At 62.8% G+C, this 57,671-nt stretch carries 50 protein-coding genes (2 of these 50 cut by a window edge); 26 read left to right on the forward strand and 24 right to left on the reverse strand.

The window, feature by feature from the left end:
* From LB568_RS22300 to LB568_RS22310, 3 genes are all read left to right on the forward strand, one after another.
* Positions 1-53: the final stretch of a MarR family winged helix-turn-helix transcriptional regulator gene (locus LB568_RS22300; RefSeq protein ID WP_224731226.1), read on the forward strand. The gene continues 346 nt to the left of window position 1, outside the view; the window shows 53 of its 399 coding nt (coding positions 347-399); the start codon falls outside the window, past its left edge; it ends in the stop codon at positions 51-53.
* 70 nt (positions 54-123) lie between these two features.
* Positions 124-366 (forward strand): type II toxin-antitoxin system Phd/YefM family antitoxin, encoded by a 243-nt coding sequence (locus LB568_RS22305; RefSeq protein WP_140571549.1) that lies wholly within the window; start codon positions 124-126, stop codon positions 364-366.
* A gap of 8 nt (positions 367-374) precedes the next feature.
* A complete protein-coding gene (locus LB568_RS22310; RefSeq protein WP_140571547.1) occupies positions 375-824 on the forward strand; it encodes a type II toxin-antitoxin system VapC family toxin in 450 nt (149 codons plus the stop codon).
* Here the strand turns inward: LB568_RS22310 and LB568_RS22315 are convergent.
* Positions 812-1,516 carry a polysaccharide deacetylase family protein gene (locus LB568_RS22315; RefSeq protein ID WP_224731227.1) on the reverse strand — a complete coding sequence of 235 codons (705 nt, stop codon included), beginning with the start codon at positions 1,514-1,516 and terminating at the stop codon, positions 812-814. The genes LB568_RS22310 and LB568_RS22315 overlap by 13 nt on opposite strands.
* Positions 1,517-1,626: 110 nt before the next feature.
* Entirely contained in the window at positions 1,627-3,699 is a 2,073-nt protein-coding gene (locus tag LB568_RS22320) for a putative bifunctional diguanylate cyclase/phosphodiesterase (RefSeq protein ID WP_224731228.1), read from the reverse strand.
* A 330-nt stretch (positions 3,700-4,029) separates the two neighbouring features.
* Between LB568_RS22320 and LB568_RS22325 the strand changes: the two genes are divergently transcribed.
* Positions 4,030-5,217 (forward strand): glycine C-acetyltransferase, encoded by a 1,188-nt coding sequence (locus LB568_RS22325; protein ID WP_224731229.1) that lies wholly within the window; start codon positions 4,030-4,032, stop codon positions 5,215-5,217.
* A gap of 52 nt (positions 5,218-5,269) precedes the next feature.
* Positions 5,270-6,304, forward strand: a complete 1,035-nt coding sequence (gene tdh, locus LB568_RS22330) for an L-threonine 3-dehydrogenase (protein ID WP_224731230.1) — start codon at positions 5,270-5,272, stop codon at positions 6,302-6,304.
* A 233-nt stretch (positions 6,305-6,537) separates the two neighbouring features.
* Here tdh and LB568_RS22335 read toward each other — a convergent pair whose 3' ends face one another.
* Positions 6,538-6,975: a MarR family winged helix-turn-helix transcriptional regulator gene (locus LB568_RS22335; RefSeq protein WP_224731231.1), complete on the reverse strand. Its 438-nt coding sequence runs from the start codon at positions 6,973-6,975 to the stop codon at positions 6,538-6,540.
* Positions 6,976-7,071: 96 nt separating this feature from the next.
* On the opposite strand from LB568_RS22335, the gene hmgA reads away from it, so the two are divergent.
* The 4 genes from hmgA (at position 7,072) to LB568_RS22355 (ending at position 10,960) form a co-directional block, all read left to right on the forward strand.
* Positions 7,072-8,385: a homogentisate 1,2-dioxygenase gene (gene hmgA, locus LB568_RS22340; protein WP_224731232.1), complete on the forward strand. Its 1,314-nt coding sequence runs from the start codon at positions 7,072-7,074 to the stop codon at positions 8,383-8,385.
* Positions 8,386-8,396: 11 nt separating this feature from the next.
* On the forward strand, positions 8,397-9,251 hold the full coding sequence (locus tag LB568_RS22345) for an MBL fold metallo-hydrolase (RefSeq protein ID WP_224731263.1): 855 nt from the start codon (positions 8,397-8,399) through the stop codon (positions 9,249-9,251).
* A gap of 112 nt (positions 9,252-9,363) precedes the next feature.
* Positions 9,364-10,377 carry a fumarylacetoacetate hydrolase family protein gene (locus tag LB568_RS22350; RefSeq protein ID WP_013896081.1) on the forward strand — a complete coding sequence of 338 codons (1,014 nt, stop codon included), beginning with the start codon at positions 9,364-9,366 and terminating at the stop codon, positions 10,375-10,377.
* Between the two features lie 22 nt (positions 10,378-10,399).
* A complete protein-coding gene (locus tag LB568_RS22355) occupies positions 10,400-10,960 on the forward strand; it encodes a DinB family protein (protein WP_013896080.1) in 561 nt (186 codons plus the stop codon).
* Here the strand turns inward: LB568_RS22355 and LB568_RS22360 are convergent.
* The 3 genes from LB568_RS22360 to hppD form a co-directional block, all read right to left on the reverse strand.
* Positions 10,939-11,313, reverse strand: a complete 375-nt coding sequence (locus tag LB568_RS22360) for a type II toxin-antitoxin system VapC family toxin (RefSeq protein ID WP_013896079.1) — start codon at positions 11,311-11,313, stop codon at positions 10,939-10,941. The genes LB568_RS22355 and LB568_RS22360 overlap by 22 nt on opposite strands.
* Positions 11,310-11,537, reverse strand: coding sequence for a type II toxin-antitoxin system Phd/YefM family antitoxin (locus LB568_RS22365; RefSeq protein WP_013896078.1), 228 nt, complete (start codon positions 11,535-11,537; stop codon positions 11,310-11,312). Before LB568_RS22365 ends, LB568_RS22360 begins: the two co-directional genes overlap by 4 nt.
* A 70-nt stretch (positions 11,538-11,607) precedes the next feature.
* The gene (gene hppD, locus LB568_RS22370) at positions 11,608-12,720 is read right to left on the reverse strand and encodes a 4-hydroxyphenylpyruvate dioxygenase (protein ID WP_013896077.1); all 1,113 of its coding nucleotides are present in this window, start codon (positions 12,718-12,720) and stop codon (positions 11,608-11,610) included.
* Between the two features lie 138 nt (positions 12,721-12,858).
* Here hppD and LB568_RS22375 point away from each other — a divergent pair, with 138 nt between their 5' ends.
* The gene (locus tag LB568_RS22375; RefSeq protein WP_013896076.1) at positions 12,859-13,326 is read left to right on the forward strand and encodes an Lrp/AsnC family transcriptional regulator; all 468 of its coding nucleotides are present in this window, start codon (positions 12,859-12,861) and stop codon (positions 13,324-13,326) included.
* 249 nt (positions 13,327-13,575) lie between these two features.
* On the opposite strand, the gene LB568_RS22380 is transcribed toward LB568_RS22375, so the two are convergent.
* From LB568_RS22380 to aztA, 4 genes are all read right to left on the reverse strand, one after another.
* Positions 13,576-13,914, reverse strand: coding sequence for a TIGR01244 family sulfur transferase (locus LB568_RS22380; protein WP_013896075.1), 339 nt, complete (start codon positions 13,912-13,914; stop codon positions 13,576-13,578).
* A gap of 152 nt (positions 13,915-14,066) precedes the next feature.
* The gene (gene aztC / locus LB568_RS22385; RefSeq protein ID WP_013896074.1) at positions 14,067-15,008 is read right to left on the reverse strand and encodes a zinc ABC transporter substrate-binding protein AztC; all 942 of its coding nucleotides are present in this window, start codon (positions 15,006-15,008) and stop codon (positions 14,067-14,069) included.
* Between the two features lie 27 nt (positions 15,009-15,035).
* Positions 15,036-15,911 carry a zinc ABC transporter permease AztB gene (gene aztB / locus LB568_RS22390; RefSeq protein WP_013896073.1) on the reverse strand — a complete coding sequence of 292 codons (876 nt, stop codon included), beginning with the start codon at positions 15,909-15,911 and terminating at the stop codon, positions 15,036-15,038.
* Positions 15,911-16,729 (reverse strand): zinc ABC transporter ATP-binding protein AztA, encoded by an 819-nt coding sequence (gene aztA / locus LB568_RS22395; RefSeq protein WP_013896072.1) that lies wholly within the window; start codon positions 16,727-16,729, stop codon positions 15,911-15,913. Before aztA ends, aztB begins: the two co-directional genes overlap by 1 nt.
* A 224-nt stretch (positions 16,730-16,953) precedes the next feature.
* Between aztA and LB568_RS22400 the strand changes: the two genes are divergently transcribed.
* Positions 16,954-17,298 carry a RidA family protein gene (locus LB568_RS22400; protein WP_013896071.1) on the forward strand — a complete coding sequence of 115 codons (345 nt, stop codon included), beginning with the start codon at positions 16,954-16,956 and terminating at the stop codon, positions 17,296-17,298.
* A 179-nt stretch (positions 17,299-17,477) separates the two neighbouring features.
* On the opposite strand, the gene hutC is transcribed toward LB568_RS22400, so the two are convergent.
* Both hutC and LB568_RS22410 read right to left on the reverse strand, forming a co-directional pair.
* The gene (hutC, locus tag LB568_RS22405) at positions 17,478-18,218 is read right to left on the reverse strand and encodes a histidine utilization repressor (RefSeq protein WP_013896070.1); all 741 of its coding nucleotides are present in this window, start codon (positions 18,216-18,218) and stop codon (positions 17,478-17,480) included.
* Positions 18,215-19,567 (reverse strand): formimidoylglutamate deiminase, encoded by a 1,353-nt coding sequence (locus LB568_RS22410; protein WP_224731233.1) that lies wholly within the window; start codon positions 19,565-19,567, stop codon positions 18,215-18,217. The genes hutC and LB568_RS22410 overlap by 4 nt, the downstream gene beginning before the upstream one ends.
* A 100-nt stretch (positions 19,568-19,667) precedes the next feature.
* Between LB568_RS22410 and hutI the strand changes: the two genes are divergently transcribed.
* The 9 genes from hutI to LB568_RS22455 all read left to right on the forward strand — a co-directional run bounded on the left by hutI (position 19,668) and on the right by LB568_RS22455 (position 38,967).
* Complete coding sequence (gene hutI, locus LB568_RS22415) at positions 19,668-20,903, forward strand: imidazolonepropionase (protein WP_224731234.1); 1,236 nt, start codon at positions 19,668-19,670, stop codon at positions 20,901-20,903.
* Positions 20,900-22,435, forward strand: a complete 1,536-nt coding sequence (gene hutH, locus LB568_RS22420; protein WP_224731235.1) for a histidine ammonia-lyase — start codon at positions 20,900-20,902, stop codon at positions 22,433-22,435. The genes hutI and hutH overlap by 4 nt, the downstream gene beginning before the upstream one ends.
* A gap of 262 nt (positions 22,436-22,697) precedes the next feature.
* On the forward strand, positions 22,698-23,513 hold the full coding sequence (gene hutG, locus LB568_RS22425; RefSeq protein ID WP_224731236.1) for an N-formylglutamate deformylase: 816 nt from the start codon (positions 22,698-22,700) through the stop codon (positions 23,511-23,513).
* A gap of 26 nt (positions 23,514-23,539) precedes the next feature.
* Positions 23,540-25,210 (forward strand): urocanate hydratase, encoded by a 1,671-nt coding sequence (hutU, locus tag LB568_RS22430; RefSeq protein ID WP_224731237.1) that lies wholly within the window; start codon positions 23,540-23,542, stop codon positions 25,208-25,210.
* A gap of 12 nt (positions 25,211-25,222) precedes the next feature.
* Complete coding sequence (locus tag LB568_RS22435; RefSeq protein ID WP_224731238.1) at positions 25,223-25,819, forward strand: HutD family protein; 597 nt, start codon at positions 25,223-25,225, stop codon at positions 25,817-25,819.
* Between the two features lie 266 nt (positions 25,820-26,085).
* Positions 26,086-34,698, forward strand: coding sequence for a GH36-type glycosyl hydrolase domain-containing protein (locus LB568_RS22440; RefSeq protein WP_224731239.1), 8,613 nt, complete (start codon positions 26,086-26,088; stop codon positions 34,696-34,698).
* A gap of 373 nt (positions 34,699-35,071) precedes the next feature.
* Positions 35,072-36,844: a glucan ABC transporter ATP-binding protein/ permease gene (locus LB568_RS22445; RefSeq protein ID WP_224731240.1), complete on the forward strand. Its 1,773-nt coding sequence runs from the start codon at positions 35,072-35,074 to the stop codon at positions 36,842-36,844.
* A 120-nt stretch (positions 36,845-36,964) separates the two neighbouring features.
* A complete protein-coding gene (locus LB568_RS22450; protein WP_224731241.1) occupies positions 36,965-38,002 on the forward strand; it encodes a DUF2806 domain-containing protein in 1,038 nt (345 codons plus the stop codon).
* 200 nt (positions 38,003-38,202) lie between these two features.
* The gene (locus LB568_RS22455; protein ID WP_224731242.1) at positions 38,203-38,967 is read left to right on the forward strand and encodes a heme ABC transporter permease; all 765 of its coding nucleotides are present in this window, start codon (positions 38,203-38,205) and stop codon (positions 38,965-38,967) included.
* A 1-nt stretch (position 38,968) separates the two neighbouring features.
* On the opposite strand, the gene LB568_RS22460 is transcribed toward LB568_RS22455, so the two are convergent.
* Positions 38,969-40,027, reverse strand: a complete 1,059-nt coding sequence (locus LB568_RS22460) for a D-TA family PLP-dependent enzyme (protein ID WP_224731243.1) — start codon at positions 40,025-40,027, stop codon at positions 38,969-38,971.
* Between the two features lie 248 nt (positions 40,028-40,275).
* On the opposite strand from LB568_RS22460, the gene LB568_RS22465 reads away from it, so the two are divergent.
* Positions 40,276-40,962 (forward strand): D-lyxose/D-mannose family sugar isomerase, encoded by a 687-nt coding sequence (locus LB568_RS22465; protein ID WP_013896059.1) that lies wholly within the window; start codon positions 40,276-40,278, stop codon positions 40,960-40,962.
* Between the two features lie 27 nt (positions 40,963-40,989).
* On the opposite strand, the gene LB568_RS22470 is transcribed toward LB568_RS22465, so the two are convergent.
* The 6 genes from LB568_RS22470 to LB568_RS22495 are packed head-to-tail and all read right to left on the reverse strand — an operon-like array spanning position 40,990 to position 46,940.
* Positions 40,990-41,853 (reverse strand): RDD family protein, encoded by an 864-nt coding sequence (locus LB568_RS22470; RefSeq protein WP_224731244.1) that lies wholly within the window; start codon positions 41,851-41,853, stop codon positions 40,990-40,992.
* On the reverse strand, positions 41,840-42,859 hold the full coding sequence (locus tag LB568_RS22475) for a stage II sporulation protein M (RefSeq protein ID WP_224731245.1): 1,020 nt from the start codon (positions 42,857-42,859) through the stop codon (positions 41,840-41,842). The genes LB568_RS22470 and LB568_RS22475 overlap by 14 nt, the downstream gene beginning before the upstream one ends.
* Positions 42,856-44,160, reverse strand: a complete 1,305-nt coding sequence (locus LB568_RS22480; protein WP_224731246.1) for a DUF58 domain-containing protein — start codon at positions 44,158-44,160, stop codon at positions 42,856-42,858. The genes LB568_RS22475 and LB568_RS22480 overlap by 4 nt, the downstream gene beginning before the upstream one ends.
* Entirely contained in the window at positions 44,157-45,113 is a 957-nt protein-coding gene (locus LB568_RS22485) for an AAA family ATPase (RefSeq protein ID WP_023780536.1), read from the reverse strand. Before LB568_RS22485 ends, LB568_RS22480 begins: the two co-directional genes overlap by 4 nt.
* Positions 45,100-46,311: a DUF4350 domain-containing protein gene (locus LB568_RS22490; protein ID WP_224731247.1), complete on the reverse strand. Its 1,212-nt coding sequence runs from the start codon at positions 46,309-46,311 to the stop codon at positions 45,100-45,102. Before LB568_RS22490 ends, LB568_RS22485 begins: the two co-directional genes overlap by 14 nt.
* The gene (locus tag LB568_RS22495) at positions 46,308-46,940 is read right to left on the reverse strand and encodes a DUF4129 domain-containing protein (RefSeq protein ID WP_224731248.1); all 633 of its coding nucleotides are present in this window, start codon (positions 46,938-46,940) and stop codon (positions 46,308-46,310) included. The genes LB568_RS22490 and LB568_RS22495 overlap by 4 nt, the downstream gene beginning before the upstream one ends.
* 148 nt (positions 46,941-47,088) lie before the next feature.
* On the opposite strand from LB568_RS22495, the gene LB568_RS22500 reads away from it, so the two are divergent.
* Positions 47,089-47,868 (forward strand): hypothetical protein, encoded by a 780-nt coding sequence (locus LB568_RS22500; protein WP_224731249.1) that lies wholly within the window; start codon positions 47,089-47,091, stop codon positions 47,866-47,868.
* A 48-nt stretch (positions 47,869-47,916) separates the two neighbouring features.
* On the opposite strand, the gene LB568_RS22505 is transcribed toward LB568_RS22500, so the two are convergent.
* Both LB568_RS22505 and LB568_RS22510 read right to left on the reverse strand, forming a co-directional pair.
* Positions 47,917-49,602, reverse strand: a complete 1,686-nt coding sequence (locus LB568_RS22505; protein WP_224731250.1) for a hypothetical protein — start codon at positions 49,600-49,602, stop codon at positions 47,917-47,919.
* 47 nt (positions 49,603-49,649) lie between these two features.
* A complete protein-coding gene (locus LB568_RS22510) occupies positions 49,650-50,282 on the reverse strand; it encodes a hypothetical protein (RefSeq protein ID WP_224731251.1) in 633 nt (210 codons plus the stop codon).
* Between the two features lie 183 nt (positions 50,283-50,465).
* On the opposite strand from LB568_RS22510, the gene LB568_RS22515 reads away from it, so the two are divergent.
* Positions 50,466-50,708, forward strand: coding sequence for a hypothetical protein (locus tag LB568_RS22515; protein ID WP_224731252.1), 243 nt, complete (start codon positions 50,466-50,468; stop codon positions 50,706-50,708).
* Between the two features lie 765 nt (positions 50,709-51,473).
* Here the strand turns inward: LB568_RS22515 and LB568_RS22520 are convergent.
* The 3 genes from LB568_RS22520 to LB568_RS22530 all read right to left on the reverse strand — a co-directional run bounded on the left by LB568_RS22520 (position 51,474) and on the right by LB568_RS22530 (position 52,689).
* Entirely contained in the window at positions 51,474-51,644 is a 171-nt protein-coding gene (locus LB568_RS22520) for a hypothetical protein (protein WP_224731253.1), read from the reverse strand.
* Between the two features lie 14 nt (positions 51,645-51,658).
* Positions 51,659-52,096 (reverse strand): hypothetical protein, encoded by a 438-nt coding sequence (locus LB568_RS22525; protein WP_224731254.1) that lies wholly within the window; start codon positions 52,094-52,096, stop codon positions 51,659-51,661.
* A gap of 194 nt (positions 52,097-52,290) precedes the next feature.
* Positions 52,291-52,689: a hypothetical protein gene (locus LB568_RS22530; protein ID WP_224731255.1), complete on the reverse strand. Its 399-nt coding sequence runs from the start codon at positions 52,687-52,689 to the stop codon at positions 52,291-52,293.
* 1,199 nt (positions 52,690-53,888) lie between these two features.
* Between LB568_RS22530 and LB568_RS22535 the strand changes: the two genes are divergently transcribed.
* The 3 genes in view from LB568_RS22535 to LB568_RS22545 are tightly spaced (at most 3 nt apart) and all read left to right on the forward strand, a layout consistent with a single transcriptional unit that may run on beyond the window.
* Positions 53,889-56,054 carry a type I secretion system permease/ATPase gene (locus tag LB568_RS22535; RefSeq protein WP_224731256.1) on the forward strand — a complete coding sequence of 722 codons (2,166 nt, stop codon included), beginning with the start codon at positions 53,889-53,891 and terminating at the stop codon, positions 56,052-56,054.
* Between the two features lie 3 nt (positions 56,055-56,057).
* Positions 56,058-57,503 (forward strand): HlyD family type I secretion periplasmic adaptor subunit, encoded by a 1,446-nt coding sequence (locus tag LB568_RS22540; protein WP_224731257.1) that lies wholly within the window; start codon positions 56,058-56,060, stop codon positions 57,501-57,503.
* A protein-coding gene (locus tag LB568_RS22545) for a GNAT family N-acetyltransferase (protein ID WP_224731258.1) crosses the window boundary here: on the forward strand, positions 57,493-57,671 show its 5' end (the start). The gene runs 358 nt beyond the window's last position; the window shows 179 of its 537 coding nt (coding positions 1-179); its start codon is at positions 57,493-57,495; its stop codon lies beyond the right edge, outside the window. The genes LB568_RS22540 and LB568_RS22545 overlap by 11 nt, the downstream gene beginning before the upstream one ends.

The following is a 57,671-nucleotide window of genomic DNA, read 5'->3' on the forward strand; positions in this document are numbered from 1 at the left end:
TGGCGGAGTTCGCGCAGGTGCTGGCGGTGTTGCGAGACAATGTGGAGGGCTAGGTCGGTCGACAGCCTTGTTTTATCCGAGTCGCCTTGCTATATGACTACTCTAGTCACTTTGGGGTAAGCCATGCGCGAGATTCAGTTGAAGGATGCCAAGGCAACACTTTCCGCGGTGGTCGATCAAGCCATCGCCGGAACACCCGCCGTCATCACCCGTCACGGACGCAAGCAGGCTGTCATTCTGTCTTTTGAAGACTACGAAAGGCTCTCGCGCGTGCCAAGTTTTGGACAATTGTTGGCGGCCTTTCCCGGTGACCTTGACGATATTGCGCCTCGGCCCCGCAAACGGGCTCGCAAGGTCGAGTTGTAACGCAGTCGATGTTTCTGCTGGACACCAATATCATCTCGGCAATGGCTCCCTCGAAGAGAGCCGCTCGGCAAGCCTTGGCTACATGGCTTGATCAGGCGAGTGACCATCTGTTCCTGTCCGTTGTCACCGCATCCGAGGTTGCTGCCGGAATAGCCAAGGCCGAACGTGAGGGTGCGACAACAAAGGCAAAATCATTGCGTGGTTGGTGGCAAGCGGTCCAGCACCTTTATGGAGAAAGAGTGCTCCCCTTCGATTTGCGTGCCGCACATGCCGCAGGACTGATCCTGGATCGCGCGAGGGCACACCGGCCCGGATTTGAAGACATAGCGATTGCTGCCACTGCCGAGGTCCATGGTTTGACGATCTTGACTGACAACGAGCGTCATTTCGCGCCACTTGGGGTGCCGATGCTCAATCCGCTGAAGAATTTGCCTATCTTATCCACTCAGTCGTCATAGGTCGGGATCGTTCCAAAGGCATAGTGGCGCAGCTTCAGCGCGGCGATCAGGTTGGTCAGCTTCGTCTTGCCATCGAAGCGGTCTTGGAACATCTCGTCATGCATCAACAGGATCAGCTTGCCGGGTCTGGCGAAATGACCATAGCCGAACAGATGATCGATCTCGCTGACCAGATGGTCGACGCTCTGTACCGGCTCACCGCTGTCCTTGTGCACCCATTCGTGGTCCCAGCCATAGAGATAGAAGCCGGAAGCCGCGACGAACTCGTAGTCGGGATCCTCGCGGCCGGCTTGTGCGGGCCCGAGCGAGTTGTCGTCCTTTGACATCGAGGGCAGCCGGAACACATCGCGCCCCGGCAGGCGCGCATGCACCGCGGGCTTCAGGCCGAGCACGGCGTTCGCCTTGAGCATGTCGGCGACGACGCCTTCCGTATCGCCATAGAAGTGCCGGTAGTGATTGTAGGCGTGGCTGTAGCTGTGGTTGCCGATCGTCACCAGTGGCATCGTCTTGGCGCGCCGCACCAGCATCTTGTTGGACGCACTGGCCTCGGCGTGCATGCCGACCATGAACAACGTTGCCGGAACCTGGCTCGCCTGCAACACGTCGAGGATGTTGCCGGTGCCGCTGAGCGGACCGTCGTCGAAGGTGAGATAGATGGTGCGATCCGCCCCATGAGCCGGCAACGTGGACATCAACACGGCCGCGAGGACAAACCGGAAAAGTGTCATAAGTCGCGGCATCCGTTTGGGTTGCGACAGGCCGCCATGTCCATGGCCGGTGTCAAGGCGGACCGCGCGGGTGCCTACGCTAGGCTGCCTTGCAGCACCGTCAGCTTTGCCTTCTTCGGCATGCGGGCGGTCAGCCACTCGAGCGCCTTGTCCTGCGGCATCGGGAAGGCGATGGAATAGCCTTGCACCTGGTCGCAACCGATCGCCATCAGCGAGTCGAGTTCGGCTTCGGTTTCGGCGCCTTCGGCGACGATCGAGATGCCGAGGCCGCGGGCAAGCTCGGTGATGGCGCGCACGATCTTGGAGTTGTCGCCGTTCTCGTGGATGTTCTGGACGAAGCGGCGATCGATCTTGAGCCGGTCGATCTCGTTCGGATTGACGTGGCTCAGCGAAGCATAGCCGGTGCCGAAATCATCGAGTTCCAGATGGATGCCGGCCGCCCTGATGTGACGCAGCTTTGCCGCGATACCTGTCTTCTCATCGTCCAGAATGACGGATTCGACGATTTCCAGCGACAGTTTCTGCGGCGGCAGTCCGGCCTTTTCCAGCGTCCCGAACAGGAACGCGTCGAAATCATGCTCGCGCAACTCGGTGCCCGAAACGTTGACGGCAAGGCGCCCGAAGGCGATCCCGGCGCGGTTCCATTCGGCGGCTTCGTTGATCGCCTTGCTGATCACGATGCGGCCGATCTCCGGCATGAAGCCGCATTTCTCCGCAACCGGAATGAATTCGCCGGGCGAGATCATGCCGCGTTCGGCATGGTTCCAGCGCACCAGGGCTTCGATGCCGCTGATCGTGCCGGTGGTCAGCGAAACCTGCGGCTGGAAATAGACCTGGAACGCCTTTTCGGAGATGGCGACCTTGATGTCGTGTTCGAGTTGCTTGCGATAGTCGAGTTCGCGGCGCAGCTCCTCCGAGAAGAACGAGAAGTTGCCGCCTCCCATCTTTTTGGCCGAATAGAGCGCCAGATCGGCGTGAACCAAAAGATCCTGCGCGTTGTCGGCGTCTATCGGATAGACGGCAATGCCAGCGCTGGCGCCGGGAAGAATGGTCGTGCCCTGGAAAATGATCGGCTCGTTGATGTGCGCCAGGATGCGCCGTGCCAGCATGTTGATGTCTTCGGTGCTGCCGGCGCCGTTGAGGATCATCACGAATTCGTCGCCACCGAGCCGCGCGCACAGATCCGACGCCCGGCAGGAATCACGCATGCGCTGTGCCGTGATGACCAGGACATAGTCGCCGGCGGCATGGCCAAGCGTATCGTTGATCTGCTTGAAACGGTCGAGATCGAGCTGGACCACGGCAAGGCGCTCGCGCCGCCGATGCGCGCCCTTGATCAGCGTCTCGAAATGGTCGGTCAGGAAGGTTCGGTTGTGCAGACCGGTCAGGCCGTCATGAACCGCGATGAAGGCCATCGAATTGCGCGCGTCGACCAGTTCACGCGTCTTGCGCAGGATCGCGTTGGACATCGGCCTGAAGATGAACAACGCCACCAGCAGGATGACGCCGAGGGTGGCGTAGAACAGCGTGCGGTGGAGGGAGAGCAGCTTTTCGGAGCGCTCGTCGGCCTCGGCGCTGATACGCTGGCCGAGCGCGGCATAGCCCGACAAGGTGGCGTTGGCGACCGACATGTCGAGGTTGACGCGTTCGGCACTGCCTTTGTAGCCGCCATTGTCGAGATTGTTGAGTTGCGATTCCAGGGCCGAGATCAGGCGGTCGCCATTGGCGATCAGCCCAACCGAGAAATAGTCGAGATGGAAGGGTTTGGCGAAGAGTACGCTCTCGATCGACTTCGAATCGAGCTTGGCCGGTGATTCCGGATTTGCCCCCGTCTGCTCGAGCAGCAGATCGTAGTTGGTCTCGAACTCCGTCGTTGCCTGCTTGAGCGCGCTGACCAGCGCCGGCTGCTTGTCGAGCGACGCGGCACCCGTTGCACTGGCAAGGAAGACGATGCGCTGCGACAAGGTTTTTTGCGTGCCGACGATATCGAGCAATGTATGGTTGTGCTGCTGCGTGGCCATCGTCTGCTGCAGCAGGACGAAAGAGGCTGCCACCATGGCGGCGATGATCAACAGCGCCAGCCAATAGCCGGCCTTGATCAGCAGTATGAGCTTGCCTGAAACGGTTTGCACCGGCTGCTGCGACATTTTCGGGGGCGGCCCTCTCGCCAACGGATTCCTGTATGAGCATCATTGAACCGCAAACGTTAACAGGACTGGAAATCGACAGCCGGCCTGCAAGGGGGAAACGCGGAAAGATCGGGGGAAACGCGGAAAGATCGCGGAATGGTTATCGGCTCCTTTCGCCGCCAACCCGCATTTGAACGGTTGCCAACCCGTGTGATCCTCGTGGGGCACGCTCGGGCGATACCCATGACGTTTCATTTGATGCCGCCCACCACCGGCCCGGTCGCTTTTGCGATGGATTTTTTGCGCGGGCGGGACAACAGTCTGCCCCACATCAAACGAGGCCTGATCATGACCGCAGCATTTCTCTCCCATATCGACAACGAGCTTGCAGGGCTCAAATCGGCCGGTCTCTACAAGTCCGAGCGGGTGATTTCCTCGATGCAGTCGGCGCAGATCGAGGTCGGCGGCGAGAAAGTCCTTAATTTCTGCGCCAACAACTATCTCGGCCTCGCCGACAGCGCCGAACTGCGCGACGCTGCCAGCCAGGCGCTCGACCGTTATGGCTACGGCATGGCCTCGGTGCGCTTCATCTGCGGCACGCAGGAGGAGCACAAGCAGCTCGAGGCGACGATTTCATCCTTCCTCGGCCTGGAGGACACCATCCTCTACGGCTCGTGCTTCGACGCCAATGGCGGCCTGTTCGAGACGCTGCTGGGTGAGGAAGACGCGATCATCTCGGATGCGCTGAATCACGCCTCGATCATCGACGGGGTCAGGCTGTCGAAGGCCAAACGCTTCCGCTACGCCAACAACGACATGGCCGATCTCGAAGCGCGGCTGAAAGAAGCGAAGGATTGCCGTTTCCGACTGATCGCTACCGACGGCGTGTTTTCGATGGACGGCATCATCGCCAATCTGAGGGGTGTCTGCGATCTCGCCGACAAGTACGACGCCATGGTCATGGTCGACGACAGCCATGCCGTCGGCTTCGTCGGCCACAATGGCCGTGGATCGCCCGAGCATTGCGGCGTCGAGGGCAGGGTCGACATCATCACCGGCACGCTCGGCAAGGCGCTTGGCGGCGCGTCGGGCGGCTACACCTCGGGCAAAAGCCAGGTGGTCGACTGGCTGCGCCAGCGCTCGCGCCCCTATCTCTTCTCCAACACGCTGATGCCGGCGATCGCCGGTGCTTCGATCAGGGTGTTCGACCTGATCCGCAATGGCGACGCCTTGCGCCAGCGCCTCTATGCCAATGCGGCGCGGTTCAGGTCTGAGATGGGCAAGCTCGGCTTCACCTTGGCCGGAGCCGACCATCCGATCATTCCGGTGATGCTGGGCGATGCGAGCCTGGCGCAGGAGATGGCGGCGCGCATGCTGAAACGCGGCATCTATGTCATCGGCTTTTCCTTCCCGGTGGTGCCGAAAGGCCAGGCGCGCATCCGCACCCAGATGTCGGCGGCGCATTCCACTGCCGACATCGATCGTGCGGTGGAGGCATTTGGCGCGGTCGGCAGGGAATTGGGCGTGATTGGATGAGCGATTGGCGCCGAAAAGCGATTCCCGATCAAGAGATTCAAGGGACAAAAGAATGTCGAACATGATGAAGGCGCTGGTGAAGGCCAAGGCCGAGCCGGGCATCTGGATGGAAGAGGTGCCGGTACCGGAGATCGGCCCCAACGACGTGCTGATCAAGATCAAGAAGACCGCGATCTGCGGCACCGACGTCCACATCTACAATTGGGACCAGTGGGCGCAGAAGACGGTGCCGGTGCCGATGGTCACCGGCCATGAATTCGTCGGCACCGTCGCCGATTTCGGCGCTGCGGTCACCGAATACAAGGTCGGCCAGCGCGTATCGGGCGAAGGCCACATCGTCTGCGGCCATTGCCGAAACTGCCGTGCGGGCAGGGGGCATCTGTGCCGCAACACGCTCGGCGTCGGCGTCAACCGTCCCGGTGCCTTCGGCGAGTACCTGGCGATCCCGCAGCACAATGTGGTGCCGATCCCCGACGATGTGCCCGACGAGGTCGCCGCGATCTTCGATCCCCTGGGCAATGCGGTGCACACCGCTCTGTCTTTCGACCTCGTCGGTGAAGATGTGCTGGTCACCGGCGCCGGGCCGATCGGCATCATGGGCGCGCTCGTCGCCCAATGCGTCGGCGCGCGCAAGGTGGTGATCACCGACATCAATCCGGTGCGGCTGGCGCTGGCCAAAAAGCTCGGCGTCCAGCATGTCGTCGATGCGTCGAAGGAAAAACTGCGCGACGTCATGCCGGCGCTCGGCATGACCGAGGGTTTTGACGTCGGCCTCGAAATGTCGGGCGCCGCGCCCGCCTTCCGCGACATGATCGACACCATGAACAATGGCGGCAAGATCGCCATCCTCGGCATCGCGCCGACCGGCTTCGAGATCGACTGGAACAAGGTCATCTTCAAGATGCTGCATCTCAAGGGCATCTACGGCCGCGAGATGTTCGAGACCTGGTACAAGATGATCGCCCTGGTCCAGGGCCCGCTCGACGTCTCCGGCCTGATCACGCACCGCATCGGTATCGACGATTTTCAGGCTGGGTTCGATGCAATGCGCAGCGGCAGTTCCGGCAAGGTGGTGATGGACTGGTGAGGCTGCTGTGAAGGCACTGTGCCGGAGACGTTAGCGGGACAGCCCCCCTCTGGCCTGCCGGCCATCTCCCCCGCAAGGAGGGAGATTGGCGGCTTCGGCGCTGCGCTCATTTCTCCCCCGTTGGTGATTGGCGAAAGCCGGGATGACGTTCGATCTCCCCCCTTGCGGGGGAGATGTCCGGCAGGACAGAGGGGGGTGCTGCCCCGCGGCCTATCAGTCCTCGGTTTTGCCACTTACTTTCCCTCCAACGCTCTCTCCAGCGCCGCCACCCCACCGACAATCGCCGCGCGTTCCTCTTCATCGAGCCTCGCCAGCAATTCCCGTTCGAACGCCTTCGCCAGCGGCACCATCTCGCGATAGGCGGCCAGCCCCGCTTTGGTCAGCGTCAGATGTTCGACACGGCGGTCATTCCCATCAGGCGTTCGCGTCAGCCAGCGCCGCCGTTCGAGCTCGGCCACGGCGCGCGACACCTTGGTCTTGTGCATGGCCGATTGCTCGCCAAGTTCGGTCGCGGTCATTGTGCCGTGCTGGCCGAGCCCGGAAAGCGTCCGCCACTCCGGCCGCGTCAGTCCATGGCTGTCCTTGTATATCCCCGAGAATTCGCGGCTCACTGCATCGGCGAGGCGATAGAGCCGATAGGGCAGGAAACTTTCGAGTTCCAGGATTTCCATGGCCTAACATCCCGATGTGATGGATTGATAGTTACATTTCCAATGGTTACAAATGAAACCAGTTTGGTCAATTGAGATCCATTCCGGGAGGAAGCGATGGCCTTTTCCTACATGCCGGGCTTCGGCAATGATTTTGAGACCGAAACCTTGCCAGGTTCGCTGCCGCAAGGCCGCAACTCACCCCAGCGGCCGGCCTACGGCCTTTACGCCGAACAGCTTTCCGGCTCGCCCTTCACCGCACCGCGGGGCACCAACGAGCGCTCCTGGCTCTACCGCATCAGGCCGAGCGTGAAGCACACCGGCCGCTTCAAGGCGTCGAGCTATCCGTTGTGGAAGAGCGCGCCCAATGTCGGCGACCATGAACTGGCGCTCGGCCAGTATCGCTGGAATCCGGTGCCGATGCCGAAAGAGCCGACCGACTTTGTTCAGGGCATGCGCAGCATCACCACCGCCGGCGACGTGCTCGGGCAGACCGGCATGGCGGCCCATGTCTATGTCGCCAACACATCGATGGTCGACGACCATTTCTTCAACGCCGACGGCGAGTTGCTGGTCGTGCCGCAGGTCGGCGCCCTGCGTTTCGTCACCGAGATGGGGGTCATCGAACTTCGGCCGGGCGAGATCGCCGTGCTGCCACGAGGCCTCGTGTTCAAGGTCGAGTTGATCGACGCTGAAGTGCGCGGCTATGTCTGCGAGAATTACGGCGCCAAGCTGACCTTGCCCGATCGCGGTCCGATCGGCGCCAATTGCCTCGCCAACCCGCGCGATTTCAAGACGCCTTGCGCCTGGTTCGAGGAGAAGGAAACGCCTTGCCGGCTGATCGTCAAATGGTGCGGCAATTTCCATGTTACCGAGATCGGCCATTCGCCGCTCGACGTTGTCGCCTGGCACGGCAACTACGCGCCCTACAAATATGATCTGGCGACCTTTTCACCGGTCGGTGCGCTGCTGTTCGATCATCCCGATCCGTCGATCTTCACCGTGCTCACCGCGCCCAGTGGCGAGGAGGGCACCGCCAACATCGATTTCGTCATCTTCCCGCCGCGCTGGCTGGTTGCGGAAGATACGTTTCGCCCGCCCTGGTATCACCGCAACATCATGAGCGAGTTCATGGGGCTGATCCACGGCCAGTACGATGCCAAGGAGGAAGGGTTCGTTCCCGGCGGCATCAGCTTGCACAATCTGATGCTGGCCCATGGCCCTGATGCGCCTGGCTTCGAAAAGGCCTCGCGCGCGGCGCTGAAACCGGTCAAGCTCGACAACACCATGGCGTTCATGTTCGAGACCCGCTTTCCGCAGATGCTGACCCGCTACGGCGCCGAACTGGAAACCCGACAGGACAATTACATCGACTGCTGGGCCGACCTGAAGAAGCGCTTCAACGGCACGCCGGAAGGCGATTGGTCTTGAGCGGCAAGCCAATGCGGGATCGGTTGGTGCTGTTAGGCTCGAAAGGTGGCCCGGCGCTGCGGCCGGCCGGACCGTGGCCGAGTTCGTCGCTGCTTGAGATCGGCGGACGGACCATCGTCGTCGATTGCGGGCTTGGCGTCACGCGCGGTCTGGTCGATGCCGGCATCAGCCTGAAGGCACTCGACCTTGTCTTCATCACGCACCTGCATTCCGACCATGTGCTGGAACTGGGGCCGCTGATCCACACCGCCTGGACAGCGGGGCTGGCGAGCCCGGTCAGCGTGTTCGGCCCGCCCGGCACCGGCCACTATTGGCATCGCTTCTGCCAGGCGATGGAATTCGACATCGAAATCCGCATCGCCGACGAAGGTCGGCCCGACATTCGCGATCTGGTTTCGATCAATGAATTCGGCGAGGGCCAGGTGCTTAGGCAAAGCGGCCTGAAGGTGACGGCGCTACGCGTCGACCATCCACCGGTGACCGATTGTTTTGCCCTTCGCTTCGATCATGACGGCAAAAGCGCGGTGTTTTCCGCCGACACGGCCTTCTTTCCGCCGCTTGCCGATTTCGCCGAAGGGGCCGACATCCTCGTCCACGAAGCCATGCTGGAAGAGGGGATCGAGCGGCTGGTCGCCCGAACCGGCAACGGCGCGCGGCTCAGGGAACATCTCCTCGCCAGCCACAGCTTTGCCGAGGAGGCCGGGCGCATCGCCAGCGATGCCGGCGTGAAGCGGCTGGTGCTCAACCATCTCATCCCGGCCGATGATGCCGAAATCGGCGATGCCGACTGGGTCGCCGCTGTCAGGAAAACATGGGCCGGCGACTTGACGATCGCCCGCGACGGCCTTGTTGTGGAATTAGCATGATCCCGAACCGAAGGACCGCGTCAGCGAAAAGTGGGAACCGGTTTTCGGAAAAGATCATGCGCAAAATAAACAACCAAAGCGGCGCCAAAGCCGCATCAGGAGAGGGAACCGCATGAAGCTTGCCACATTGAAGGACGGGACGCGTGACGGAAAACTCGTCGTCGTCTCGCGCGACCTGACGCAGTACACCGACGCCTCGTTCCTGGCGCGTACGCTGCAAGCGGCACTCGACGATTGGCGCAGGATCTCACCGCATCTCTCGACCATCGCGGAATCGCTGGAGAACAATGCGATGCCCTCGGCGCGCTTTCACGAGCATGATGCGCATTCGCCGCTGCCGCGCGCCTATCAATGGGCCGATGGCTCCGCCTATGTGAACCATGTCGAACTGGTGCGGAAGGCGCGCGGCGTCGAGATGCCGGCAAGCTTCTGGACCGATCCCCTGATCTACCAGGGCGGCTCGGACTCTTTCATCGCGCCGCGCGATCCGATCCGCATGGCCGACGAAGCCTTCGGCATCGACATGGAGGCGGAGGTCGCCGTCATCATCGACGACGTGCCGATGGGCGCCAGCCTCGACGAAGCGCGCGCCGCGATCCGGCTGGTCGTGCTGGTCAACGACGTGACGCTGCGCGCGCTGACCGGGCCGGAGCTGGCCAAGGGCTTCGGCTTTTTCCAGTCAAAGCCGTCCTCGGCTTTTTCACCCGTTGCGGTGACGCCGGATGAGCTGGGCGACGCCTGGGACGGCGGCAAGGTCAGCCTGCCGCTGCTCGCTGATCTCAACGGCAAACCGTTCGGCCGCGCCAATGCCGGTGTCGACATGACCTTCGATTTTCCGACGCTGATCACCCATGCCGCCAGGACACGGCCGCTGGTGGCCGGCACCATCATCGGCTCCGGCACCGTCTCCAACAAGCTCGACGGCGGAGCAGGCAAGCCTGTCTCGGCGGGCGGTGCCGGCTATTCCTGCATCGCCGAACTGCGCATGATCGAGACCATTGCGTCGGGCGAACCCAAGACGCCATTCCTGCGCTTCGGCGACACGGTACGCATCGAGATGAAGGACAGAGCCGGCCATTCGATCTTCGGCGCGATCGAGCAGAAGGTAGAGAAATACGAGCGATGAGGGCCTACGGGAGATTTCAGCCATGAATCTTCTTGACCATCTGCGCTGCATGGCCGGCAACAATCTCTGGTCGAACGACCGGCTCTACCGAGCCGTGCTCGCGCTCGAGCCCGGCGAATTCGAAGCCGAGCGCACCAGCTTCTTTCCCTCGATCAAGGCGACGCTCAACCATATCCTTGCGGTCGATCTTCTCTATCTCGATTTTCTCGAGGAGGGCGGCATCGGCGCCGCTGCCCATGATGATTACGTGCCCTTCGACGAGCCCAGGGCGCTGTTTGCCGCCCAGCTTGTGGCCGACCGGCGGCTGATCGCTTTCTGCGATGCCCTTTCGGAGGCCGATCTCGACCGCCGCGTCATCACTGACCGACGCGAGGACGGCATGATCCCCGAGCGCATCGGCGACATCCTCGCTCATGTCTTCCTGCACGACATCCATCATCGCGGCCAGGTGCACGCGATGCTGTCCGGCACCTCGGTTGCGCCGCCGCAGCTCGACGAATTCCTGCTCGATTATGATTTGAAGCTGAGGAAAACGGAGGTTGAGCGACTGGGCCTGGATGATCAGACCAACGCGACGTCGTAGCTTGAAAATTGCCGGTCCGCGGTGACCAAGGTCAGGCCTTCAATTTGAGCCTGTGCAACGAGCAGACGATCGAAGGGATCGCGGTGATGAAGCGGCAGATGCTCAAGTCTCGCCGCGTGCAGTTCGTTTATGCCGAGGATCGGAATCCCGTTTGATCGCAGAATGTCCACGACGTCGCCTGTGAGCGTGACTTTGCCGATCGATTTCTTGATCGCGATCTCCGCTACCGAGACGGCGCTGATGATCACTTCCCTGCCTGCGAGAAAGATGTCGCGATGATGGTCCGAAAGACGTGAATCCGCGTTGAGCACCCAAAGCAGAATATGGGTATCGACCAGATATTTGCCGCTCATTTAATGTACTCGTCCCATTCGGGACCGAGTTCGTCAAAATCATCCGATATCCAGACTTTGCCTTTCAAGGCTCCAAGCAAGCGCTGGCTGCCGCCGGGCCGGGCGGGAGCGCTCAAGGTAGCGACAATTTCCCCATGCCGGGTCAGATGGATTTCTTCGCCAGCCTGGGCACGCTTCACCAACTCGGAGAGCTGGGCCTTCGCTTTCGCCATCGGAACGTTCATCGTCAGACTCCTATGACCATAATTTAGGTCATAATCGATTGAGCCGCAAGAACTCCGGTGTCGCCTCGCTCTACTCCGCCGCCTGAACCTTGATCACGCCGCGCTTGATCTGGTCCTGCTCGATCGATTCGAACAGCGCGCGGAAATTGCCTTCGCCAAAGCCTTCGTCGCCCTTCCTCTGGATGAACTCGAAGAAGATCGGGCCGATCACGGTCTTCGAGAAGATCTGCAAGAGAATCTTGGTCATGCCGCCGTCGACCACGCCTTCGCCGTCGATCAGGATGCCGTGCTTCTTCATCCGCTCGATCGGCTCGTCATGGCCGTTCACTCGGTCGTACGACATATTGTAGTAAGTCTCGGGCGGGCCGGGCATGAATTTCAGCCCGTTGTCGGCGAGCTTGTCGGTGGCGGCGTAGATCTCGTCGGTGCCGACGGCGATGTGCTGGATGCCTTCGCCATTGTACTTCTTCAGGTACTCGGCGATCTGGCTGGTCTCGTCCTTGGATTCGTTGAGCGGAATGCGGATCTTGCCGCAGGGCGAGGTGATGGCGCGGCTGACCAGACCGGTGATCTTGCCGTCGATGTCGAAGAAGTGGATCTGCTTGAAGCCGAACAGATTGCGGTAGAAATCCCACCATTTGTCCATCTGGCCGCGATAGACATTGTGGGTCAGGTGGTCGAGGTAATAGAAGCCGACGCCTTGCGGCCGTGGATCGCGCGCGCCGAGCCACTCGAACTCGACGTCATAGGCTGAACCCTTCTTGCCATAGGTGTCGATGAAATAGAGCAGCGAACCGCCAATACCGACGATGGCCGGAACGTCGAGCGCCTTGTCGTCGCCTTCGTAGGGCGTGGCACCTTTGGCAACGGCGTGATCGAAAGCGTGCTTGGCATCCACCACCCGCCACGCCATCGAGGCCGCGCAGGGACCATGCTTGTCGACGAACTTCATGGCGTGCGAACCCGGCTCGGCATTGACGACATAGTTGATGTCGCCCTGGCGCCAGACGGTGACGTCCTTGGTGCGGTGCCTGGCCACCGCCACATAGCCCATGCGAGTGAACAGCTCGGCCAGCTTCTGCGGCTCCGGATGCGCGAATTCGACGAACTCGAAACCATCGGTACCGGCGGGGTTGTCCCTGCTGATCGTGGCGGGCGGGGCGTCGTGCGGAAAGGGACCCATGGCATTCCTCCGAAAGCTGGCTTGGCCTGAAAAGGCCATCTGACGCCATCATAGCGCGGAGCCGGTGCATGGTGCTTGCATTCAAACGCTTGAAATGATCATCTCGTGCGTGAAGCGTGCATGTTGCGGGAGAAAAGCATGGATGAGGCGCGCATTGATCAATTCGACCGCAAGATAATGGCGCTCTTGCAGGGCGACGCCCGGCTGACCAACAACGACCTTTCAGAGCGAGTCAACCTGTCGGCGTCGCAATGCTCGCGCCGTCGCCAGCGGCTGGAGGAAGACGGCTATATCAAGGGCTATCGGGCCGTGCTCGACCGCGACAAGCTCGGCTTCTCGCTGGTCAACGTCATTTCGGTGACCTTGGCCACCCACAACCGCGACAATGCACGGCGTTTCGGCGAATTGGTGGCGCGGCTGCCGGAGGTGCAGGAGGCGCACGCGCTGACCGGCGAGATGGATTACATCCTGAAAGTGGTGACGCCGGATCTCAAATCACTATCGGAGTTCGTCAACGGCGTGCTCCTGCCGCACGAATCCGTGCAGCACGTGAAGACGGCGATCGTTCTCGAGACGCTGAAGGAAACTGGCGCACTGCCGATTTAGTCTGAGCGAATTTCACTTGATACGTCGGAGGGACAGCACCCCCCTCTGGCCTGCCGGCCATCTCCCCCACAAGGGGGGAGATCGGATGTCACTTTCGCTTTCGCAAATTGCCAACGCTGCAGAATGGTGCTGAGCCCAATGCTGCCAATCTCCCCCCTTGCGGGGGAGATGTCCGGCAGGACAGAGGGGGGTGTGAAGGATCACCATCGCTGGAATTTGGCGTTCCTTCATCTGCGATGATGAGACCGTTCAGCCCTTCGACTGCTGGATCAGCCCATAAAGATTGGTGCAGCGCGCACCGGAACGGCAATAGGCGAACACCGGGCCTTCCAATTCGTCCAGCGCCTCGGCCTGATCCTCGACATTCTCGGCGGTGATCTGGCCGCTGATGACGGGAATGTAGCGGAAGGCGAGGCCGGCGGCTTCCACCGCCGCCTTTACCGTGTCGGCCGAAGGCTGGCCGGGCTGCTCGTCATCGGGGCGGTTGCAGATCACGCTCTTGAAGCCGGCTTCCTTGATGGCGGCGGCGTCTTCGGGCTGGATCTGGCCCGAAACCGAATAGTCTTCACTGATCTCGCGGTATTCCATGGCAGCATCCTCGCAATCTGGTCTGGAGGCAGTCTTGCCACCGCCCTGCATGCGCGGCAATCCGCATCGAGAGAATTCTCTGCCAAATAGACATTGTGCGCGGAAAAATCCAACCGGGCCAATGCGACCCGGTTGGATAGCGCTGGCTCGCCTCAGCTGCCGAGGATCGCGCCTTTGATCTGGCGGATGTTGTTGTGCATCATGTCGATATAGGTCGAGGCCGGGCCATCGGGCTGCGACAGCGCGTCCGAATAGAGCGTGCCGCCCACCTTGATGCCGGTTTCATCGGCGATCTGCTCGATCAGGCGCGGATTGGTGATGTTCTCGACGAAGATCGCGGCTGCCTTGTCCTGCTTCACCTGGGTGACCAGCTTGGCGACGTCGGCTGCTGACGGTTCGGAATCGGTCGAGATGCCCTGCGGGGCGAGGAAGGTCAGGCCGTATGCGTGCTCGAAATAGCCGAACGCATCGTGCGAGGTGATGACGACGCGCTTCGCCTCCGGGATCGACTGGATCGCTGTCTTGACTTCGCCTTCCAACGCATCGAGCTTCTTGGTGTAGGTCGCGGCATTGGTCTGGTAGGAGACGCAACCATCGCTGTCGGCCGCGCAGAAGGCCTCGGCGATATTCTTCACATAGATCCTGGCGTTGGCGATCGACTGGAAGGCGTGCGGATCGGTGACCGTCTTGCCGCCGCCGGTGCCGGCGCCTTCGGCGGCGTCCGCGTCGGCGAATTCAGGCTTGAAGTCGATCGGCGTCACCCCCTTGGTCAAGGTGATGATCGAGGCCTTGGTGGCGCTGGCATCGACCAGCCGCTGCAGGAAACCTTCGAAATGCAAGCCGTTGACCAGCACGATATCGGCCTTGGCCATGGCCACAGCATCGGCCGGGCTCGGCTCGTAGACATGGGCGTCCCCATCCGGCCCGACGATGGTGGTGACGTCGATGCGGTCGCCGCCGACATTTTTGGCGAAATCGGCGATGACCGTGAAGCTGGCGACCACTTTCAGCGGTGCCGCGAGGGCCGATGAGGCGCCAAAGGCGGTTAATGTTATAACGCTCATCGCCAGGGCGGCACGGAGTGATTTCAGCATGGTCAAGTCTCCTTTGGGGGGCGGGGATCAGGCCGTTCTGTGACGGTGGTGGATAATGCGGGCGCGCAGGATGCCGCGCGTGCCGAACAGGATCGAGGCGAAATAGACGACGCCGGACGACAGGATGATGGCCGGGCCGGATGGCAGCGAGGCGTGATAGGACAACAGCAGCCCTGCGATGCAGGAGGCAAAGCCGATCAGAACCGCCAGCACGCACATCGGCTCGACGCGCACGGTCCAGAAGCGGGCGGCAGCGGCGGGCAGCATCATCAGCCCGACCGACAGAAGCGTGCCGAGCGCCTGGAAGCCGCCCACCAGATTGAGCACGACGAGGCCGAGGAAGATGAAGTGCACTGGACTGCCCATGCGGCTGACCGAGCGCAGGAACAGCGGATCGAGGCATTCGGCGACCAAAGCCCGCCAGAAAATGGCGAGGCTGACCAGCGTTACCGCGACAATGCCGCCGATCAGTGTCAGCGCCTCGTTGTTGAGCGCCAGCACGGTGCCGAACAGCACATGCATGAGATCGACGCTGGAGCCGCGGATCGACACCATCAGCACGCCGATGGCGAGCGAAATCAAATAGAAGGCCGCCATCGAGGCGTCCTCGCGCTGGATGGTGAAGCGCGAGACCGCACCGGCGCCGAGCGCGACGATGACGCCGGCAATCAGGCCGCCAATCGTCATCGGCAGGATTTCCAGCCCATAAAACAGGAAGCCCGCGGCCGCACCCGGCAGGATGGCATGCGCCATGGCATCGCCGGACAGGCTCATGCGCCGCAGCATCAGGAAAACGCCGACCGGGCAGGCGCCGAGCGATAGCATCAGCGAGCCGACCAGCGCCCGCTGCATGAAGGCGAAATCGGCGAAGGGCGCGATCAAGAGACCATAGAGCATGTCCATCAGGCAGCCCTCGGTCCGGCGCCGTGGTGATGATCATGATCGTGATCGTGGCTATGATGGTCGTGATCGGGCCCATGGGCGTGCTCGTCCGGCTCGCACCAGGGAGCGTTTTCCTCCCAGGCTTCGTGGAAACGGCGTGCGCGCAGAAGATTTTCCGGCTTCAACGTTTCCCTGGTTTCGCCCCAGGCGATGGGCTGGCGGGCCAAAAGCAGCGTTTCGGGGAAATTCTGGCGCACCAGGTCGAGGTCATGGACGACGACCATGATGGTGCGTTCCTCGCCATGCCAACGCTTGATCAGCGCGATCAGGTCGCCAACCGTCTTGGCATCGACGGCGTTGAACGGCTCGTCGAGGAGGATCAGATCGGCGTCCTGCAGCAGCACGCGGGCAAACAGCGTGCGCTGCAACTGTCCGCCCGAAAGCGTGTCGATCGGCCGCTTCTCGAAACCGCCGAGGCCGACCGCCATCAGCGCCCGGCTGACGGAGTCGCGATCTTCCTTGGTGTAGCGGCCGAGCATGCCGCGCTTCGGCCACAGGCCGAGCGAGACCAGATCGACGACGCGCGCCGGGAAGGAGCGATCAAGCTCCGACTGCTGCGGCAGGTAGGCGGCGCGCACGCCGGGCGCCCGGATCACGCTGCCGGCCATCGGCTTCAGAACCCCGACAATGCCCTTCATCAGCGTCGACTTGCCCGAACCATTGGCGCCGACCACGGCCGTCAGCGAGCCCTTGCGGATCGTGCCGTCGAGATGATGGATCGCGGGATGGCTGTTGTAGCCCAGTGTCAGGTCACGGAATGTCAGGCAGGTCTGGGTCATATCGTTCCGTGGGCAGGCCAAATCCGGCTGCATGCAGAGACCGGTTGGATATGTGATGTTATTACATTAGTCAACAAGCCAATCGGGCGGAATTGCGGCCGGCGGCACAACTTGCCGTGAATCCCGTCCCTGGCTGGTCCAAGGGGATTTGGGTCCGGCGGCCTTGCCCGAAGCAAGTCGCGACTCTAAAGAGGCGCGACCGACAAAAGGAAGGAAAACATCCCATGAGCATTCGTCGCATCGATGTAGGCCCGCGCATGACCCAGATCGTCATCCATGGCAACACCGTCTACCTGGCCGGCCAGGTCGGCGAGCCGGGCGGCAACGTTGCCTCGCAGACCCGGGATATCCTGGCGACCATCGACGAGTTGCTGGCCAAGGCCGGCACCGACAAGACCAAGATCCTGCAGGCGATCATCTGGCTGGACGACATGGGCACCTTCGCCGAGATGAATGCGGAATGGGACAAGTGGGTGCCGAAGGGCCACACGCCTGCCCGCGCCACCGGCGAAGCCAAGCTCGCCAGCCCGGAATATCTGGTCGAGATCATCATCACGGCGGCGATTTGAGGCATTGAAACTGCCGATCTCCCCCCTCGTGGGGGAGATGCCTGGCAAGGCAGAGGGGGGCGCTGTCCCGCCGGCCTTCCCGGTTTTTGAGTAAGCTCATGCCAGGCAACATCGAGGGTCGCGCTCTACGGCGCCTCCTCTGTCCTGCCGGACATCTCCCCCACGAGGGGGGAGATCACTCATCCCTGCGGCCTGAACCTTGCCACCAGCGTGTGGCTCTCGGCCGCGTAGGTGAAGCGGACATGGGTGACCGGGTGTTCGGCGCTCCACGTCCGTCGTTCGACCACCAGGCAGGGTGCGCCGGCGGCGATGTCGAGCGCCGCCGCGATCTGCCTGTCGGCGGCAACCGCGCGGATGCGGTGCTCGGCCTCGCTCCACGGCACGCGGCCGATCAGCCACGGGCCAGGCGCGACATCGAGAAATTCCTCGTCGGCCGCCCCAGGCACGGCGGCGAGGTTGATCAGCCGCTGTTCATGCGCGAACGGCCGCATGCCGGCGAAATGCCGGCATTCCAGCGACAGCACCGATCCGGCCGCGTCGAGCTCCAGCAGGCCGCGATCCTCTGCGCTGCTGCGCCTTTTGTGCCGCGCCACGCGCTCGTAGCGATAGGGCAGGCCGAGCGCTTCGACTTCGATCCTGATGTCGTGGATTTCCAGCACCGCCGCCTGCGACTGCGGCTGGCGGACGAAACTGCCGGAGCGCCGCCGCCGTTCGATCAGCCCGGCCTTGGCCAGCTGCGACAGTGCCTTGTTCACCGTCATGCGTGAACAGCCATATTGGTCGGTCAGTTCATGCTCGAACGGGATGCGATGGCCGGGCGCCCACGTGCCGGACAGGATCTTCTCGCTGATGTCGGACAGGATGCGCTGGTGGAGTGAGCCGCCGCCGATGTCCGCATCCGCTATTGCGACCGCGTTCATGCTGAAAGTGCTGTCATGACGCTACGAAACCGCGCGGCGATGGCCTCGCGCTTGGCATGCTTGCCGCCACTGACTTGCTTCTGCCCATGCACCCAGACGCAATCGACCTTGCTGCCATTGGCGAAGATCCAGGCATCGAGGATCGCGTCGCCCGTCTTGCCGGCCAGCGAGGGGTTGTCGGCATCGAGCGAGACGAGATCGGCGGCGGCGCCAGTGGCGATCTCGGAGGCGCCGGCGCCAAGCGCGACGCTGCCGCCGTCGAGTGCCGCGTCGAACAGCGCGCGTCCGGTAGAACCGCCTGCCACCGCCAGCACGTTGCGGGCGCGGTGGGCGAGGCGCTGCGAATATTCGAGCTGGCGCAATTCGTCGGGCAGGCCGATCAGCACGTTGGAATCGGAGCCGATGCCGAAGCGGCCACCATGTTCCCGGAACAACGGCGCGGCAAAGGTGCCGTCGCCGAGATTGGCCTCGGTGATCGGGCACAGGCCGGCAACGGCGCCGCTCCTGGCCATGCCGATGGTTTCCGCCTCGGTCATGTGGGTGGCGTGGATCAGGCACCAGCGCTGGTCGACCTCAGCGTTGGCGAGCAAGAATTCGACCGGCCGCGCGCCCGACCAGGCAACACAGTCCTCGACTTCCTTCACCTGCTCGGCGACATGAATGTGGATTGGTCCGTCGGGCACCATTGCCGCGATGGCCGTGAGTTCTTCGGGCGTCGCGGCGCGCAGGCTGTGCGGTGCGACGCCGACGACAGCTTGATTCAACGCGCGAACCGATTCGCGGCTCTTCTCAACAAGCCGGGAGAACTGATTCACATCGTTGATGAATCGCCGCTGGCCCTCGTTTAGAGCTGCGCCGCCAAAAGACGAATGCGCGTAAAACACCGGCAGCAGCGTCAGGCCGATGCCGGTTTCGCCGGCCGCGGCCGCGATCCGCTCGGCCATCTCGGCAAGATTGGCGTAGGGTTTTCCGTCACGGTCATGATGCAGATAGTGGAATTCGCCGACGCGTGAAAAGCCGGCCTCCAGCATTTCGACATAGAGCTGCGCCGCAACTGCCTCGACCTGGTCGGGCGTCATCGACAGCGCGAAGCGGTACATCACCTCGCGCCAGCTCCAGAAACTGTCGGCGGAAGGGCCGCGAAGCTCGGCAAGCCCCGCCATGCCGCGCTGGAAGGCGTGGCTGTGCAAATTGGGCATGCCGGGCAGCACAATGGAATGGCGCTCGTCGCCGGTCGATGCAACGGCTCCGGGCTCGACGGCCGTAATACGTCCATCGGCGAAAATGATCCGCACATTGTTGTGCCAGCCATCGGGGAGGAGAGCCTGTTCCGCAAGGATCGCTGTCACTTTTTTCTCTCCGTTTCCCTGTCCAGCATGCGATGATAGCACTTGCAGTGCGTTTCAATATGTATATACATAATCGCCGCCGATTGAAACGGAAAAGATGATGGCCTTAGAGAGCAAAAGCCGGGCAGGGGATCTTCGTCTGTGGCGCAATGCGCGCCTGGCGACCATGGCCGAAAGTTCCGCCGGACTTGGCGTCGTCGAACATGGCGCGGTCGCCGCGCGCGATGGCCGCATTGTCTATGCCGGCCCGGAATCGGAGATGCCGGCGGCATTTTTGCAGTGCGCCGAGACTGTCGATTGCGAAGGCCGCTGGATCACGCCGGGCCTGATCGACTGCCACACGCATCTTGTTTATGCCGGCAACCGCGCCAACGAATTCGAGATGCGGCTGGCCGGCGCGACCTATGAGGAAGTCGCCCGGGCTGGCGGCGGTATTGTGTCCTCGGTCAAGTCGCTGCGCGCCGCCAGCGAAGATGAGCTCGTTGCCCAGACGCTGCCGCGCCTCGATGCACTGATGGCCGAGGGTGTCACGTCGGTCGAAGTCAAATCGGGCTATGGCCTCGATCTCGACAATGAAAAGAAGTCGCTGCGCGCCGCCCGCCGGCTGGGCGGAAAACGGGCGGTGACGATCCGTGCGACTTGTCTGGCTGCGCATGCCCTGCCGCCCGAAGCAAAGGGGGACAAGGACGCTTTTATCGATCTGGTCGCCAGGCAGATTGTTCCGGCGGTTGCCGCCGAAGGACTGGCGGATGCGGTCGACGGTTTTTGCGAAGGCATAGCGTTCTCGCCAGAGCAGATGGCGCGCGTTTTCGATGCCGCCAAGGCCTTGGGGCTGCCGGTCAAGCTTCACGCCGATCAACTGTCCAACCTGCACGGCGCCGAACTTGCCGCGCGCTATGGCGCGTTGTCGGCGGATCATCTCGAATACACGGATGAGGACGGCGCTGCCGCGATGGCGAAAGCCGGCACGGTGGCGACCATCCTGCCCGGCGCCTATTACTTCATCCGCGAAACGAAGAAGCCGCCTGTCGACTTGTTCCGCCGCCATGGCGTGAAGATGGCGGTGGCGACGGACAGCAATCCCGGCACCTCGCCGCTCACCTCGCTGTTGCTCACCATGAATATGGCGGCGACGCTCTTTGGCTTGACCGTCGACGAGTGCCTTGCCGGCGTCACCCGCGAGGCCGCGCGAGCGCTTGGTCTTCTCGGCAAGGCCGGCACGCTGGAAGCCGGAAAATCCGCCGACCTGGCGATCTGGGACATCGAGCGCCCCGCCGAACTCGTCTACCGCATGGGCTTCAACCCGCTCCATGCCCGCATCTGGAGAGGACAATGACCGAACTGACCCTGAAGCCCGGCAGTGCGACGCTAGCCGACTGGCGCGCCATCTATCGTGGCGCCGTGCCAAAACTCGACGACGCCTGCCGTCCAAAGATCAAGGCGAGCGCCGAGGCCGTCGCCAGGATCGTTGCCAAGGGTGAACCCGTCTATGGCATCAACACCGGCTTCGGCAAACTGGCCAGCGTCCGCATCCCGGCCAGCGATCTCGAGAGCTTGCAGCGCAACATCGTGCTGTCGCACGCCGCCGGCGTCGGCGAGCCGATGCCGGTTGCCGTGGCCCGGCTGATGATGGCGCTGAAACTTGCCAGCCTGGCGCAGGGCGCCTCCGGCGTCCGCTCCGAGACGATCGAGTTACTCGAGGCAATGCTCGCCAACGATGTCATCCCGGTGGTGCCGGCGCAAGGTTCCGTCGGCGCCTCCGGCGATCTCGCGCCGCTGTCGCACATGACGGCGGTGATGATCGGCGTCGGCGAATGCTTCACCCCGCATGGCCGCTTTCCGGCCAAGGTCGCCTTCGTCTCGCACGGACTGGAGCCGGTGACATTGGGCGCCAAGGAAGGCCTGGCGCTGCTCAACGGCACGCAATTTTCCACGGCCTATGCGCTCGCCGCCCTGTTCGAGGCCGAAGTGCTCTACCAGTCGGCGCTGGTTGCCGGTGCACTCTCGACCGATGCGGCCAAGGGCTCCGACGCGCCCTTCGATCCGCGCATCCATGTGCTGCGAAAGCATCCCGGCCAGATCGAGACGGCGGACGCGCTGCGCAATTTGATGGCCGGCAGCGCTATCAGGGAATCGCACCGTGTCGGCGACGAGCGGGTGCAGGATCCCTATTGCCTGCGCTGCCAGCCGCAGGTCATGGGCGCCGCACTCACCGTGCTGCGCCAGGCGGCCGACACGCTCGGCACCGAGGCCAATGGCGTCACCGACAATCCGCTGATCTTCGCCGAGGACGACACCGCGCTTTCCGGCGGCAATTTCCACGCCGAGCCGGTGGCCTTCGCCGCCGACATGATCGCGCTTGCGGTTTGCGAGATCGGCTCGCTGTCGGAACGCCGCATTGCCATGCTGGTCGACCCCGCGCTGTCCGGCATGCCGGCCTTCTTGACGCCGAAGCCCGGCCTGAACTCCGGCTTCATGATCCCGCAGGTGACGGCGGCGGCACTCGTTTCGGAAAACAAGCAGAAGGCCTATCCGGCGAGCGTCGATTCCATTCCGACCTCGGCCAACCAGGAAGACCACGTCTCGATGGCCGCGCATGGCGCCCGCCGCCTGATCGGCATGGTCGAGAATGCCACCGCGGTGATCGGCATCGAGTTGCTGGCCGCGGCGCAAGGTTGCGATTTCCATGCTCCGCTGGCCTCGAGCGATGCGCTGGAAGCCGTGCGCAAGCTGGTCCGGGACGAGGTGCCGCATCTCGACAACGACCGCCACTTCCACCCCGACATGGAAAAGGCGATCGCCATGGTCCGCAGCGGCGCGACCGTCAGGGCGGCGGGTGCTGTGGCGCTGCCGGGAATTGCATCGTGAGACGGCACGCTCTGATAGGCCGAGTTCTGTCGCGCCCCCCTCTGTCCTGCCCGTCCTCCGCAGCAGCTGCGCTGCAGCTGCGGAGGGTGGACCGGACATCTCCCCCTGAAGGGGGGAGATCAGCAGCTTCTTTGGCGCCGCCCGTTCTCCCACGCTGGCGATTGGCGAAAGCCGGCGTGACAGCCAATCTCCCCCCAAGAGGGGGAGATGTCCGGCAGGACAGAGGGGGGCGCCGTAGAGCTCCAACCTGCGGAGGTTTCGCATGACACCTCCTTGGCTGACAGTACAACAAGGCACCGCGCCGTTGCTAGTGTCGATCCCGCACACCGGCATCGACCTCGCCGGCCTCGAAAGCCGGCTGGTGTCGCCCTGGCTCGGACGCCGCGATTGCGACTGGTGGATCGACAATCTCTATGATTTTGCCACCGACCTCGGCGCGACGATCGTCCACACCGCCATTTCGCGCACGGTGATCGACGTCAATCGAGACCCTTCGGGCGTGTCGCTCTATCCCGGCCAGACGACGACCGGACTCTGTCCGACCGAGACCTTCGATGGCGACCCGCTTTACCGCATGGGTGATGAGCCGACACCGGCGGAGATCGACCGACGCCGCGAAACCTATTTCGAGCCCTACCATGCCGCCTTGCAGGCCGAGATCGACCGGCTGCGCGGCATGCACGACAAGATCGTCCTCTACGATTGTCATTCGATCCGTTCGGTGCTGCCGCGCCTGTTCGAAGGCACGTTGCCGGTCTTCAATCTCGGCACCAATGACGGCAAGAGCACCGATCCGGCGCTGCAGGAAAAGGTCGCTGCAATCCTGGCCGAAACCGGCGAGACATGGGTCGTCAACGGCCGCTTCAAGGGTGGCTGGATCACCCGCCACTTCGGCCAGCAGCAGAACGGTGTCCATGCGCTGCAGATGGAACTCTCCAACCGGGGCTACATGCGCGAGCCCGACGGGAAGGGCACGCCGGAGAATTGGCCGGTCCCTTACGATGCTACCTATGCGGCGCCGATCCGCGTGACGCTGAAGCAGATTCTCGAAACCGCCATTGACTGGGCCGGGCGCTGACGCGCCGCCATCCGAAAGGGACAATGATGACCAACCCTCGTCACAACATTCGCGAAGTGCGCAGCCCCCGCGGCGACAAGCTCAATGCCCGGTATTGGACGACCGAAGCGCCGCTGCGCATGCTGATGAACAATCTCGACCCCGACGTCGCCGAGAACCCCAATGAACTGGTCGTCTATGGCGGCATCGGCCGGGCGGCGCGCACCTGGAACGATTTCGACAGCATCATCGCCTCGCTGAAGACGCTTGGCGAGGACGAGACACTCTTGGTGCAGTCCGGCAAGCCGGTCGGCGTGTTCCGCACGCACGCCGATGCGCCCCGCGTCCTGATCGCCAACTCCAATCTGGTGCCGCACTGGGCGAATTGGGATAAATTCAACGAGCTCGATAAGAAGGGCCTGATGATGTACGGCCAGATGACGGCCGGCTCATGGATCTACATCGGTACGCAAGGCATCGTGCAGGGCACCTACGAGACCTTCGTCGAGGCCGGCCGCCAGCACTATGGCGGCAATCTCAAGGGCAAGTGGATCCTGACCGGCGGCCTCGGCGGCATGGGTGGCGCCCAGCCGCTGGCCGCCGTCATGGCCGGCGCCTGCTGCCTGGCCATCGAATGCAATCCGGACTCGATCGATTTCCGCCTGCGCACCCGCTATGTCGACGAGAAGGCCGAGACGCTCGACGAGGCGATGGCGATGATCGATCGCTGGACCAAGGCCGGCGAGGCGAAGTCGGTCGGCCTGCTCGGCAACGCAGCCGAGATCGTGCCCGAAATGTTCAGGCGTGGCATCCGCCCCGACATGGTCACCGACCAGACTTCGGCCCACGACCCGATCAACGGCTATCTGCCCAAGGGCTGGACCATGGCCGAGTGGCGCGAGAAGCGCGTCAGCGACCCGAAGGCGGTCGAAAAGGCTGCCCGCGCCTCGATGCGCGAACATGTCGAGGCGATGGTGGCGTTCTGGAACGCCGGCGTGCCGACGCTCGACTACGGCAACAACATCCGCCAGGTGGCCAAGGACGAAGGCTTCGAGAACGCCTTTGCCTTCCCCGGTTTCGTGCCTGCCTATATCCGGCCGCTGTTCTGCCGCGGCATCGGTCCGTTCCGCTGGGCCGCACTTTCGGGCGATCCCGAGGACATCTACAAGACCGACGCCAAGGTGCGCGAACTGACGCCGGGCAACACCCATCTGCACAACTGGCTGGACATGGCGCGCACGCGCATTTCGTTCCAAGGCCTGCCGGCGCGTATTTGCTGGGTTGGCCTCGGCGACCGCCACAGGCTCGGCCTCGCCTTCAACGAGATGGTGGCCAAGGGTGAGCTCAAGGCGCCGGTCGTCATCGGCCGGGATCACCTCGATTCCGGTTCGGTCGCTTCGCCCAACCGCGAAACCGAATCCATGAAGGACGGTTCGGATGCCGTGTCCGACTGGCCGCTGCTCAATGCGCTGCTCAACACCGCGTCGGGTGCTACCTGGGTATCGCTGCATCATGGCGGTGGCGTCGGCATGGGGTTTTCCCAGCATGCCGGCATGGTCATCGTCGCCGACGGCACGCCGGACGCCGCAAGGCGGCTGGAGCGGGTGCTGTGGAACGACCCGGCAACCGGCGTCATGCGCCACGCCGACGCCGGCTACGACATCGCCATCGATTGCGCCAGGGAATACCAGCTCAACCTGCCCGGCATTCTCGGGTGACAGGCTGAACACATGCGCATCCTTCGTGCCGCCGACTACCGCGTCATGCCGTGGAAGAACGGCGGCGGCACGACGACCGAGATCGCCGTTTCGCCGGACGGTGCCGGGCTCGACGATTTCGACTGGCGCGTCTCGATGGCGCGCGTCGAAGGCAGCGGCCCATTCTCGAAATTTGCCGGGATCGATCGCACGCTTGCCATACTTGAAGGCGAGGGCATCGTGCTCGATATTGCCGGCCGCCCGCCGGCATCGGTCAACAGGGCAACCGCCCTGTTTTCCTTTCCGGCCGACGTGCCGACGTCCGCCACGCTGGTTGGCGGGCCGATCACCGACCTCAATGTCATGACCCGCCGCGGCAGGACGACGCACTCGGTCGAACGCCTGGTCGTTTCTGCCCCAGTGGAAATCCGGACGGAGCCCGGCACGACCCTCGTCCTGTGCCCGGACGGGGAGGTGGTCATCGCCGCCGCCGAACCGGTTCGGCTTGGTCCGCTCGACACGTTGCTGGTCGAACGCGACACCGCCAGCCAGCCTGCCCAGCCCACGCTGCTTGTCCGGCCCACCCATGACACGACGCTGTTCGTGATCCGCATACGCGGCAACGATTAACGCTTGTTTCCAAACATGATCGCGATGCCGGCGAAATATAGCGTAAGCTCTTGTCGGCATCACGAAAAAGCCCGAATCCTTTCCGTCGATCGATCCCGATGGGAAGAGGGGCGATCGTCTTTGAATGTTGTCGAGAGATGACGCCCTGTCGCGGTGCGGAAACAAACTTTCGGCAAGTGGGATTATGCAACCAATTGCATTTGAATCGGTTTTAGGGCCATTGCCGTAGCGGTGACGCCGCTGAGTGGCCGCTTACGGAATTTTCAATGAATATTCAGACGAATCCAGCACACATCGAGAAGACAAGCGCGAGCTTTCCGGCCATTACGGAAGAGCCGATAAGATCGACCTTTCTGCCGGAGGAACGCCTCCGGCTGCTCGGCGAAAGCCTGGCAAAAGGCGATCTCACCGACTTGTTCGGCCTGACGCCATTCGACTTCCAGGCCCGCATCCGCGACAGCGCCAAGAAGATACTGGAAGTCTACCGGTCGACCAATGCGGCGCAGGGCAAGGGAGAGACGATCACCCCGGCCGCGCAATGGCTGCTCGACAACAACTATCTGGTCGAGGAGACCATTTTCCAGGTCAAGCGCGATCTGCCGCGCCGTTTCTATCGCCAGTTGCCGACGTTGAAGCTGCCCGATGGCGGCACCGTGCCGCGCGCGCTGGCGCTGGCCTGGACCTATGTGGCGCATTCGGACAGTTCCGTCTCGGCAACCATGTTCAAGGCGATCGTCCAGGGTTTTCAGTCGGTCGAGCCGCTGAAGATCGGCGAACTCTGGGCCCTGCCGTCGCTCCTGCGCTTCGTGCTGATCGAGAATCTCCGCCGGCTGGCGGTCAGGGTCAATCGCACCCGCCAGATGCGCCAGATCTCCAACGACGTGGCCGACAAGGTACTCGCGACCGACGACAGCGCCGACCGGCAGGCGATCCTGGCCAATTTCTGCGCGCATGCGCAGGACACCACCTTTGCCACCCAGCTTCTCTATCGCCTGCGCGATGGGTCGCAGAATGCCGGCAAGGCCCTGGAATGGCTTGAAGGCGAGCTCGAGAAGACCGGCTCCGATGCCGAGGAGATCATCATCTCCGAGCACCACACGCTCTCCAGCGGCAATGTGACGACCGGCAACATCATCCGCGGCCTGCGCCTCATCAACGACGTCGACTGGACGGTGTGGTTCGAGGGCGTCAGCCGCATCGATACGGTGCTGCGCGAGCGCACCGACTTCGCCGCGCTCGACTTCTTTTCGCGCGATCAATACCGCACCGCGATCGAGGAATTGGCGCGCCGCTCGAACCTGTCGGAATACCGTGTCGCCGAAAAGGCCATCGAACTGGCCAGCCAGGCAGCTAGTGAACGCGCCGCCAGTGAAATTGCGGCCAGTGAACTTGCATCGGCTGGCGATGCTGCCGATTCCGTGCCGGCTCCGTCCGCGCACACCGATGTCGGCTTCTTCCTTGTCGGCCCGCGCCGGCTGGAGCTGGAAAAGGCGATCGGCTATCGGCAGACGATCAGCCAGACGGTCAAGCGCACCTTCGCCAAGACCGGATGGGTGGGCATCGTGCTGCCGGTATTTGCTTTGACCGCTCTGCTGCTTGTGGTCACCGGCAATGCCCTGGCCAACCTTGGCCTGTCGGTGACCTCGATCGTCCTGATGCTGGCTCTGTTTGCCGTGCCGGCGAGCGAGGGCGCGCTGGCCTTCTTCAACACCGTGGTCTCGCTGTTCCTCAAGCCGACACGCCTTATCGGATATGACTACAGGCATGGCGTGCCGCCCGAGGCGCGCACGCTCGTGGTGGTGCCGTCGCTGATCGGCTCGCGTGACGATGTCGAGGAAAACATCCGCAACATCGAAGTGCACTACCTCGCCAATCTCGCGGACGAGATCCATTTCGCGCTGCTGTCGGACTGGCCCGACAGCAAGATCGAGATCGATGCGGCGGACACCGAGATCCTCGAATTCGCCCACGCCGAGATCGCCCGCCTCAACGCCCGCTATTCCTCGGAAGGCGCACCGCGCTTCTACATCCTGCACCGCCGCCGGCTCTTCAACGCGGCGCAAGGCGCCTGGATGGGCTGGGAGCGCAAGCGCGGCAAGCTGCATGAGCTTGACCTTTTGCTGCGCGGTGACAGTGACACCACCTTCCTGCCCTTGGAGGTGCCGCTGCCGGAGAAAGTCGTCCATGTGATGACGCTCGACGCCGATACCCGCACCACCCGCGACGCGGTGGCGACCCTGGTCGGCAAGCTCTGCCATCCGCTCAATCGTCCGCATTTCGACGCGACGCGGCGCGTCGTCACCGCCGGCTACACGATCCTGCAGCCGCGCATCACCGCTTCGCTCACCAGCGGCGACGAGGCCTCGTTCTTCCAGCGTGTGTTCTCGGCCAACCGCGGCCTCGACCCCTATGTCTTCGCCGTCTCGGACCTCTATCAGGATGTCTTCGGCGATGGCTCCTTCACCGGCAAGGGTCTCTATCACGTCGACGCCTTCGAGGCGGCGCTGCAGGGCCGCATCGAGGAAAACACCATCCTCAGCCACGATCTGCTCGAGGGTGCGCTGGCGCGTTCGGCGCTGGTCACCGATGTCGAGCTGGTCGAGGACTATCCGACTCGCTACTCCGTCGACGCCTCGCGCCACCATCGCTGGGCACGCGGCGACTGGCAGCTCCTGGGCTTCATCCTCGATCCGCGCTCCGGCGTTCCGGCCCTGTCGCGCTGGAAGATGGTCGACAATCTGCGCCGTTCGCTGACGCCCATCTTCTGGGTGATGGCGGCGATCGCCGGCTGGACCTTGCTGCCCTTCACGCAGGCCGCGCAATGGCAGGCCTTGCTGATCCTCAGCCTGTTCATGGCGCCGACATTCGACGTCGTCAACGCCATCCTGCCCAAGAGCGGCGACCAGACGCCGCGCGGCCATTTCTCGGCACTCGCCCGCGACGTCGCCTTCGGCACCGCCATGGTGGCGCTGAAGATCGTGCTGATGGCGCACAACGCCTGGATGATGGGCGATGCCATCGTGCGCACGCTCTACCGGTTGTTCGTCAGCCGCCAGAACCTTCTGGAATGGCGCACCGCTTCGCAGGCCCACAAGGCCGGCGACAACGACATCGGTTCCTACTACGGCATGATGTACGGCGCCGTGATCATCGGCTTCGTCGGCCTCGCCATTCCAGTGCTGGCCGATTCCACCGGCGCCTTCGTCGCCTTCTTCTTCGCGCTGTTCTGGATCGGCTCGCCGGCGATCGCCAGCTGGATCAGCCGCTCGGCGGAAACCGAGGACCGCTTGCGCATATCGCAGGCCGATATCCATACGCTGCGCACCGTGGCGCGGCGCACCTGGCATTATTTCGAAACCTTCGTCACGGCAGAGCATCACCATCTGCCGCCCGACAATTTCCAGGAGAGCCCGGCGCCGGTCGTGGCGCCGCGCACCTCGCCGACCAACGTCGGTGTCTACCTCTTGTCGGTCGTCTCCGCGCGCGATTTCGGCTGGATCAGCCTGTCCGACGCCATCACCCGCATCGACGCCACCATGACGACCATCGAGAGCATGCCGCGCGAGCGCGGCCACCTCTTCAACTGGTATGACACCACGACGCTGAAGCCGCTCTATCCGCTCTATATTTCCGCTGTCGACAGCGGCAACCTCGCTGGCCATCTTGTCGCTGTGGCGGCTGCCTGTGCCGAATGGGCGGAAGCGCCTTCCGTGCACCTCCAGGGCGATTTCGAAGGCATTCTCGACACCGTCACCATCCTCAGCGAAAGCCTCGATGAGCTGCCCGATGACCGCCGCCAGTTGCGGCCGCTGCGCCAGCGCCTCGTCGACCGCCTCGACGGCATGCGGCGCGCGGTCGATACCATCAAGGCGCAGCCGGAAATGGCCTCGATCCGCACCATCAACCTGGCCGTGCTGGCGGGCGAGATCCGCAAGCTGGCGACCGCAATCCACACCGAGGCGGCATCGGCCCAGAGCGATATCATCGTCGACTGGGCGGCCAGGCTGGAAGCGACTTGTGAGGCGCATGTCCACGATGCCCACAGCGACGAAAACGCCGTCGAGGCGCTGCGCGCCAAGCTCCTGACCTTGCGCGAGCGCACACGCCGTTTCGCCTTCGAGATGGAATTTGCCTTCCTGATGCGACCGGAACGCAAGCTTCTGTCGATCGGCTACCGGGTCGAGGAACATCAGCTCGACGAAAGCTGCTACGACCTTCTCGCCTCCGAGGCGCGGCTGACCAGCCTGTTCGCCATAGCCAAGGGCGACCTGCCGACCGAGCACTGGTTCCGGCTCGGCCGCCCGATCGTCGAGATCGGCTTCCAGGGCTCGCTGATGTCCTGGTCGGGCTCGATGTTCGAATATCTGATGCCGCCGCTGGTGATGAAGGAGCCGCAAGGCTCGATCCTCAACCAGACCAGCAAGCTGATCATCAAGCGCCAGATGCAGTACGGCCGCCAGAAGAACGTGCCGTGGGGCATTTCGGAAGCGGCCTACAATGCCCGCGACAGGGAACTGACCTACCAGTACACCAATTTCGGCGTGCCCGGGCTTGGGCTGAAGCGCGGCCTTGGCCAGAATACGGTGATCGCACCCTATGCCACCATATTGGCGGCGCAGTTCAACCCGCGCGAAGCGGTGCAGAATCTTGCGCGTCTGCGCGAGATCGGCGCGCTTGGTCCCCATGGCTATTACGATGCGGTCGACTTCACGCCGCAGCGCGTGCCTGAAGGCACCAACCATGCGGTCGTGCTGAATTACTATGCGCACCATTCGGGCATGTCGATCGCGGCGGTGGCCGACGCGATCTTCGAGGGTCGCCTGCGCGACCGCTTCCACAGCGATCCGGTCATTGAATCGGCCGAACTCTTGCTGCAGGAGAGGGCGCCGCGCGACATCCCGACGGCGACCGTCCGCACCGAGGCCGACGAGCGCTCCAAGGACGAGACCGAGATCGAGAGCCCCGATACCCGCATCGTGCTTGATCCCTTGCGGGCGCTGCGTTCGACCAATGTGATGTCGAACGGCCGCTATTCGGTGATGGTGACCGCGACCGGTTCCGGCTACAGCCGCTGGGGCGATCTTGCCGTCACGCGCTGGCAGCCCGACCCGGTCGAGGACCGGCTTGGTTCCTACATTTTCCTGCGTGACGCCACCACGGGCGACTGGTGGTCGGCGACATCGGAGCCCAAGCGCGCGGCCGAGGAAAAGACGCAGACCCTGTTCTCCGACGACAAGGCGAGCTTCGTAAAGTTGGTTGGCACGCTGCGCTCCGAAGTGGAATGCATCGTCGTCTCCGAAGGCAATGGCGAAGGCCGGCGCGTCACCCTGTTCAACGAAGGGCCGACCGACCGTCACATCGAAGTGACGTCCTTTGCCGAGCTGGTGCTGGGTTTGGAGGCTTCCGACAACGCGCATCCGGCCTTCTCGAAGATGTTCGTGGAGACCGAAATCGCCGCCAACAACGGCGCCATCTTCGCCACGCGCCGCAAGCGCGAAACCAGCGAGCCCGACATCACCCTGGTACATTTCGTCACCGATCCGTCCGGACCGGCGCGTGACGCCGAGGCAGAGACCGACAGGCGCGCCTTCATCGGCCGTGGCCGCACCATCGTCGATGCCGCCGCCTTCGATCCCGGCGCCAGGCTCGCCGGCCGCTCCGGCTTCACGCTCGATCCCATCGCCTCGCTGCGCCGCCAGGTGCGCGTGCCCGCCAACAAGAAGATATCGCTGACTTTCTGGACCGTCGTCGGGGCCAACCGCACCGAGCTGGAGGAGGCCATAAACCGCCTCGACCATCAGGAGAGCTTTGCCCGCCAGGCCATGCTTGCCTGGACACGCAGCCAGGTGCAGACCCGTCATATGGGCCTCAGCCTGGCCGATGCCGCCAATGTGCAGAAACTGGCGCGCTATCTGATCTATCCCGATCCGTTCCTGCGCCTGCCGGCCGATTCCATCGCTGCGGGCCTTGGCAAGCAGTCGAGCCTGTGGCCGACCAGCATTTCCGGCGATTTCCCGATCTTCCTGGTCAGGATCGGCGATGTCGCCGATCTGGAGATCGTTGCCCAGGCGCTGCGCTTCCAGGAATACATGCGCACCCGCGGCATGATGATCGACTTCGTCGTCGTCAACGAGCAGGCCTCGTCCTACGTCCAGGACCTGCAGCGTGCGGTCGAGACGCTGTGTGAAAACAGCCGTCTGCGCGGCAAGGAACTCGGCCCCCGACAGCACATTTTCGCGGTGCGCCGCGACCTGATGGAAGAAACCACCTACAGGACGCTGCTCGCCGTCGCCCGGGTGGTGCTGCATACGCGCAACGGCACCATCTTCGACCAGATCGAGCGGGCCGATGCGGCTGCCTTGCAGGCGCGCGACGGCCTTCAGCCGGGCGGGCTGCCGGCCCCGCGCGAAATTACGGCGCCGGCGACGCATGCGTTCGCCTCGCAGGCCCTGGCCGATGTCAGCGCCGATGGCGCCGGCCTCAGCCAATGGAACGGTTTCGGTGGCTTCGACGGGGACGGGCGGCACTATGTGGTGCGCCTTGCCGGCCGTCGCACCACGCCGCAGCCGTGGATCAACGTCGTCTCAAACGCTTCTTTCGGCTTCCACACCTCGGCCGAGGGTGCTGCCTTCACCTGGAGCCGCAACAGCCGCGACTACCAGTTGACGCCGTGGTCGAACGACCCGGTCTCGAACCGGCCGGGCGAGGGCATCTACATCTACGACCAGGCCAGCGGCCGGGCGTTCTCGCCGCTCGCGGCCATGGTGCGCGATCCCTCGATGACCTACGAGGCCTGGCATGGCCAGGGTTTCTCGACCTTCCGCTCGAAGCGCGGGCCTCTGTCGATGGACCTGACCCATGTCGTCGATCCCATCGATCCGGTGAAGATCACGCGCCTGCGCATCCAGAACTCCGGCTCGGTGCCGTCGCGGCTGCGCGTCTATGCCTATGCCGAATGGGTGCTCGGCGGGCATCGGTCCCGCACCGCGGCAACCATCGTCCCGGCGCGCGACGGCGCGACCGGCGCGTTGCTGGCGCAAAACCCATACGGCCTCGATTTCAGTGAGCGGGTGGCTTTCCTCGCCGCCGATGCCGGCGTCCACTCGGTGACGGCGGACCGCGCCGAATTTCTCGGCCGGCATGGCTCCAGCGAGCTGCCGCAGGCGGTGCTGAGCGGTGCGGCCTTGTCGGGCCGCGTCGAGGCCGGAGACGATCCTTGCGCGGCGATCGCCCGCGACATCGAGATTCCGGCCGGTGGCGACGTTACGCTGCTCTGGCTGCTCGGTGACGCCGAGTCCTCCGCGCAGGCGAGCGCGCTGGTGGAAAGGCACCGCGGCAAGGATTTCGACCAGCGCCTGGCCGACAACGAGCGCGAGTGGCGCGGTTTCCTCGATACCATCCAGGTCGAGACGCCGGACAAGGCCCTCGATGCCATGGTCAATCACTGGCTGCCCTACCAGAGCCTTGCTTGCCGTATCCGAGCCCGCTCGGCCTTCTACCAGGCGAGCGGCGCCTTTGGCTTCCGCGACCAGTTGCAGGACACGCTGGCTCTGCTGGCGCACGATCCGACGCTGGCGCGCGACCAGATCCTCAACGCCGCGCGGCGGCAGTTCCCGGAAGGCGATGTGCAGCACTGGTGGCTGCCGCGCACCGGAGCCGGCGTGCGCACCATGATCTCCGACGATGTGGTCTGGCTGGCCCATGCCACGGCGCGCTATCTGACGGTGACCGGCGACGCCGGCATCCTGAAGGAGCAACTGCCTTTCATCGACGGGCAGGCGCTGGGTGAGGGCGAACACGATGCCTTCTTCACCCCGGAAATCTCGAAGAAGACCGTGTCGCTCTACGACCATTGCGCGCGTGCGCTCGACCTTGCCATCAAGCGCAGCAGTCCTGGCGGCCTGCCGCTGATCCTCGGCGGCGACTGGAACGACGGCATGAACCGCGTCGGCGAGCACGGCAAGGGCGAGAGCGTGTGGCTGGGCTGGTTCCTGCTGAAGACGTTGGGCGATTTCGCCCCCGTCGCCAAGGCCGAGGGCGACAGCAAGCGTGCGCAGGCCTGGACAAAGCATGCCGAGGCGCTGAAGCGGGCGCTTGAAAGCACGGCGTGGGACGGCGAATGGTACCGGCGCGGCAGCTTCGACGACGGCACGCCACTGGGCTCCCGCACGTCGCAGGAGTGCAAGATCGACTCCATCGCCCAATCCTGGAGCGTGCTTTCGGGCGAGGGCGACCCGGCGCGGTCGACGACGGCGATGCAGCAGGCGACCAAGCTGCTCGTCGACGACAAGCTCAAGATCGTGAAACTGTTCACGCCGCCCTTCTCGAAGACGCAGAAGGATCCCGGCTATATCAAGAGCTATCCGCCGGGCGTGCGCGAGAATGGCGGCCAGTACACCCACGCCGCCACCTGGTTCGTCATTGCGCTGGCCGAGATGGGGCTGACCGATGAAGCCTATCGCTGCTTCTCGATGCTGAACCCGGTCAACCACGCTTTCGACGAGGCCTCGGCCGAGCATTACCGTGTCGAACCCTATGTGGTCGCGGCCGATATCTATGCCGGAGACGACAAGGGAGGCCGTGGCGGCTGGACCTGGTACACCGGCTCGGCCGGCTGGCTCTACCGGGCGGCGGTCGAAGGCATTCTCGGCATCGAACGGCGCGGCAAGCAGATCACATTACGGCCGAAACTGCCCAGCCACTGGGATGGCTACCAGGCCTCGCTCAAAATGCTTGGCGCCGAGATCAAGGTTCATGTCATTCGCGACAAAAAAACCAAGACGATCTCGCTTGAAGTCAATGGTTCGAAGACAAAGTCCGCGTCCTTCGAACCCAAGGCCGGCAGCCAGACCGAGGTTGTGGTCAAGATACCGGGGTGAAATCAAAAGGTTAATCCGACCTATCGCGCGTCCTTTGGGGCGCGCGAAGCCGCGCCCGGTTTACTTGCGCGAGATCCATGGCGGCAACCGCCGGGTGGCCCCTAAATAGGCCGTTCAAGCCTACTGTGATTAAAAATGTGGCACTGCTCTGCCGTTGCCATGATTTTGCCGCAAGCCTGACATTTCACCTTTTATCTCAAACCGTTAGGTGATCACGTCAGATTTCGCATCGTCGTCATCTTTTGTTCGCTAAATGGGAACGGAAGCGATAGACGGGCATTGTTTTGCGACGCGTCAACCGTTACGTGTCATTAAATGGTGCAGTGCACAATACTGGAATTGAGCACAATAGAGAGTTGGCGGAGTAGCTGAAGTGTCACTTCTGCAGATCTATTGGAGAGCGCTGGGGTATTTGGCCGCCGACAAGAAGCGCGTCGCGCTGATTTGCGGCGCCAATATCGCCCTTGCCGCCATCGCCATCCTGGAGCCGATCATGTTTGGCCGGGTGATCGATGCGATTTCGGCGCATGGCTCGGTATTCTCCACGCTTGCCGTGTGGGCCGGTTTGGGCGCCTTCAACGTCATGGCTTTCGTTCTCGTGGCGCGCGGCGCCGACCGCTTTGCTCATGCCCGGCGCAGCGAAGTGCTGTGCGAGTCCTTCGAGCGCGTCATCACCATGCCGCTTGCCTGGCACCATCAGCGCGGCACGTCGAACGCCTTGCACACGCTGCTGCGCGCCGTCGAGACGCTGTTCAGCCTGTGGCTCGAATTCATGCGCCAGCATCTGTCCACGGCAGTTGCACTTGTGCTGCTGGTGCCGACCGCACTTAGCATGGATGTGCGTATGTCGATGGTGCTGCTTGGGCTCGGCATCCTCTATGTCGGCATCGGCCGTCTGGTGATGAAGCGCACCAAGGCCGGCCAGGCCGCCGTCGAGCGCCACTATCACAAGGTGTTCGCGCATGTGACGGACTCCGTCAGCAACGTCGCTGTTCTCCAGAGCTACAACCGCCTTGGCCTTGAGGCCGAGACCCTGCGCCGCTATGTCAAGAACCTGCTCGACGCGCAGAATCCGGTGCTCGACTGGTGGGCCATCGCCAATGCGCTCAATCGCCTGTCGTCGACCATCTCGATGATGGTGGTGCTTCTGATCGGCGCCTATCTGGTCACCCACGGCCAGTTGCGGGTTGGCGATGTGATCGCCTTTACTGGCTTTGCCACGCTGTTGATCTCGCGGCTCGACCAGATGTCGGCTTTCGCCAACCAGATTTCGGAAGCCCGCGCCAAGCTCGAGGACTTCTACAAGCTCGAGGACTCGGCTGCCGATGTCGCCGAACCGGATGGTTTGCGCGATCTCACCAATGTCACCGGCCATGTCCGCTTCGAGGAAGTCGGCTTCGAATTCCCCAATTCGGGCCAGGGCGTCAGCGACGTTTCCTTCGAGGTCCAGGCTGGCCAGACCGTCGCCATCGTCGGACCGACGGGGGCTGGCAAGACGACGCTCATCAACCTGCTGCAGCGTGTCTTCTCGCCGTCGCACGGTCGTATCCTGATCGACGGCATCGATACCCGCACGGTGACCCGCAAGTCGCTGCGCCATTCGATCGCCACCGTGTTCCAGGATGCCGGCCTGCTCAATCGTTCGATCGAGGATAACATCCGCGTCGGCCGCGCCGATGCGACCAATGACGAGATCCATGCCGCCGCCAACGCGGCTGCCGCGCAGGATTTCATCCTGGCCAAGAGCGGCGGCTACGACACCGTGGTCGGCGAGCGTGGCGGCCAGCTGTCGGGTGGCGAGCGCCAGCGCATCGCCATTGCCCGCGCCGTGCTGAAGGATGCTCCGATCCTGGTGCTCGACGAGGCGACCAGCGCGCTCGACGTCGAAACCGAGGACCGCGTCAAGGAAGCGATCGACGAGTTGCGGCGCGACCGCACCACCTTCATCATCGCCCACCGCCTGACCACCGTTCGCGACGCCGACCTGGTCGTGTTCATGGACAAGGGCAAGGTGGTCGAGATGGGTGGCTTCGCCGAACTGTCGCTGCGCAATGGCCGCTTCGCCAGCCTGCTGCGCGCCGGCGGCCTGCTCAACGACGAGGAAGTCCGCCGCCTCAGCCGCTCCGTGCAGGGCGAGGCCGCCTGACTAGGCTGCCTAGTTCCGTCCGCTTGGCTCACCGAATCGGGGAAGCGAGACGTTGAATATTTCTTAGAACGCCTTCCTCATTCCTGACTCGTTGCTTTATTGTAGCCCCATGGGGGGACTATGAACGACGATCACTTGGACAAGGAAACATCGGTTTCGGCCGAGATGACGCCGACAGGCATCAAGGCCAGTGCCAAGAGCCGGTTCGTGGCTGCCGCCGACCGTTTGGGTGGCAATATAGTCGAAACGTTGAATGTCGCTATCGAGGCACGGACTGCCGAGAAGCGAGCAGTAATCGATGGGCGGGTCAAAGCAATCGAAGCCATAACTGCGGTGGGATTGGAGCGTTTGAAGACCGATCCGGAGTTCGCGGAAAGGGCAATGCACGGTCACCTCGGTTCAGTGTTTGCAAAGCAAGCAAATAAGGATGCTGTGGTGGATAAAGCTGTGGAAGATCTCCGCCGGCAACCACCGTCAGAAATAGATTCGGCCTCCGGTGGTGACAAACTCGATGATGCATTCATCAATCGGTTTGAACGATACGCGGAAGAAGCGACCAGCGACGAACTTAGGGAAAAATGGGGAAGGGTCCTTGCGGCCGAAATTCGTAAACCAAATAGCTTTTCTGGAAAAGTGTTGCGGGTAATCGACGAATTGGATCCACAAACGGCGAAATTGTTCGAGCGTCTCTGCGAATGTCGTTTGTACAACGTCATTCCCAAAACCCTCTTCGGTGATTTGTCGTTCACGGAGAGCGCAAACCTTACCAGCGCTGGTCTGATAGTCGAAGTCGGGTTGGGGCAGATTCGCCGATCGAATGAAATCGTGGACGGAGGCGGTGTACCGCTGTGGTTCTGGAATTTTGATGCATTGGCAGCCGCACTTTCGAAGACTGAGACATTCCCTGAGATTGCTGGGCCAAACCCCACATTTCAACTTGATGAGGGTAAACTCACATTACCAATCTATGTGCTCACAGACGTGGGGTATGCGATCTCTTCGATATTGCCGGACCATTCATTCAAAATGGTCAACCAACTCGTCGATAAATTGTCAGCGGCAGCCCCTCGCTCAGAGGCCCGCTTATATGTCAGGTCACTAAATTCAACGGAATGGGTATCAACGCGAGTAATTCCTCCCGCTCAATCGTCGGGTTGATTAACCTTCGTTCCTCGCAATCGCTCAATCGCAAATTGGAGTCGTCTCGTCACAGGTATCGTTCAAAAAGGAGATTGAAATGACCGTCAACAGGCGATAGTTCGGCCATTTCTTTCTGGTGGACCTACAAAGGCGGCTTCCAAGCCTGCGACACCGCCGCTCGATTGCCCCCAGCGCATTGGCGGTCTATGTAAAGTGGCATGAGCGACATCACTTCACGCCTGACCGGCTGGACCGATCTTGCCAACCCGACGCGCTTCGTCGGGCTGGCCGACAAGGTCGTGCCGTGGCTGGCGACGATTGCGGCGCTGGCCCTCGCCGTCGGGCTCTATATGAGCTTCACCGCGCCTGAGGATTTCCAGCAAGGCATCACTGTTCGCATCATGTACATCCATGTGCCTTTCGCCTGGCTCGCCATGATGTGCTACACGCTGATGGCGCTCTCGGCACTCGGCACGCTGGTCTGGCGCCATCCGCTGGCCGATGTCGCGCTGAAATCGGCCGCCCCCATTGGCGCTGTCTTCACCGCACTGGCGCTGATTACCGGCTCGATCTGGGGAAAGCCGATGTGGGGCACCTGGTGGGTCTGGGATGCGCGGCTGACCTCGGTCTTCGTGCTGTTCCTGATGTATCTCGGCATCATCGCGCTGACCCGTGCGCTCGATGACGCCAGCCGCGCCGCTTGGGCCGCCGCCATCATCACGCTGGTCGGCTTCATCAACATCCCGATCATCAAATTTTCGGTCGACTGGTGGAACACGCTGCACCAGCCGGCCTCGGTGTTCCGCATGGGCGGATCGACCATCGACCCCTCGATGCTGTGGCCGCTGCTGATCATGGCTATCGGCTTCACGGTGCTGTTCTTCGCATTGCATCTGATGGCAATGCGCACCGAAATCCGCCGCCGCCGGGTCATCGCCATGCGTCGCGTGGCGGCACGGCAGGCCGAACGGCAGCCCGCCTAATTCATCGCATCCGCCCGCGCGCGGCCACCGGCAGTGTTTCCAGCACCGTCTCGCCGTCGATCAGGTTGACCTCGTCGAACAAATTGGTGACGACGCAGCAATGGTCGGGCACCACGCGCACGCGCTCGCCGATTTTAAGCTTGCCATCGCCGGAAAGCGTGACGGTGCCGTGCTCTTCGCTGAGGCCTGTCACCCGCGCGCCGGAGACGCCGAGCAATTCACCGAAATCGGGCAGCCCCAACGTGTCGCTGGACAGCGCCTTGCTGCCGCTGTCGAGGATGGCGCGGGTCGGTGTCGGGTGGCTGACCACCGTCGACAGCACCGTCAGCGCGCAATCGTCGAGCGCGCCGACGCCCTTGGCGACCTGATAACGGTCGAGATAGATGTAGGTGCCGGGGCGGTATTCGGTGACGACGCTGTCCTTGCTGGAACGCCACATGTCCGGTGTGCCGCCGCTGGAGATGCGCTCGCAGGCGAGACCGCAGACGGCAAGCGCCTGGCTGGCGTTGGCGAGCCAGGCTTCGGCCTCCGCCGCACGGCCCGCGGCCGGATAGGTCATCAGCCCACCGAAGGCGAGGCCTTTGGCAGTGTCGATCTGTCTTGCCAGTCCAACCGCGTCACCCGCTGTCTGTACGCCGCAGCGCCCCATGCCGGTGTCGCACTCGACCAGCACCGTCAGACGATGGCCGGCATCGGTGAAGGTGGCGGCCAGCCCGTCGATGGTCTCCATGCTGTCCGCCGTCACCGACAAGATTACGCGCCTGTGCAGCGCCAGAAGCCGCTCCAGCTTGGCGCGGCCAAGGATGTTGTAAGGGAGAAAAATATCGGTCAGGCCGGCATCGGCCATCACCTCGGCTTCGCCGATCTTCTGGCAGGTGATGCCGACCGCGCCCGCCGCCACCTGCTTCTTCGCCCAGTAGGGCAGCTTGTGCGTCTTGATGTGCGGCCTCAGCTTCAGCCCGTTCTTGTCGGCATGGGCCTGCGCGCGGGCAATATTGGCTTCAGCGCGCGCTGCGTCGATCAGGATCGATGGCGTATCGAGGTCATGGATGGTCGGCATCAGCTATCACTCCTGAATTCCGCAAGGGGTTATGGCCTCGAAAGCGCCTGATGTCACGCAGCCAGCGGACGGGATCGATGGGCCATCGGTTCACGGCCAGGGCGGGGCAGGCGGCTGGATGGATCGACACCGCACCAGTGTTCGGCTATGCGAATTGCCATGCATGTCGCCCAAAAAGTGGCCAATGGTTTTGGGACAACGACATGCATGCTGCCAAACAAAGCGTATCGACACGAAGGACCATGATCATGAAACGCTCCGCCATCAACGACATCATCCGCGAAGCCGACGCTTTCATCCGCTCGTTCGGCTACATCATGCCGCCCTTCGCCTACTGGTCACCCGAGGAGATGAAGGCGCGCCAGGTCGATTCCTCGGCCATCTTCACCTCGCGGCTCGGCTGGGACATCACTGATTACGGCCAGGAGAAATTCAACGAGCTCGGCCTGTTCCTGTTCACCGTTCGCAACGGCCGCTACGAGGACATGAAGAAGGGCATGGGCATGCTCTACGCCGAGAAGATCATGATCTCGCGCAAGGACCAGCTCTCGCCGATGCACCGCCACAACATCAAGGCCGAGGACATCATCAACCGCGGCGGCGGTAAGCTGGTGCTGGAACTGTTCATGCACGATCGCGACGGCGGCATCGATCCCAAGGCCGAAGTATCGGTGCCGGTCGATGGAACCATCCACAGGATGCCGGCCGGCGGGTTGCTGAAGCTCGACCCGGGCCAGAGCGTCACGCTGCTGCCGGGCGTCTGGCACGCCTTCTGGGCCGAGGGCAAGGACGTGCTGATCGGCGAGGTGTCGACTGTCAACGACGATCTCACCGACAATGTCTTCCGCGAGCCGATCGGCCGCTTCTCCAACATCGACGAGGATGTCGCGCCGGTGCACCTCTTGGTGTCCGACTATGAGAAGTGGCTGAGGTAGAAAACCCGGCTGGCGTAGAGACCCGGGCTACCGCGCATACTTGTCGGCCTTGCGGTTGCCGAGCAGCAACTTGCGTTCCAGATGCGCCCTGAGCTCACCGTAATAGGCGGTCAAGAAGGCCTTGGAATCGTTCGGTTCGATCGTCGCGCCGATCTTGCGGCCGATGGTTTCGGCAACCGCCTTCATCGCGAAATGGTCATCGCGCCGCAGCACTTCCTCCAGTCTGTGCAGTTCGGCGATGCCGTAGGCGTCGAGCTGCGCCGGGCTGAAGCGGAAGCGGCCGGCGGCCGGATCCTGCCTTAGCGACAGGTCTTCGACCAACGCCAGCTTTGGGGCCTCGACCACCCATGTGCCGGCGAGTAGGTCGCCGATGCGCAGGCGATCACGGTTGAACAGCGGAAACAGCGAAAATAGCAGCGCCCACACCAGGCCGAAGATCGTCGACAGCGTATCGGCGACGCCGGTGCCACCGCGCACGGCGATGATCGACAATGGCAAGAACACCTCGAGCTCGCGCATCAGATTGCGCGCGATGACCTGGTCGATCGTGAGGCCCGCGCCGCCGCGCGACGCGACCCGAACGCCGACGATCCGCTTGCCTGGCGTCGCCGCGCGCCGGCCCGCCTCGAAGGCGATGAAATAGACGTTGCGCAGCAGGAAGATGAAGATGATCCAGACCACGAAAAGTGGCTCCGCCTCGCGCAGGCCAAGGCCGCCGAGGCCGAAGATCGCGACCAGGCTGACGGCCACCGCGGCGGCGACGATGATGACCACATCGAGCAGGAAGGCCGAAGCCCGGGTGCCGGCGTTCGCCAGCTTGACCCTGAGGTCGACACCCTCCGGCGTGATCAACGGCCTGATCAGTGCGGCGGGATTCCTAGCCGTTGCCATGCCGCACCATCCGGAACAGGTAGAAATAGGCAATCCATAGCGTCAGCATGCCGCCGCCAATGGCGTAGCGGGTCGCATCGATGGTGATCGTCTGCCGGCCGATGCCTTCGAGCAGGCCTGCAAACAAAAGCATCACCATCACGCCGACCATCACGGTCGCCGCCACCTGTCCGGCTTGAGCGGCGGCGGCCATCCGGGTCGATTCGCCGGGAAAGGCGATGCGCGTGCCGATCCGCATGCCCGCGGCACCGGCCAGCGCGATGGCAAACAGTTCGGTCGTGCCGTGGATCGACAGCCAGCCACCAAGCTCAAAGCTCAGCCCCTTGGCGGCGTAGATCTGGAACAGCGCGCCGAGCATGCACCCGTTCATCAGGATGATCAGGACGCTCGGCACCGCGAAGGCGAAGCCGAGCGCAAACGCCAGGATCGCCACTTGCGTGTTGTGGGTGAAGAGATAGGCGGCAAATCCGGACAGGAAGTGGCTGCTGCCGCCATCATAGAGCACGCTGCGCAGCGCCTCGACCGACGAATCCGGATTGCGGCCGCCGGCAAGGCTGGGCGCGATGATGGCGTCGTACCAGCGCTTGTCGGAGGCGACCAGCCAGTAGCCGGCAATGGCGCCGACAAGGGTCAGTCCGACCGAGACCGAGGTCTCGCGCCACAGATCGCGGATCGCCGCCGGCCAATCGCGCAGGAAAAAATCGCCGACGCGCTGCCGCAAGCCCCGTTTCGCGCCATAGAGATAGAAATAGCCGCGCAGGCACAGCGCCTCGAGATAGGCGATCAGCGCGCTGTCCAGCGATGTCGCGCGGGCGACCGACAGCGAAGAAAGCGCCGAACGGTAGAGCAGCGGCAGCGACAGCAGTTCGTCTTCCGAAAGCGTGCGCGGGGCGCGTTTCTCGACGCGCGCAAGCAGCGCCTCGAATGCCTTCCAGTCGGCCTCGCGCTCCTGACGGAAGCTCGCCAGCGATTGGCGTACCGCATCGGTGCCGGCGGGCAGCGTCATAGAAGGTTCTCCTCCTTGAGCTGAATATAGCGCTCGACCAGCGCCGGGCCGAGCCGCTGGTGGTCGGCCTCGATCACATGCGCGCCGAGCAGCCGCAGCCGGCCGATCACCACCTGGCGTTGCCGAAGCAGGCCGCCGGCGGTGACCGCACGGGCTACATCCTCCGGCGTGGCGGGTGCCATGTCGGCCAGCGCCTCCAGCTCGGCGTCCTTCATCAGCATGAACAGCACCAGATGCCGCTCGGTCAGCCGGCCGACGGTGCGCAGCATCAGCTCGGCGCTGATCGGATCGACGAAATCTGTGAAGATGATAACCAGCGAGCGCCTGTCGAGCTTGGCCGCCAATGTCGTCAGCGCCAGGGTGAAATTGGTCTCCTCGCTGGAATAGTCGATCTCGGCGGCGCGCTTCTGGATCATCGTGAAACTCGGCGAGCCGCGCACCGCGCCGCTGGACACGCGCGGCCTGGCGTCGAAGGAGAACAGGCTGACGAGGTCGCCGCCCTTGAGCGCGATGAAGGCCGACAACAGCGCTGCCGTGACCGCCCGGTCGACTTTCGGCACGCCGTCGACCGGCTCGCACATCAGCCGCCCGCAGTCGATCGCCAGCACGATGTTGTTGTTCTCCTCGACGCGAAATTCGCGCGCCAGAAGCTTGCCGTGGCGCGCGCTGCGCTTCCAGTCGATCATCCGTCGGCCCATGCCGGGCTGGTAGTCCTTCAGCGCCTCGAACTCGCGGCCTTGGCCGGCCCGCCTTTGCGCGTGGCCGTCGGCCAGCGCGGAGCGCTGCAGCAATGTGATCGCCTCGTCGCGGGCACTGCTGACATCGGGCAGCACCGCGACTTTCCGGTCCATCGGCAGGACGACCTGGTTCCAGATCAGTCCGAACGGGCCGCGCCAGCGCAGCCACAGCCGGTCGAAGCCGGCGATGCCGCGCCTGAGCGCATCGAACTCGAGGTCGAGCGTGCCGCCATTGGCCGGCAGCGCGCCGCCCGTGCCGGCGACTGGCGCCAGCCGCTGATCATGGCCGACGCGCGCCTGCAGCGCACGCGGCCGCCCGCCGAGGCTGGCCGCGACATGGAGGGTGAAACGGCCGCCGACGCCGACTTGCGGTGGCGCGGAAAGACTGGCGGTGAGTGAGGCGCGCCCACGCCCGGCAGCCGCGTCGACCGCCAGGAATGCAAGCAGGATGCAGATCCACAACAGGCCGAGATACCAGAGAGAGGGCAGCGCAAGCGCGATCAGGAAGGCGGGGATGGCGCCCGCCGCCGCTGCCCAGACCGCACGGCCGCTCGGATAGATCAACGCGGTGCTTCCGTCTGGTCGACAAGATCGGACACGATCTGCTCCACCAGCCGCCCGTCGATCTGCGCCGCCGGCGACAGGATGACGCGGTGGCGCAATGCCGGCACCGCCAGCGCCTTGACATCGTCGGGGATGACATAGGCGCGGCCGTCGAGCGCTGCCCTGGCGCGTGCGGCGCGCGCCAGCATGGCGCCCGCGCGCGGGCTTGCGCCAACCTCCAAATCGGGGCTCTCTCGCGTGCCGCGTACGAGGGCGGCGATATAGCCGACGACATCGTCGACCAGCGTGACGTCGCCGACGGTGGCGAGCGCCTTCTCCAGCGTCTTTCGGTCGGCCTGCGCCGTGATGCCATATTGCTTGATGTCGTGGGAAGCGGAGCCGCCGCCATGATGGACGATGATGGCGCGTTCCTCCCGCGCGTCGGGATAGCTCACCTTGTGCTTGAACAGGAAACGGTCGAGTTGGGCTTCGGGAAGCGGATAGACACCCTGATGCTCGATCGGGTTCTGTGTCGCCACCACCATGAAGTTCTGGCTGAGCGCATGCGTTGTGCCGTCGAAGGTGACGGCGTGTTCCTGCATGGCTTCCAGCAGCGCCGCCTGCGTCTTCGGCGGTGTGCGGTTGATCTCGTCGGCAAGCAGGAGATCGCAGAAGATCGGGCCGCGCGTCAGCGTGAACTGCCCGGTCTGGAAATTGTAGATGTTCGAGCCGACGATGTCGCCCGGCATCAGGTCAGGCGTGAACTGGATGCGCCCGTAGACGACGCCGAGCGCCTGCGCGAAGCAGCGTGCGGTCATGGTCTTGGCCGTGCCTGGCGGCCCTTCGAGCAATATGTGCCCGCCGGCGAACAATGCCGTCAGCATCAGATCGACCGTGTCGCGTTGTCCGGTGATCGCTTTCGCCACTTCTTCCCTGATCGCGGTCGCCAGGGCCTTCACATCATCGACGTTCACCGAGCCTCCTTGTCGTCCAGTCATGCAGCTCCTGCGCTGCTTCATGCATTTGAGCCAAATTCCTGGCTTCGTTCGCGGCCTTGAAGCGACGGCTGAAGCCCTGGGTTTCGCCGTGGTCGCGGGAATCGAGCCAGCGGTCGAGCGCTTCGCCTGGCAAGCCTTGCGGCGCGCCGAGCAATGCTGCGGCACGCGCACGCATCAGCACGGCATAACGGTCGCCGAGCCCCTGCAACCGCCCGGCGCGCCTGAGCAGCATCGCCGTGGTGTCGACCAGCGCCCGCTTGCCAAAGGCGATCGCCCGGCCCTCGGCCCGTGGCGGACCGAACCGGCCGAGACCATGCAGGAAGGCAAGGGCGGCCGCCGCCAGCACCGACAGCGTCAGCGCTAGGAAGGGCGGCTCGACCAGGAGCTTGGCGAGATCGTATCTCTGGCCGGCACCGTGCAGCGTCAGATCGAAGATCACCGCGCCCTTGGCCGGTTCGAGTGAGGCGATGAGGTCGAGCGCCGCCTCCGCTTTGGTGAAGTCCTTCAACGCGGCATTGTTGATCAGGTCCGGATCGGTCAGGACGTAAAAAGGCTTGTCCTTGACCTCGGAGAGCACTGCCTTGCCGTTGCCTGCCGCGATCAGCGGCTGGTCGTCGGCAATCCATTGCAGTTGATCGGGCGCGGCGACCATGTGGCCCCGGACGTCGATCTGCCCGACCGTGCTGTTGCCGACACCGAGTTTTGCCTTGACGATGTGGCCGAGCCAGTCGTTGACCACCGTATCGGGCAACCGTTCGATCTTCATTTCAAAGTCCTGGCGCCCCTCGAGCGGCAGGGTCAGCCATTTCGGCAGCACGAACAGCGTCGGCTTGTTCGCGCGAAGCCTGACGATGCGGTCGAGCGCGGCAGGGTCGCTGTCTGGCGAGATGGTGACGATCAGCAGGAACCCGGACAATATGCCTGTGCTGATATCTTTCTGGTTTCGCGCCATGGGTGCTGGCGTTCCCGTCAATTGCAGCCATTTGACAATGCCGGCATAGCCCGAGCCGCCCTTGGAGAGCGGGGTGGCGCCGCCGCCGGGCTGGCGGAAATCCGGGGCATAGGTGGACAGGAGAAAGAATGCAGCAGCGGCCAGCAGGCTGGCAAAAATGCCCCAGAACACGGTTCTGCGGCTGAACGGTTCCTGCACCGCCTCGACTGCCGGCGCGCTCATGTCCAGGCATCCCTGAAGGCAAACCGCTCATAGGCGCCGCGCGCCTGCTGCCAGCCTTCGGCGCCGACCGGCCGGCGGGCGAAGAGCGCTGCCTCGACGATGCGCGCGATCTCGCTGAACGCCTGACGCGCCCGCGACGGGAGCGATGGGGCGGTGGCGATATCGCGCGATGTCAGCGATGGGCGCAGGAAGTCGGGCAGCCGTCCGGCGATGTCGGCGACGCTGCGCCGAAGCAGGAGATGCACCGCCTCGTCGAACGCGCCGCGCGCGGCGAGCGCGTCAGCCTCGGAGAGCAGGATCTGCGCCGCGCTGGAATCCGGGCGCCAGTCGTCCTGCGCCCCCGCTTCCTTGCGGGTGCGCCGCCACGACAGGCGCCAGGCCACACCCTTCGCTTCGAGTGCGACCAGAAGGACGATGACCGCCACACCGATGATCACCGCGCCCCAGAACATGTAGATCATGTAGGGGCCGATCCGCGCCAGCATCTCCAGCACGGGCTTCAGCCATGCCGGCGGTTCTGATGGCACCAGGCTCGGCAGATCGAATTGGATGGAGTGGTCCGCCAGCAGCTGCTTGTGCAGATTTGCCAGCCCTTCGGCGTCCGCCGTGCCCGGCTGTGCGACTGTCACCCGCTCGCTCCCTGCAACCCGCGGTTCGTCGCCAACACTGGCAATGCTGCACGGCAATTGCAAGTGATTGGACGTCGGTTATCAATACTGGCAGATTACCAGTCGGGAACACCGCTTGGCATGATCCGGTGAGGAGGGGAACGACGTCATGACTTCGACCACATTGGCACGGCGAGAGAAATTCGATATCGGCAGGGTGTTCAACAACACATTTGCTGTTATAGGCCGCAACATCGGGCTCTGCATTGGCCTTGCCGCCGTATTTTCAGGACTGCCGAATCTTGTTTCGCAGCTTGCGCGCCCGGCTGCCCCTGCAGTTGGAGATCCGGCTAGTCTTGCCGAGGCGACCGCGAATTACACATTCGGCTATTTCGTCGGCTTCGCGGTGTTTGGAATACTCTATGTCGGTCTTTCGCTTCTGTTGCAGTCCAGTCTTGTTCGAGCGGCGATCGAAGATCTGAACGGCAAGAGGCCGAGCTTTGGCGACTGCATCCGCGTGGCGATCCGCAATTTGCTGCCGACGCTTGGGATCGGCCTGCTTGTCGGGCTTGGCGTTGGGTTTGCCTCGATTGCCTTGCTGGTGCCCGGCATCATCCTCTGGCTCGGCTGGTCGGTGTCGATACCGGTGCTTATCCAGGAGCGGCTCGGCGTGTTCGGCTCGATGTCGCGCAGCCGCGCGCTGACGAAGGGCAGCCGCTGGGCCCTGTTCGGGCTTTTCCTGATCCTGATGATCATAGCACTTGTCATCCAGTCGATGAGCGCGGTGGTCATCTATCTCTTCCACGGAATTGCCGCTGCGGTCTTGGGCGCCCTGGTGCAGACCATCGTGTCGATGGTGATCTCCGTCGCCACGGCTGTCAGCTATGTCGAACTGCGCCAGGTCAAGGAAGGCGTCAGCGTCGACGAGTTGGCGGAGATCTTCTCGTAGCGGAAAGTGCCGTTCGCGTCAGCGCGACGGCCCACTTCCGCGACAGCTTCAATGACAGCAGCAATGATCCGCTTGCACGCTCGTCCTGCATAGGCAGGACGAGGTGATCGGCACGTCCGCCTTGGCCGACGCCACGGCAAGACGTGCCTGCAGCGCCTGCAATTCGTCGCTCTCGCCACGCCGTGTCAGGCATTCCACCAGCCCGTGCAGTGCCCAGACATTGTTCGGGTGCTGGGCGCAGCGCTGCACCGTGCCGCTGAGGCCGAGATCGTCGCGGTAGACCTGCTCGGCCTCCTCGGCGTGGCCCTGGTCGAGCAGCAGGGCGGCCAGTGCATGGCGCGGCGGGTGCATCCACGCCCATGGCTCGGTGTAGGAGAGGTTGTCGTCCAGCTCGACCGCTTGCCGCAGATGGACATAAGCCTCGTCGTGCCGGCCCTGGTGATAGGCAAGCTCGCCATCGAGCAAGGCAGCCCCGACCGCGAGCGAGGCACGGGTGGGATTGCTGAGAAAACGCCGCTCCGGCGCAATGCTTTCCACATGCCGGTGGAACCGCTCACGCTCGCGCTCGGCCTCGGCGAATTGCCTCAGCGTCGCGTGCGCGACGCCCTTGGCGTAGTGCTGCATGGCCGCCGTCAGTACATAGAGGCCGGGCTCCGCCGTCACCGGTTCGTCGATGATCTCCCGCCAGCGGCCGAAGCGCACGAGCACATGCGACTTCATCGCGTGATAGCCTTCCACTGTTTGCGTGAGCTTGGGACGATCCTGGATGGCGACCACGTCGCGCACGACCAGGCTTCGCACCTTGTCGGCGGCCCACAGCGCCGGCCGGTATTGGCCTGACAGCATGCAGGTGAACATCATCAGGTGCAGATCGTGGCAGCAGCCGAGCAGATAGTAGGTCGGCTCGTTGGCATAGGCGAGATAGAGGTCGTTGGCGCGCACCGCCTTTTCGCTGGCGAGCTTCGCCTTCTCGTATTCGCCGCACAGCACATAGATATGGCCGGGCATGTGGTTCATGTGCCCGGCATCGGGGCACATTTGCCCCAGCAGGTCCGCCGAGCGCATGCCGCGTTCCGGCATGGTGGACATTTCCAGGAGATGGATGTGCAGGTGGACGATCGCCGGATGCTGCGCGATGCCGGCCCCGTCGGCGAGCCGGATCGATCGCTCGCACACCTCCAGCGCCTCGATGACATCCGAGTTCGGCGCCGGCGCACCGGTCTTGAGGTTCCACAGCCGCCGCACCGTGCGCATCATCAGCGCCTCGACCAGCAGCGCCATCACGTCATGGTCATCAGGAAAGTCCTGGTAGACCAGCCGCATCGCGGCGGCATAGGCATCGTCCCACTGTTCGAATTCTTGTGGGCTCACCTTGTGCGGCTTCTGGAAACGGGGTGCCAGCGCCTCGATCAAGGCCCGTTCGATCTCGCTGGCGCCAGCCGCATTGGCACGCGCCTGTTGCACATGCTCGAAGCAGCGCTTCGTCGCGCTGTCAGCCTCGGCCTCGCCATGCTCCTTCCAGGTCAGGTTGTAGAAAGGCCCGGCGGCATAGGCGATGCCCCAATGCACCATTGCGCAGCCGGGATCGGTCTCCAGCGCCTTCTCAAAACACTTGATGCCTTCCTCATGGTTGAAGCCGTAGCACCAGTTCAAGCCGATATCGAACCAGCGCTGGGTCTCAGTCGAGCGGGTGGAGATGAGGCGGCGGTAGGTGCCGAGGTTGAAGCGGTCCATGTCTTCCATTCAAATTTGATCGTTGTTCTAGATATTACCGCCGCCTTTTAGTCAGTCCCTTCGGGCACCGCTTCATTTTGCCATCCGGCCAGCTCTGGCAGGTCGTCGAGCCAGCTTTTCTCGCTCGTCAAGGCATCGTCGGCCTGCGGGGTAGCCTCGGTGGCGTTTTGAATGAGCCAGTCCATCCACTTCCGATAGGCAACCGGATCCAGTTGCGGCGGCAGCACCTTGGCCTTGAGCAGCATCCTCTTGCGGAAACTGGTTTGCCGGCGGAGTTTGGTCGTCGTGAACTTGATGACCTTGCCCTGGTATTCAACCGTCCAGCGGCCATCCCCATGGCTGGCGAGCCTGTCGATGGCAAAACCGGCATCGACAGGCCTATCGCGCCAGGGAAGCTCGACGGCATTCTTCCGCAGGTCGAGTGACCATCGCCTGTAATTGGTCCCGGCACGCTGGGGCGGCAGCACACCGGCCTGTTCGAGTATCTTCCTGCGGAAAGTAGGCTGCTTCTTGAGCTGGCCGGTCGTGAACTCGATCCGGTGCCCGCGAAACTCGACGTGCCAACGGACCCTTCCGTTGCCGACATACTTCACCAGCCTGTCGATGACGAATTCGCCATCGTCAAGCACCGCGCCGCCCTGGCTGATGCTTTCGAGAATGTACTGGCTGTCAGTGACCATTATGGAGCCCAATGCAAAAAACCTTTGCGGAGCTTAGCCCGGCAGCGACTGCCATGACCAACGCGTTATTGCCCTCCGAGGAGGGAGCCGGGTCGGATCAAAGGGATAGGGCCTCGTCCTTTTGAAGGAATCGCAAACCGTGAGAAGCCGGCGTAAGGATTCGTTGCGCACAGTGAGGTCCCCATGTTCTTTGAACCGCTCAATCTGGACGGCCGAAAGCGAAGCGCCGCCCATCATGCAACACGGCTTTCGAAGCTGCACGGCCGGCTGGCGAAGAAGCTCGACCAGGTCGACCATGCGGCTGATCGGGTTGAGCATGCAGCGGCCGTTTTGGTCGAGGCCACCCGTCAATCTGCCACGCATGAGAAGATGGCACCTTCGGCAGTTTTCGTGCATCTGGCCGCGAGTCAGACACTCGGTCTGTGAAGCCCTCTCGCGCTGGGACACAGCGCAAAGAAGAACTTGTCGAAGAGCGCCTGATCGTCGCCGACGTTCTGCGGCGCGAAATCAAGAGAAATGCAAATCCCAAGCGAGCCAAGTTTCTGAATTGACTTAGAAAAGTTTCGCTGGGGAACCTGGACAGAAATCCAACTTCTTCCAAGGCATTGAAAACAAACAATATTTTGCATTCATTGATGTTTTCGGCTGCCGCTCGGCACACCTATAATGTCGTGCCGCTTCGGCCGGTGGGTTAAAACGAATAGCCGCCCGATCCTCGCCGACCGACCAGAATCCCGCCGCTCACCCCGGCGGGCTTCTGCTAAATAAAAATACGGGCGGACAAGGCTTTCTTGTCCGCCCGTTCTCTTGCGGGTGCAGCGCCAACCGACGAAATCACAGCCTTTTAGTCGCAGTCACGCGACACTGCCGATTCTGTCGATGCAGCAACGAATCTCACAGGATGGTTGCCGCGATTTACCAGCGGTTTTGCATCTCGCCGCTGGCTTGACGGTCAGATGGCGCGTCTGTCCTGCTTATGGGAGGATCAAAATCGTTGTTACTATAGGGTATTCACCGATTTCTAGCTGGTCAGCCGGGCTTCATTCGCCGCCGTGAACCGGGCAATACCCGCCATTGAGCTTCACCCATTCCTCGATAGTCCGTTGGATGCCGCCCTTGACGGAATTCTGACAGCGTGTTCCCTTTTTGGTGGTCGCACCACACCGGGGAGCGCCGTCCGTCGCTACCCAATCAAGATATTGCTGCCGGCTGACACCAAAGTGTTTTTGCGGCGAAGGCATCCCGATCTTCAATGAAGTCCGGCACGTCATCGGGTTCCAAACCAATCGTGGCGCTGCCTCCCGGTGTGCGCACGTAGGATGCATCACGCATTGCGGTGATTGTCTGCTTGTCTAATTGCACTGATTTCTCCCTCGCTATTTCACCGTCATCAACCGACAAGCAAGCTCGCGCTCATACCACCGCGTCGCGAAGGTCTCTGATACTTCAAACCAACTACCATCATTCCCGGCGCCATGGTTAGCACCCATGCACGAGCATTCGCATTCATGGCCGGCAGCGTTCATGCAGGCCGGCGCGCACTTTTCTTGCTCTCGATAGGGCTGAATCACGTAAAGCCGCTTATACCGCGCCAGCGCTTCATTGACGAAATTGTTGAACCATGACTTTGGCAATTCCCAATACGAGCCGCCATGTATCCAAGTGATGGAAGACTTCCCGAGACTGTTAATCCATTTCCAGTCGTCGTCGGCTTTTGGCAATCTCGCTCTCAATTTTTCGTGCCAGCCATCCCTACGCAAGATGACGGGGATTGCTTGCTGCTTCCAAATTTCATCAAGTTTTCCAGCATCCATTATGATCGCCTCCCTGCCTCCAATTTGCTTCAGACAACGCTGACACGCAATGTTTAGGCAGTGAGAGATGCTTGGAGCGGCCGACGATGCCCTGCGACAAGTGCCCAGATCACACCCCGGATATAGGCTGGTCGGCTGGTGTTGCTGGCGCTTGTCGTGGTCTTCTGACTCGCCGCGTTCGGCTGGTTGTTGGTCTAAAGGTTTTGGAGCTGCTTTGCCTCTGGCAGCGGATACCAGTGCAGGCTTGCCAGTGTGCACTGGTAGGGGTTCTGAAAGAGCCCGCGCAGCTCACCGTTAATCACGTTGGTGCCGACCGTGGAGAGCCCCGTATAGCCGCCGAAGCCGTTCTTGGCGTTGTAGCGCACGCAGACGAACCCTGTGTTGGGCTTGCCAGGTGCCGGTATGTATGAGGAGATGGTGGCGTCCCTGACCGAGTAGGGATCTTTCAGCTCGGTCCGTGCCGCCTCCACGATCTTTTGCCTAAGCGCCGCCGATGGCGGTTGCTGCCCCGCTATCTGCTTGTCGATTTGTTCGGCCGAAGTGGTGCAGCCGGCGAGCGCGAGCGCCGCCGCAACGATAGTCAGTCTTTTCAAGACTAGTCCCCCGAAGAATGTTGCCGGTGGCAACGAATCATAGGGTGGACTCGCCGTCAATAGTCGTGTTGCCAACGCGGCTGTCGGTGGGCGTGTTATTTACAGCCGCTCTTGATTTGGCCGTCGACAATCAAACGCACAACTTCGCGATTAAGACCTTGTTGGACTAGCTCAATCGTCCTTGTCGCGACCGCCACTCCTTCTCTGGCTTTTACAGAGTCGTGGATGTGACGTTCTTCGTTGATGCAGGAGGCATAGATTGCTGGCAGTAGCTCGGTCGGCGCGTGACAGCTTTCCGCGCTGTAAGGATCGCGTTTGCAAAGAGGCAAGCCTTATATTTGTTGCCAAGCTCATGCGGAGTTTGTGCCATGGCGGCGCTTGTGGTCGAAGCCGCCACGATCATCATTAGCTTATGCAAAGCGAGTCCCCCGTTCACCCCGACTCCAACTGCCCGACAGTAACGGCTCAGAGGACAGCTATCCACAGGGTTAAAACTTCCCTAGAAAATCCCCTAATTTAGTCCCCTGGAATCGCCGACGTCAGGAAGTTGAATTTCTCGTAAGGCATTGATTTTATTGAATAAGTAAAGTTTGGCTGGGGTTCTTGGAAGCTTTTCGAACTTTTTGCGTCGCGCCTCAGCCCGAATTGCGAGTGCTTGTGCGACAAATTGTGACTTAGAGTCGGTATTGGGAAAAATTTCAGGAGGCATGGACTTTCTGGCGCGTGTGCCCCCTCCTTAGTCGTGCACGTTAGCACGAACCCGATAGTTCTGCTGAACGTGAGCTATGCGCCTCCATTCGGCCAATTCCAACGTTCTCTTTCGCACCGAAAGCGGACGTCGCTAGGTGCCTGGCTCATTGCCTTGGGGATGTCGACCTTCGCATCATCGATGCGGGTAAACATGGAGAGACTACATAGTGCTGGCCGCCGATGGGTGCGGAAGGCTCATCAAAGTGCCTGCCATGAGACCACCTTGGCTGGGGCGGGGAGACGATCGCTCTCCGGTCGCGCGAGGTAGGTGGTTGCTAAAAGGACACACCTATAGCGGCTGAGGAAAGAACCGTGATGCACGACTGCTCGTATATAAAGTATTGCTAATGTAGTTTGCGCGTAAAAATTTCGGGATCAAATACTTGCGTCCGCTAATGAACAGGAGCATGGATAAGAAACACAGCATTATGATACTTGCCGGGGGGTAGGTGAATTCCGTCACGCCGATAGTCGTGCGTCTCGATAGCGGCGTCATTTCCTTGACGCTGATGACACAGTATTTGCGCCAGCCGGCCGATCCCGATGCCATTCGCCATGACCTGGGACTTGGCGAACGGCTTGCTGATCGCGTCGATATCGTGCGGGCGGCGAAACGGTTGAAGCTCAAGGCCAGGATCGCCAGACCATCACCGAGAAGGCTCGACCGCCTGCCTTTGCCGGCCATCATCGAGAAGACCGACGGCAGCTTCGCGCTGCTGGCGGCGCTCTCCTCGGGAAAAGTGCTGCTGCAGGATCCGCAATCGGGCGCACCGCAAGAACTTGCGAGGGCCGACTTTGAGGCGCTGTGGAGCGGTTTCGCCGTGCTGATCACCAGCCGCGCCTTCGCGCAGGGGTTTTCACGGCGTTTCGATTTCTCCTGGTTCATCCCCGAAATCATCCGCTATCGTTGGATTTTCGCCGAGGTGCTGCTCGCCTCCTTCTTCGTGCAGCTGCTCGGCCTGATCTCGCCGATCTTCTTCCAGCTGGTGATCGACAAGGTTCTGGTCCACAACGGCCTGACCACGCTCGAAGTGCTGGTCATCGGCCTGTCGGCCGTGTCGATGTTCGAGGTGCTGCTCACCGGGCTTCGCACCTACACCACCATCCACACCACCAGCCGTATCGATGTGGCGCTCGGCGCAAAACTGTTCCACCATTTGCTCGGCCTGCCGATCGCCTATTTCGAGGCGCGGCAGACCGGCCAGACCGTGGCGCGCGTGCATGAACTAGAGAACATCCGTGCCTTCCTCACAGGCTCGGCGCTCACCGTGCTGCTCGATGTGCTGTTCCTCTTCGTCTTCCTCGCTGTCATGTATCTCTACAGCCCGTGGCTGACCCTGATCGTCATCTGCTCCATCCCGGCCTATGTCATTCTGTCCATGGCGGTGACGCCGGAGTTCCGCCGCCGCATCGAGGAAAAGTTCAACCGCGGCGCCGAGAACCAGACCTTCCTGGTCGAATCCATCGTCGGCGTGGAAACACTGAAGGCGATGGCTGTCGAGCCGCAGATGCAGCGGCGCTGGGAGGACCAGCTTGCCGGCTATGTCGGCGCCGGCTTTCGCACCGCCAGGCTCGCCAATTTTGCCTCGAACACCGCCCAGCTCATCTCCAAGGCGGTGATCGTCGCCACCATGTGGTTTGGCGCCAAGGCGGTGGTAGCGGGCGACATGACGGTCGGCCAATTGGTCGCCTTTAACATCATGGCTGGCCGCGTCTCCGGCCCGGTGCTGCGGCTGGCGCAACTCTGGCAGGATTTGCAGCAGGTGCGCATCTCCGTTGACCGGCTGGGCGACATCCTCAACGCGCCGGTCGAGATATCAGGCGGTGGCGGGCAGGGCTCCTTGCGCAAGATTTCAGGCCATGCCGCTTTCGATCACGTCACCTTCCGCTATCGGCCGGGCGAGCGCGAGATCCTCAGCGACGTCTCGTTCCAGACCCAGCCCGGCGAAATCATCGGCATTGTCGGGCCGTCCGGCTCGGGCAAGAGCACCGTCGCCAAGTTGCTGCAGCGGCTGCATGTGCCCGAGCGTGGCCGCGTGCTGGTCGATGGTGTTGACCTGGCGCTGATCGATCCGCGCAGTCTGCGCCGGCAGATCGGCGTCGTGCTGCAGGAGAACATTCTTTTCCGGCGCACCGTGCGCGAGAACATCGCATTGGCCGATCCCGCTTTGCCGCTGGAGCGCGTCATCGAGGCGGCCAAGCTCAGCGGCGCGCACGAATTCATCCTGCAGCTCAAATCGGGCTACGACACGGTGCTGGAGGAGCGTGGCTCCAACCTCTCCGGCGGCCAGCGCCAGCGCATCGCCATTGCCCGTGCGCTGGTCACAAACCCGCGCATCCTGCTGTTCGACGAAGCGACCAGCGCGCTCGACTATGAGTCGGAATACATCATCCAGCAGAACATGCGGCTCATGGCCAAAGGCCGCACAGTGTTCATCATCGCGCACAGGCTGGCTGCACTTCGCGATACCACGCGCATCATGACCATCGAGGCCGGCCGCATCACCGAGCAAGGCACGCATGAGGAGCTTTTGAAGCTCAATGGCCGCTATGCCCAGCTCTATCGGCTGCAGGCCGAGCAGCGCCCGTCGACCCAATCCCAGGCGGCGGAGTAGACGATGGGACGCTATTGGCAAGCGGTGAAAGAAGGCGTGGCGCGCGAGACGGAAGCCAAGCGTCCGAAACTCAACCGCGACGATCGCGCCTTCCAGGCCGCCGCCATCGAGATCCTCGAAACCCCGGCCTCGCCGGCCGCCCGCATTTTCTCCGGCCTGATCATGCTATTTGCCGTCGGCGCACTGGTCTGGTCATGGTACGGCCGCATCGACACCTATGCGACCATCCAGGGCAAGCTGATCCCGATCGGCAAGGTGCAGGTCATCGAGCCGCTGATCACCGGCACGGTCAAGGCGCTGCATGTCAAGGCGGGCGACCATGTCGCGGCGGGTGAAGCCTTGGTGGAACTGGAGCCGGCCGAGTACGCGGCCGAGCGGCAGAAAAATGCCGGCAATCTTGCAGCGGCGGAAGTCTCGAAAGCGCGGCTCCAGGCGCTGATCGATGCCGTAGCGGACGACACGCCATCCGCCGAAGCCGAGTTCACTGTCCCGGCAAATGCTCCCGCGCCGCTGGTCGACTTGCAGCGGCTGCAGATGCGCCAGTCGCTGGCCGCCTATCAATCTGAGCAGGAAAGCCTCGAAGCCGAGATCGCGCAGAAACGAATAGAGATCGAACGCGCCGGCAAGACCCTGGTCGAACGTCGCAAGCTCGTCACCCTCGCCGGCGACAGACTGGATGTTTACTTGCAGCTGGAAAAGCGCCAGGTCGGGATCAAGACCAGCACGATCGAGGCGCGCCAGGGTGAGCAGGACCAGTTGATGGCGACGGTGTCCGACGAGGGTCACATCGCCGAGCTCGAAGCCACGGTAAAGACGCTTGCCGCACAAAAACTTGCCCGCCGCGACGCCTATCTCGACAAGGTCGCCACCGAACTAATCGAGATCGACCGCTCGATCGGCGTGCTGCAGCAGGACCTCGCCAAGGCCGAACTCTTCGAGCGCGCCAGCCTGCTCAAATCCCCGGTCGCCGGCCGTGTCCAGCAACTGGAGGTCAATACACTGGGCGAGGTGGTGCAGACCGGCCAGAAGCTGATGGTGATCGTGCCCGACGGCACGAAACTCGAGATCGAGGCCATGCTGCTCAACCGCGACAAGGGCTTTGTCCATGAAGGGCAGGAGGTGCGCGTGAAACTCGAAGCCTTCCCCTTCACTCGCTACGGCACGCTCGACGGCAAGGTGCTGACCGTCTCCAACGACGCGATCCCGGCCGGCGCGACGCAACAGCCATCAGCGGCCAAGGAAGAGACAGCGCGCGACAGCGCCGGGCCCCTGGTGTTCCCGGTGCGGATCGCGCTGAATGAGACATCAATCCGTGTCGAGGGCAGGGATGTAGTGCTGACGCCTGGTATGTCGGTGACTGCCGAGGTCAAGACGGGCAATCGGAGGGTGCTGGAGTATCTGCTCGACCCGCTGATGGAGATGACGGACGAGGCGTTCCATGAGCGGTGAGGCGGAGACTTTGCAGCGTCCCGAGCAAGACGCGCAACAGAGCCCTAAACAGAGCATCGTGCGCGTGCGCCTGTCTGAAGATAAAGACTGGGCAGCGATACGTTCCCTTGTTCGGCAGTTCCATGCGCGCACCATCTTTGCCGACATTCCGTTTTCCGAGAGCAAGTT

This window comes from Mesorhizobium sp. B263B2A, assembly GCF_020165775.1.
GTDB classification, from domain to species: domain Bacteria; phylum Pseudomonadota; class Alphaproteobacteria; order Rhizobiales; family Rhizobiaceae; genus Mesorhizobium; species Mesorhizobium opportunistum.

Coding starts and splice junctions, on each gene's coding strand:
- LB568_RS22305 (WP_140571549.1), top strand. CDS start 124: ATGCGCGAGATTCAGTTGAAGGATGCCAAGGCAACACTTTCCGCGGTG.
- LB568_RS22310 (WP_140571547.1), top strand. CDS start 375: ATGTTTCTGCTGGACACCAATATCATCTCGGCAATGGCTCCCTCGAAG.
- LB568_RS22315 (WP_224731227.1), bottom strand. CDS start 1,516: ATGTCCACGTTGCCGGCTCATGGGGCGGATCGCACCATCTATCTCACC.
- LB568_RS22320 (WP_224731228.1), bottom strand. CDS start 3,699: ATGTCGCAGCAGCCGGTGCAAACCGTTTCAGGCAAGCTCATACTGCTG.
- LB568_RS22325 (WP_224731229.1), top strand. CDS start 4,030: ATGACCGCAGCATTTCTCTCCCATATCGACAACGAGCTTGCAGGGCTC.
- tdh (WP_224731230.1), top strand. CDS start 5,270: ATGTCGAACATGATGAAGGCGCTGGTGAAGGCCAAGGCCGAGCCGGGC.
- LB568_RS22335 (WP_224731231.1), bottom strand. CDS start 6,975: ATGGAAATCCTGGAACTCGAAAGTTTCCTGCCCTATCGGCTCTATCGC.
- hmgA (WP_224731232.1), top strand. CDS start 7,072: ATGGCCTTTTCCTACATGCCGGGCTTCGGCAATGATTTTGAGACCGAA.
- LB568_RS22345 (WP_224731263.1), top strand. CDS start 8,397: ATGCGGGATCGGTTGGTGCTGTTAGGCTCGAAAGGTGGCCCGGCGCTG.
- LB568_RS22350 (WP_013896081.1), top strand. CDS start 9,364: ATGAAGCTTGCCACATTGAAGGACGGGACGCGTGACGGAAAACTCGTC.
- LB568_RS22355 (WP_013896080.1), top strand. CDS start 10,400: ATGAATCTTCTTGACCATCTGCGCTGCATGGCCGGCAACAATCTCTGG.
- LB568_RS22360 (WP_013896079.1), bottom strand. CDS start 11,313: ATGAGCGGCAAATATCTGGTCGATACCCATATTCTGCTTTGGGTGCTC.
- LB568_RS22365 (WP_013896078.1), bottom strand. CDS start 11,537: ATGAACGTTCCGATGGCGAAAGCGAAGGCCCAGCTCTCCGAGTTGGTG.
- hppD (WP_013896077.1), bottom strand. CDS start 12,720: ATGGGTCCCTTTCCGCACGACGCCCCGCCCGCCACGATCAGCAGGGAC.
- LB568_RS22375 (WP_013896076.1), top strand. CDS start 12,859: ATGGATGAGGCGCGCATTGATCAATTCGACCGCAAGATAATGGCGCTC.
- LB568_RS22380 (WP_013896075.1), bottom strand. CDS start 13,914: ATGGAATACCGCGAGATCAGTGAAGACTATTCGGTTTCGGGCCAGATC.
- aztC (WP_013896074.1), bottom strand. CDS start 15,008: ATGCTGAAATCACTCCGTGCCGCCCTGGCGATGAGCGTTATAACATTA.
- aztB (WP_013896073.1), bottom strand. CDS start 15,911: ATGGACATGCTCTATGGTCTCTTGATCGCGCCCTTCGCCGATTTCGCC.
- aztA (WP_013896072.1), bottom strand. CDS start 16,729: ATGACCCAGACCTGCCTGACATTCCGTGACCTGACACTGGGCTACAAC.
- LB568_RS22400 (WP_013896071.1), top strand. CDS start 16,954: ATGAGCATTCGTCGCATCGATGTAGGCCCGCGCATGACCCAGATCGTC.
- hutC (WP_013896070.1), bottom strand. CDS start 18,218: ATGAACGCGGTCGCAATAGCGGATGCGGACATCGGCGGCGGCTCACTC.
- hutI (WP_224731234.1), top strand. CDS start 19,668: ATGGCCTTAGAGAGCAAAAGCCGGGCAGGGGATCTTCGTCTGTGGCGC.
- hutH (WP_224731235.1), top strand. CDS start 20,900: ATGACCGAACTGACCCTGAAGCCCGGCAGTGCGACGCTAGCCGACTGG.
- hutG (WP_224731236.1), top strand. CDS start 22,698: ATGACACCTCCTTGGCTGACAGTACAACAAGGCACCGCGCCGTTGCTA.
- hutU (WP_224731237.1), top strand. CDS start 23,540: ATGACCAACCCTCGTCACAACATTCGCGAAGTGCGCAGCCCCCGCGGC.
- LB568_RS22435 (WP_224731238.1), top strand. CDS start 25,223: ATGCGCATCCTTCGTGCCGCCGACTACCGCGTCATGCCGTGGAAGAAC.
- LB568_RS22440 (WP_224731239.1), top strand. CDS start 26,086: ATGAATATTCAGACGAATCCAGCACACATCGAGAAGACAAGCGCGAGC.
- LB568_RS22450 (WP_224731241.1), top strand. CDS start 36,965: ATGAACGACGATCACTTGGACAAGGAAACATCGGTTTCGGCCGAGATG.
- LB568_RS22455 (WP_224731242.1), top strand. CDS start 38,203: ATGAGCGACATCACTTCACGCCTGACCGGCTGGACCGATCTTGCCAAC.
- LB568_RS22460 (WP_224731243.1), bottom strand. CDS start 40,027: ATGCCGACCATCCATGACCTCGATACGCCATCGATCCTGATCGACGCA.
- LB568_RS22465 (WP_013896059.1), top strand. CDS start 40,276: ATGAAACGCTCCGCCATCAACGACATCATCCGCGAAGCCGACGCTTTC.
- LB568_RS22470 (WP_224731244.1), bottom strand. CDS start 41,853: ATGGCAACGGCTAGGAATCCCGCCGCACTGATCAGGCCGTTGATCACG.
- LB568_RS22475 (WP_224731245.1), bottom strand. CDS start 42,859: ATGACGCTGCCCGCCGGCACCGATGCGGTACGCCAATCGCTGGCGAGC.
- LB568_RS22490 (WP_224731247.1), bottom strand. CDS start 46,311: ATGAGCGCGCCGGCAGTCGAGGCGGTGCAGGAACCGTTCAGCCGCAGA.
- LB568_RS22500 (WP_224731249.1), top strand. CDS start 47,089: ATGACTTCGACCACATTGGCACGGCGAGAGAAATTCGATATCGGCAGG.
- LB568_RS22505 (WP_224731250.1), bottom strand. CDS start 49,602: ATGGACCGCTTCAACCTCGGCACCTACCGCCGCCTCATCTCCACCCGC.
- LB568_RS22510 (WP_224731251.1), bottom strand. CDS start 50,282: ATGGTCACTGACAGCCAGTACATTCTCGAAAGCATCAGCCAGGGCGGC.
- LB568_RS22515 (WP_224731252.1), top strand. CDS start 50,466: ATGTTCTTTGAACCGCTCAATCTGGACGGCCGAAAGCGAAGCGCCGCC.
- LB568_RS22525 (WP_224731254.1), bottom strand. CDS start 52,096: ATGGATGCTGGAAAACTTGATGAAATTTGGAAGCAGCAAGCAATCCCC.
- LB568_RS22540 (WP_224731257.1), top strand. CDS start 56,058: ATGGGACGCTATTGGCAAGCGGTGAAAGAAGGCGTGGCGCGCGAGACG.